This window comes from Streptococcus sp. HMSC062B01, assembly GCF_001811085.1.
Classification (GTDB): Bacteria; Bacillota; Bacilli; order Lactobacillales; family Streptococcaceae; genus Streptococcus; species Streptococcus gordonii.
In genome coordinates this window covers 1-45,644 of the sequence record NZ_KZ672782.1, presented here as the reverse complement: position 1 = coordinate 45,644, position 45,644 = coordinate 1, and the positions used below count along the sequence as shown (strand labels likewise).

At 41.3% G+C, this 45,644-nt stretch carries 43 protein-coding genes and 1 tRNA gene; 39 read left to right on the top strand and 5 right to left on the bottom strand.

The window, feature by feature from the left end; genetic code table 11:
• Window positions 1-167: 167 nt before the first annotated feature.
• The 16 genes from HMPREF2780_RS05495 (at window position 168) to rpmH (ending at window position 13,687) form a co-directional block, all read left to right on the top strand.
• Complete coding sequence (locus HMPREF2780_RS05495) at window positions 168-617, top strand: 8-oxo-dGTP diphosphatase (RefSeq protein ID WP_048777328.1); 450 nt, start codon at window positions 168-170, stop codon at window positions 615-617.
• Between the two features lie 84 nt (window positions 618-701).
• The gene (locus HMPREF2780_RS05485; RefSeq protein ID WP_105026329.1) at window positions 702-1,145 is read left to right on the top strand and encodes a dUTP diphosphatase; all 444 of its coding nucleotides are present in this window, start codon (window positions 702-704) and stop codon (window positions 1,143-1,145) included.
• 9 nt (window positions 1,146-1,154) lie between these two features.
• Window positions 1,155-1,613, top strand: coding sequence for a cysteine hydrolase family protein (locus HMPREF2780_RS05480; RefSeq protein ID WP_105026328.1), 459 nt, complete (start codon window positions 1,155-1,157; stop codon window positions 1,611-1,613).
• 18 nt (window positions 1,614-1,631) lie between these two features.
• Window positions 1,632-2,147: a histidine phosphatase family protein gene (locus HMPREF2780_RS05475; protein ID WP_105026327.1), complete on the top strand. Its 516-nt coding sequence runs from the start codon at window positions 1,632-1,634 to the stop codon at window positions 2,145-2,147.
• Window positions 2,148-2,159: 12 nt separating this feature from the next.
• Entirely contained in the window at window positions 2,160-3,521 is a 1,362-nt protein-coding gene (radA, locus tag HMPREF2780_RS05470) for a DNA repair protein RadA (RefSeq protein WP_105026326.1), read from the top strand.
• Window positions 3,522-3,633: 112 nt separating this feature from the next.
• Window positions 3,634-4,344, top strand: a complete 711-nt coding sequence (locus tag HMPREF2780_RS05465) for a TIGR00266 family protein (RefSeq protein ID WP_008808197.1) — start codon at window positions 3,634-3,636, stop codon at window positions 4,342-4,344.
• Window positions 4,345-4,480: 136 nt separating this feature from the next.
• Window positions 4,481-4,975, top strand: a complete 495-nt coding sequence (locus HMPREF2780_RS05460) for a beta-class carbonic anhydrase (protein WP_008808198.1) — start codon at window positions 4,481-4,483, stop codon at window positions 4,973-4,975.
• Between the two features lie 149 nt (window positions 4,976-5,124).
• Window positions 5,125-6,582 (top strand): glutamate--tRNA ligase, encoded by a 1,458-nt coding sequence (gene gltX / locus HMPREF2780_RS05455; RefSeq protein ID WP_105026325.1) that lies wholly within the window; start codon window positions 5,125-5,127, stop codon window positions 6,580-6,582.
• A gap of 175 nt (window positions 6,583-6,757) precedes the next feature.
• Entirely contained in the window at window positions 6,758-7,957 is a 1,200-nt protein-coding gene (locus HMPREF2780_RS05450; RefSeq protein ID WP_105026324.1) for an argininosuccinate synthase, read from the top strand.
• Between the two features lie 14 nt (window positions 7,958-7,971).
• Entirely contained in the window at window positions 7,972-9,357 is a 1,386-nt protein-coding gene (gene argH / locus HMPREF2780_RS05445) for an argininosuccinate lyase (RefSeq protein WP_105026323.1), read from the top strand.
• A 147-nt stretch (window positions 9,358-9,504) separates the two neighbouring features.
• Window positions 9,505-9,864: a ribonuclease P protein component gene (gene rnpA / locus HMPREF2780_RS05440; protein ID WP_008808202.1), complete on the top strand. Its 360-nt coding sequence runs from the start codon at window positions 9,505-9,507 to the stop codon at window positions 9,862-9,864.
• The gene (locus HMPREF2780_RS05435) at window positions 9,848-10,663 is read left to right on the top strand and encodes a YidC/Oxa1 family membrane protein insertase (RefSeq protein WP_008808203.1); all 816 of its coding nucleotides are present in this window, start codon (window positions 9,848-9,850) and stop codon (window positions 10,661-10,663) included. The genes rnpA and HMPREF2780_RS05435 overlap by 17 nt, the downstream gene beginning before the upstream one ends.
• Before the next feature lie 15 nt (window positions 10,664-10,678).
• Window positions 10,679-11,641 (top strand): RNA-binding cell elongation regulator Jag/EloR, encoded by a 963-nt coding sequence (gene jag / locus HMPREF2780_RS05430; RefSeq protein ID WP_008808204.1) that lies wholly within the window; start codon window positions 10,679-10,681, stop codon window positions 11,639-11,641.
• A gap of 126 nt (window positions 11,642-11,767) precedes the next feature.
• Window positions 11,768-12,766, top strand: coding sequence for a DUF6287 domain-containing protein (locus HMPREF2780_RS05425; protein WP_105026322.1), 999 nt, complete (start codon window positions 11,768-11,770; stop codon window positions 12,764-12,766).
• Between the two features lie 14 nt (window positions 12,767-12,780).
• Window positions 12,781-13,413: a ribonuclease P gene (locus tag HMPREF2780_RS05420; protein WP_105026321.1), complete on the top strand. Its 633-nt coding sequence runs from the start codon at window positions 12,781-12,783 to the stop codon at window positions 13,411-13,413.
• 139 nt (window positions 13,414-13,552) lie between these two features.
• A complete protein-coding gene (gene rpmH, locus HMPREF2780_RS05415) occupies window positions 13,553-13,687 on the top strand; it encodes a 50S ribosomal protein L34 (protein ID WP_000831902.1) in 135 nt (44 codons plus the stop codon).
• Window positions 13,688-13,827: 140 nt separating this feature from the next.
• On the opposite strand, the gene HMPREF2780_RS05410 is transcribed toward rpmH, so the two are convergent.
• Genes HMPREF2780_RS05410 through HMPREF2780_RS05400 form a run of 3 tightly spaced genes read right to left on the bottom strand, consistent with a single transcriptional unit; the run spans window position 13,828 to window position 15,942 of the window.
• Complete coding sequence (locus HMPREF2780_RS05410) at window positions 13,828-15,237, bottom strand: DUF4153 domain-containing protein (RefSeq protein WP_105026320.1); 1,410 nt, start codon at window positions 15,235-15,237, stop codon at window positions 13,828-13,830.
• Window position 15,238: 1 nt separating this feature from the next.
• Window positions 15,239-15,457 (bottom strand): helix-turn-helix domain-containing protein, encoded by a 219-nt coding sequence (locus HMPREF2780_RS05405; protein WP_045634443.1) that lies wholly within the window; start codon window positions 15,455-15,457, stop codon window positions 15,239-15,241.
• Window positions 15,458-15,465: 8 nt separating this feature from the next.
• Window positions 15,466-15,942 (bottom strand): DUF2975 domain-containing protein, encoded by a 477-nt coding sequence (locus HMPREF2780_RS05400; protein ID WP_061583186.1) that lies wholly within the window; start codon window positions 15,940-15,942, stop codon window positions 15,466-15,468.
• 220 nt (window positions 15,943-16,162) lie between these two features.
• Here HMPREF2780_RS05400 and HMPREF2780_RS05395 point away from each other — a divergent pair, with 220 nt between their 5' ends.
• From HMPREF2780_RS05395 to HMPREF2780_RS05350, 9 genes are all read left to right on the top strand, one after another.
• Window positions 16,163-17,245, top strand: coding sequence for an ArsR/SmtB family transcription factor (locus tag HMPREF2780_RS05395; RefSeq protein WP_061601645.1), 1,083 nt, complete (start codon window positions 16,163-16,165; stop codon window positions 17,243-17,245).
• 130 nt (window positions 17,246-17,375) lie between these two features.
• The gene (locus HMPREF2780_RS05390; protein ID WP_061601644.1) at window positions 17,376-18,617 is read left to right on the top strand and encodes an MFS transporter; all 1,242 of its coding nucleotides are present in this window, start codon (window positions 17,376-17,378) and stop codon (window positions 18,615-18,617) included.
• A gap of 95 nt (window positions 18,618-18,712) precedes the next feature.
• A complete protein-coding gene (locus HMPREF2780_RS05380; RefSeq protein ID WP_105026318.1) occupies window positions 18,713-19,483 on the top strand; it encodes a TatD family hydrolase in 771 nt (256 codons plus the stop codon).
• Complete coding sequence (gene rnmV / locus HMPREF2780_RS05375; protein WP_412079883.1) at window positions 19,476-20,045, top strand: ribonuclease M5; 570 nt, start codon at window positions 19,476-19,478, stop codon at window positions 20,043-20,045. The genes HMPREF2780_RS05380 and rnmV overlap by 8 nt, the downstream gene beginning before the upstream one ends.
• An 11-nt stretch (window positions 20,046-20,056) precedes the next feature.
• Window positions 20,057-20,911, top strand: coding sequence for an SDR family NAD(P)-dependent oxidoreductase (locus tag HMPREF2780_RS05370; protein ID WP_048778079.1), 855 nt, complete (start codon window positions 20,057-20,059; stop codon window positions 20,909-20,911).
• Window positions 20,912-20,947: 36 nt separating this feature from the next.
• Window positions 20,948-22,363, top strand: a complete 1,416-nt coding sequence (locus tag HMPREF2780_RS05365) for an SseB family protein (protein ID WP_105026316.1) — start codon at window positions 20,948-20,950, stop codon at window positions 22,361-22,363.
• An 11-nt stretch (window positions 22,364-22,374) separates the two neighbouring features.
• Window positions 22,375-22,710, top strand: a complete 336-nt coding sequence (locus HMPREF2780_RS05360) for a hypothetical protein (protein WP_105026315.1) — start codon at window positions 22,375-22,377, stop codon at window positions 22,708-22,710.
• Window positions 22,707-23,579: a 16S rRNA (adenine(1518)-N(6)/adenine(1519)-N(6))-dimethyltransferase RsmA gene (rsmA, locus tag HMPREF2780_RS05355; protein WP_105026314.1), complete on the top strand. Its 873-nt coding sequence runs from the start codon at window positions 22,707-22,709 to the stop codon at window positions 23,577-23,579. The genes HMPREF2780_RS05360 and rsmA overlap by 4 nt, the downstream gene beginning before the upstream one ends.
• Before the next feature lie 55 nt (window positions 23,580-23,634).
• Entirely contained in the window at window positions 23,635-24,042 is a 408-nt protein-coding gene (locus HMPREF2780_RS05350; RefSeq protein WP_105026313.1) for a hypothetical protein, read from the top strand.
• Window positions 24,043-24,057: 15 nt separating this feature from the next.
• Here HMPREF2780_RS05350 and HMPREF2780_RS05345 read toward each other — a convergent pair.
• Window positions 24,058-24,140, bottom strand: a tRNA-Leu gene (locus tag HMPREF2780_RS05345).
• Window positions 24,141-24,316: 176 nt separating this feature from the next.
• Complete coding sequence (locus HMPREF2780_RS05340) at window positions 24,317-25,234, bottom strand: CPBP family intramembrane glutamic endopeptidase (RefSeq protein ID WP_105026312.1); 918 nt, start codon at window positions 25,232-25,234, stop codon at window positions 24,317-24,319.
• 345 nt (window positions 25,235-25,579) lie between these two features.
• Between HMPREF2780_RS05340 and rsgA the strand changes: the two genes are divergently transcribed.
• The 14 genes from rsgA to HMPREF2780_RS05265 form a co-directional block, all read left to right on the top strand.
• Window positions 25,580-26,458 carry a ribosome small subunit-dependent GTPase A gene (gene rsgA, locus HMPREF2780_RS05335; RefSeq protein WP_061596237.1) on the top strand — a complete coding sequence of 293 codons (879 nt, stop codon included), beginning with the start codon at window positions 25,580-25,582 and terminating at the stop codon, window positions 26,456-26,458.
• A gap of 17 nt (window positions 26,459-26,475) precedes the next feature.
• A complete protein-coding gene (gene rpe / locus HMPREF2780_RS05330) occupies window positions 26,476-27,135 on the top strand; it encodes a ribulose-phosphate 3-epimerase (RefSeq protein ID WP_008808219.1) in 660 nt (219 codons plus the stop codon).
• Window positions 27,128-27,760 (top strand): thiamine diphosphokinase, encoded by a 633-nt coding sequence (locus HMPREF2780_RS05325; protein ID WP_061596235.1) that lies wholly within the window; start codon window positions 27,128-27,130, stop codon window positions 27,758-27,760. The genes rpe and HMPREF2780_RS05325 overlap by 8 nt, the downstream gene beginning before the upstream one ends.
• Before the next feature lies 1 nt (window position 27,761).
• On the top strand, window positions 27,762-29,018 hold the full coding sequence (locus tag HMPREF2780_RS05320; RefSeq protein ID WP_061596233.1) for a DNA recombination protein RmuC: 1,257 nt from the start codon (window positions 27,762-27,764) through the stop codon (window positions 29,016-29,018).
• Complete coding sequence (locus HMPREF2780_RS05315) at window positions 29,008-29,949, top strand: 3'-5' exoribonuclease YhaM family protein (RefSeq protein WP_061596230.1); 942 nt, start codon at window positions 29,008-29,010, stop codon at window positions 29,947-29,949. Before HMPREF2780_RS05320 ends, HMPREF2780_RS05315 begins: the two co-directional genes overlap by 11 nt.
• A 95-nt stretch (window positions 29,950-30,044) precedes the next feature.
• Window positions 30,045-30,860 carry a pur operon repressor gene (gene purR / locus HMPREF2780_RS05310; protein WP_045506017.1) on the top strand — a complete coding sequence of 272 codons (816 nt, stop codon included), beginning with the start codon at window positions 30,045-30,047 and terminating at the stop codon, window positions 30,858-30,860.
• 14 nt (window positions 30,861-30,874) lie between these two features.
• Window positions 30,875-31,417: a hypothetical protein gene (locus tag HMPREF2780_RS05305; protein WP_061596228.1), complete on the top strand. Its 543-nt coding sequence runs from the start codon at window positions 30,875-30,877 to the stop codon at window positions 31,415-31,417.
• A 244-nt stretch (window positions 31,418-31,661) separates the two neighbouring features.
• Window positions 31,662-32,075 carry a 30S ribosomal protein S12 gene (gene rpsL, locus HMPREF2780_RS05295; RefSeq protein ID WP_008808225.1) on the top strand — a complete coding sequence of 138 codons (414 nt, stop codon included), beginning with the start codon at window positions 31,662-31,664 and terminating at the stop codon, window positions 32,073-32,075.
• A gap of 19 nt (window positions 32,076-32,094) precedes the next feature.
• On the top strand, window positions 32,095-32,565 hold the full coding sequence (rpsG, locus tag HMPREF2780_RS05290) for a 30S ribosomal protein S7 (protein ID WP_008808226.1): 471 nt from the start codon (window positions 32,095-32,097) through the stop codon (window positions 32,563-32,565).
• A gap of 417 nt (window positions 32,566-32,982) precedes the next feature.
• Window positions 32,983-35,064 carry an elongation factor G gene (fusA, locus tag HMPREF2780_RS05285; protein WP_061598603.1) on the top strand — a complete coding sequence of 694 codons (2,082 nt, stop codon included), beginning with the start codon at window positions 32,983-32,985 and terminating at the stop codon, window positions 35,062-35,064.
• Between the two features lie 232 nt (window positions 35,065-35,296).
• Entirely contained in the window at window positions 35,297-36,307 is a 1,011-nt protein-coding gene (gap, locus tag HMPREF2780_RS05280; RefSeq protein ID WP_045505322.1) for a type I glyceraldehyde-3-phosphate dehydrogenase, read from the top strand.
• 247 nt (window positions 36,308-36,554) lie between these two features.
• Entirely contained in the window at window positions 36,555-41,303 is a 4,749-nt protein-coding gene (locus HMPREF2780_RS05275; protein WP_105026311.1) for an endo-beta-N-acetylglucosaminidase, read from the top strand.
• Between the two features lie 318 nt (window positions 41,304-41,621).
• On the top strand, window positions 41,622-42,821 hold the full coding sequence (locus tag HMPREF2780_RS05270; protein ID WP_011999746.1) for a phosphoglycerate kinase: 1,200 nt from the start codon (window positions 41,622-41,624) through the stop codon (window positions 42,819-42,821).
• A gap of 182 nt (window positions 42,822-43,003) precedes the next feature.
• Window positions 43,004-45,644: antigen I/II family LPXTG-anchored adhesin (locus tag HMPREF2780_RS05265; RefSeq protein ID WP_158672294.1), on the top strand; the 2,641-nt coding region annotated here is incomplete at its 3' end.

Sequence of the window (45,644 nt, the reverse complement as noted above, 5' to 3'; positions counted from 1 at the left end):
CCTAAAACTTTTCTTTTTCATAATAATCTCCCTATAAGAACCGCCCAATTGGCGGTTTTTTTGCTGGAAAGGCTGAGAAATCTGGATTTTCAGTAATTTAATGTCTTTTATGTTATAATGAGTCACAAGTAGGCCAAGCGAATCGGTCAGTAGATGGAGGAACAGAGATGTCAAGAGCGGAGCGAGTTATTTTAACAAATATGTGTATGGTTTACGATGGAGACCGCATTTTAGTGCAAAATAAAGTAAATGATGATTGGACCGGCCTTTGCTTTCCAGGTGGCCATGTTGAAAATCGTGAATCCTTTGTCAAATCAGTGATACGGGAAATCAAGGAAGAAACGGGTTTGACTATCTATGAGCCTCGCTTGTGTGGTGTCAAGCAGTTTTATACTGAAAAAGATGAGCGCTACATCGTTTTTCTTTACAAGACCAATCGTTTTGAAGGAGAGCTGGTTTCATCCGACGAAGGCGAGGTGTTCTGGATTAACCGTGAAGATTTTGACAGCTATTCGCTGGCTGTGAGCTTTAAGGAAATGTATCAAGTTTTCACATCAGATTTGACGGAGCAGTTTACCTATCTGGATAATGGAGAGATCATCAGAGATCTATACTAAGGAGAACCGCCAATTGGCGGTTTTTTTGCTTGTTTTTACCGAATTTAGTATAATAGAAGCAGAAAAAATAGAAAAGAGAAATGCATGAAAATTCGTGGATTCGAGCTGGTTTCTAGCTTTACAAATGAAGATTTGCTGCCCAAGAGAGAGACGGCTCACGCAGCTGGATATGATTTAAAAGTAGCAGAACGCACCATTATTGCACCAGGGGAGATTAAGCTGGTTCCGACTGGTGTCAAGGCCTATATGCAAGCCGGAGAGGTACTTTATCTTTACGACCGCTCGTCCAATCCTCGCAAAAAAGGCTTGGTCTTGATTAACTCCGTAGGGGTCATTGATGGCGACTACTATGGCAATCCTGGAAACGAAGGTCATATCTTTGCTCAGATGAAAAACATCACAGATCAGGAAGTCGTCCTTGAAGTTGGAGAACGTGTGGTTCAGGCTGTCTTTGTACCCTTTTTAATTGCGGATGGAGATGAAGCAGATGGCGTGCGGACTGGCGGGTTTGGATCGACAGGGAAATAGAGTGAAAAAATGGAAGACTATTTATTAGTTGTAGATATGCAGTCAGATTATGTTGCTGCAGGAAAAGCATATGATAATGAAGCACTGACTGCGGCTGTCAATGACAAAATAGCTAGTTATCCCAGCAATCGGGTTATCTATATTCTCAACCGTTTTTTCTGGGAGAGAAAAGATAGGAAGAAGAAATTTGCGATCGGCTTGAAGGTTATATCTTCTCGCATCTTTGAGAAGCGTCGGGCTTCTTGCTTTACGAATCCAGATTTAAAAGAGTTTTTAGAGGGAACTGGTGCTAAAAGCTTAGAGTTTATAGGGGTAGATGGCAATGGCTGTGTCAAGGCTTCCGTTTTGGCAGCTGTCAAGGAGAATTATCAGGTTTCTGTCGATTTGTCCGCTGTCGGAGTTGCCCACCAGAAGAAATTCTCTAAAACACTGAAGCAATGGCAAGATTGCGGAATCAAGATTAGATAGCTTTATGAGGACATTAATATGAAAATCATTTTTATCCGCCACGGAGAGCCAGATTATTCACTTTTGGAAGAGGCTGGTTACACTGGCTTTGGACTAGATTTGGCTCCCTTGTCGGCTGCTGGTCGTCGGATGGCGACAGAGGCAGCTGCTAATCCTCTGCTGGAACAGGCGGAAATTCTGATTTCATCTTCTGTGACGCGAGCTTTGGAGACGGCTTCCTATTTGATTCGAGACCGCCAACTGCCGCTTTTTGTGGAGCCTTTGCTGCATGAATGGCAGGTATATGAGAGTGGTATAGAAAAGTTTGAGCAGGCTCGGGAGTTGTTTTTTGAAAATAATGGTTGTCTCCTTGCAAGAAGTCCTGTCCAGTATGAAACGGCTGAGCAGATGAAAGCCCGCTTTTTCAGTGCCTTAAGCAAATACAGAGACTACGAGACGGTAGCTCTTGTAGCCCATCGCATGCTCATCCGCCAGTTTGTAGCTAATCAGCAGATTGATTTTTGCCAGTTTGTTGAATGTGAATTAGAAATATAAAGGAGATATCTCATCGCTAAGAAAAAAACAACCTTTGTCTGTCAAAATTGTGAATACCATTCGCCCAAGTATCTAGGTCGCTGTCCTAATTGTGGAGCTTGGTCTTCTTTCGTTGAGGAAGTAGAGGCTGCAGAAGTCAAGCATGCTCGTGTTTCCTTGACGGGTGAAAAGACCCGACCTATGAAGCTGGCTGAGGTCACTTCGATTGATGTCAACCGGACTAAGACGGGAATGGACGAGTTCAACCGTGTGCTGGGTGGTGGAGTCGTGCCTGGCAGTCTGGTTCTGATTGGTGGAGATCCTGGTATCGGGAAGTCCACCCTGCTTTTGCAGGTGTCCACTCAGCTTTCTCATCAGGGCACCGTCCTTTATGTCAGTGGGGAGGAATCAGCAGAGCAGATTAAGCTGCGGGCGGAGCGTCTCGGTGATATTGACAGTGAATTTTATCTCTACGCTGAGACCAATATGCAAAATATCCGCACAGAGATTGAAAAGATTAAGCCAGATTTTCTGATTATTGACTCCATTCAGACAGTTATGTCGCCGGAAATTTCCAGTGTCCAAGGCTCTGTCTCTCAAGTCCGAGAGGTGACAGCCGAGCTCATGCAGCTGGCCAAGACCAATAATATCGCGACCTTTATCGTTGGTCACATGACCAAGGAAGGAACCTTAGCAGGTCCTCGAACTTTGGAGCATATGGTGGATACCGTGCTTTATTTTGAGGGCGAACGTCAGCATACTTTCCGTATCTTGAGAGCAGTCAAGAACCGCTTTGGCTCGACCAATGAGATTGGCATTTTTGAGATGCAATCTGGGGGGCTAGTTGAGGTTGTCAATCCCAGTGAAGTATTTTTAGAAGAGCGCTTGGATGGTGCGACAGGCTCTTCCATCGTTGTGACCATGGAAGGAACGCGGCCGATTTTAGCAGAGGTGCAGGCTTTGGTGACACCGACCATGTTCGGCAATGCCAAGCGAACCACGACTGGACTGGACTTTAATCGAGCCAGCCTCATCATGGCTGTTCTGGAAAAGAGGGCGGGGCTCCTCCTGCAAAATCAAGATGCTTACCTCAAATCTGCTGGCGGCGTCAAGCTAGATGAACCAGCCATTGATTTGGCGGTAGCTGTAGCCATTGCTTCCAGCTACAAGGATCTGCCTACCAACCCCCAAGAGTGCTTTATCGGTGAAATTGGTCTGACTGGTGAAATCCGCCGGGTCAATCGCATCGAGCAGCGTATCAACGAAGCAGCAAAGCTGGGCTTTACCAAAGTCTACGCTCCTAAAAACTCTCTGAGTGGCCTCAAAGTTCCAGATAATATCCAAGTCATTGGTGTGACAACGATTGGGGAAGTCTTAAAGAAAGTATTTTCTTAGAACCTTGCTTTATAGGTAAATAAAACTGTCAATGTTATGGCCTTGATAGATAAATAAAATAGGTGCAAGGATTAGTTCTCTTTGCTCAAAACAAGATAAAAGGAGAAATCTGATGTCAGATAATCGCATGAATTTTACTATTGAAAATAATAGCCAATTTCCTTTTGTAGAAATTGTACTAGATAAAGGAGAAAAAGCTTATATTCAGCGCGGAAGCATGGTTTATCATTCTTCTAGTGTTAAATTAAGAACCAAACTGAATGCAAAAGGATCTGGTCTTGGTAAATTAGTTAAAGCAGTTGGACGTTCGATGGTGTCTGGTGAAAGCACCTTTATTACGGAAGCTTTATCTGATGCAGATGGTGGCCTCTTAGCTCTAGCTCCTAATGTTCCGGGTCAGGTAATGCCCTTGTATTTGGGAGAGCATCAATATCGATTGAACGATGGAGCTTTCCTTGCTTTGGATGGTTCAGCATTTTATACGATGGAACGCCAGTCTATTGGCCGTGCGCTGTTTGGCGGTCAAGGAGGTTTCTTTGTCATGACCACTCAAGGAGAAGGAACACTCTTAGTCAATGCCTTTGGAGCTATCAAGAAAATTGAACTGAAAGACCAAGAAATGACGATTGATAATGCCCATGTTGTTGCCTGGAGCAAAGACTTGCATTATGACATTCACTTGGAAAATGGTTTTTTACAATCTGTCGGTACAGGAGAAGGTGTTGTTAATACTTTCCGAGGTACAGGAGAAATCTATGTTCAAAGTCTAAATGTTGAAACTTTCGCTAAAATTTTGGGTGGATATATTCCTACAAAAGAGTAGGCTTGACTATTCCTGGGCATATAAATTTTTCATGAGTAAGAAGCTTTATCTCTGACAAATCTTAAAAAAGCTGGTAAGATAAGATTAATTTATTTGACAATCAAATAAATTTTCCAGAGATGAAGCAGAGGTGAATATGTCTTACTTTAAAAATTTTATGAAGGCCAACAGAGCGTATGTCGACTTGCATGGAACAGCTCATTTACCAATAAAACCAAAAACAAAGGTTGCTATTGTAACCTGCATGGATTCCCGACTTCATGTGGCTCCGGCCTTAGGTTTGGCCCTTGGAGATGCCCATATTTTGCGGAACGCTGGTGGGCGTGTAACGGAGGATATGATTCGATCCTTAGTGATTTCTCAGCAACAGATGGGGACCAGAGAAGTAGTGGTTTTGCACCATACAGACTGTGGGGCTCAGACCTTTACCAATCCAGAATTCGCCTGTCACCTTGAAAATGTGCTAGGTGTGGATGTTAAGGGGCAAGATTTTCTGCCCTTCACAGATGTGGAAGAAAGTGTACGGGAGGACATGGAATTACTTCGAAAGTCTCCCTTAATCCCTGATGATGTAGAAATTTCTGGTGGCGTCTATGATGTGGATACCGGACGAATCCATGAAGTTCTATAAATAAATGTTCTAGTTTCCAATTAGTTTGGGAATGAAAAAAAGATTGCTTGCGGGTAATCTTTTTTTCTTACTTGTGCTATAATAGAAACGATTGAAAAGAGGCCCTTTGGTCCTCGATGATAAAAAGAATGATATAAAGGAGATCTGCTTTGGCAAAAGCTATTCGGGTGCGTTATGCACCAAGTCCGACTGGACTTTTACACATCGGAAATGCGCGGACTGCGCTATTTAATTACCTCTATGCTCGTCATCATGGCGGGACCTTCATTATCCGTATCGAGGATACTGACCGCAAGCGCCATGTAGAAGATGGGGAACGTTCACAGCTTGAAAATTTGCGTTGGCTAGGCATGGATTGGGATGAAAGTCCAGAAACACATGAAAACTACCGTCAGTCTGAGCGTTTGGAACTCTACCAAAAATACATTGACCAATTGCTAGCTGAAGGAAAAGCCTACAAATCTTATGTCACAGAAGAAGAATTGGCAGCTGAGCGCGAACGCCAGGAAGAAGCAGGAGAAACACCTCGCTACATCAACGAATACCTTGGCATGAGCGAAGAAGAAAAAGCGGCTTATATTGCTGAACGTGAAGCGGCAGGCATTGTACCAACTGTTCGTTTGGCTGTCAATGAGTCAGGTATCTACAAATGGCATGACATAGTCAAAGGTGACATTGAGTTCGAAGGTGGCAATATTGGTGGTGACTGGGTTATCCAAAAGAAAGACGGATATCCAACTTACAACTTTGCTGTCGTCATTGATGACCACGATATGCAAATCTCTCACGTCATTCGTGGGGATGACCATATTGCCAACACTCCAAAACAGCTCATGGTTTATGAAGCACTTGGTTGGGAAGCACCTGAGTTCGGTCATATGACCTTGATTATCAATAGCGAAACGGGTAAAAAGCTATCTAAACGTGATACCAACACTCTTCAATTTATCGAAGATTACCGTAAGAAGGGGTATCTGCCAGAAGCAGTCTTTAACTTTATCGCTCTTCTTGGTTGGAATCCTGGTGGTGAAGATGAGATTTTTTCTCGCGAAGAACTCATTAAACTTTTTGATGAAAATCGCCTCAGCAAGTCTCCAGCAGCCTTCGACCAGAAGAAACTAGACTGGATGAGCAATGAGTACATCAAAAATGCGGATTTCGAAAGAATCTTTGCTCTGGCGAAGCCATACTTGGAAGAAGCAGGACGTTTGACAGATAAAGCTGAAAAATTAGTAGAGCTTTACAAACCACAAATGAAGTCAGTTGATGAAATTGTACCTCTGACAGATCTTTTCTTCTCAGATTTCCCAGAGTTGACAGAGGCTGAGCGCGAAGTTATGGCAGGAGAAACCGTTCCGGTTGTTCTAGAAGCCTTCAAAGCGAAGCTGGAAGCTATGACAGATGAAGAATTTGTGACAGAAAACATCTTCCCTCAAATCAAAGCAGTTCAAAAAGAAACAGGTATCAAGGGTAAAAACCTCTTTATGCCGATTCGAATTGCCGTTTCAGGGGAAATGCATGGACCAGAACTTCCAGATACGATTTACCTATTAGGTCGTGAAAAATCTATCCAGCATATCGAGAACATGCTAAATCAAATTAAATAAGATGAACCAGCTTTCGGGCTGGTTTTTATTTTAATCCAGTATATAATATATTGTATTTGAATAAAAATTGATAAAACGTTTTTATTTTAATAAATATCGACTTTCTCTTGACATTTGCATTTTCATACCGTAGAATGTTTAAAAATACAAAATATAGAAGGGTAGGAGTAATCGCATGGTTAAAGAGAAAGTTATTTTGGCCTATTCAGGAGGCTTGGACACTTCGGTGGCTATTACTTGGTTGAACAAGGATTATGATGTGATCGCAGTCTGCATGGACGTGGGTGAGGGAAATGATTTGGATTTCATTCATGATAAGGCGCTGAAAGTTAGCGCTATTGAATCTCACGTCATTGATGTTAAAGACGAGTTCGCGGAAGACTACGTCCTGGTTGCTCTGCAAGGACACACCTTCTATGAACAAAAATATCCTCTGGTGTCTGCTTTGAGCCGACCTCTGATTTCCAAGAAATTAGTTGAAATTGCCCACAAGACGGGGGCGACGACCATTGCCCATGGCTGTACGGGAAAAGGAAACGATCAGGTCCGTTTTGAAGTAGCTATAGCCTCCTTGGATCCAAAGCTCAAGGTAATTGCTCCGGTTCGTGAGTGGAAATGGTCTCGGGAAGAAGAAATCAATTATGCTAAAGCTAATGGTGTGCCAATTCCTGCAGATTTGGACAGTCCTTACTCAGTCGACCAAAACCTTTGGGGACGGGCCAATGAGTGTGGTGTCTTGGAAAACCCTTGGAATGAAGCCCCAGAAGACGCCTATGATTTGACAGTTGCACCAGAGGTGGCGCCAGATAGCCCAGCCTATGTAAATATTGACTTTGAGGCGGGTGTGCCGGTTGCTTTAGATGGCAAAAAGATGAAGCTGGCGGATTTGATCCTTGAGCTGAATGACTTAGCAGGACAACACGGTGTCGGACGGATTGACCATGTGGAAAATCGTCTGGTGGGGATTAAGTCTCGGGAAATCTATGAATGCCCTGGTGCAGTGACTCTCTTGGCTGCTCACAAGGAAATCGAGGATTTGACTCTAGTTAGAGAACTGGCTCATTTCAAACCGATTATCGAAAATGAGCTGTCCAATCTCATCTACAATGGTCTCTGGTTTAATCCGGCGACAGAAGCTTTGATTGCCTACCTTAAGTCCACTCAGCAAGTGGTCAATGGAACAGCTAAAGTGAAGCTTTATAAGGGATCTGTGACAGTTGTAGCTCGTAAGTCTGACAATTCTCTCTACGACGAAAATCTGGCTACCTATACCAGTGCAGATACCTTTGACCAGGATGCCGCGATTGGCTTTATCAAGCTATGGGGTCTTCCGTCTAAGGTTCACGCAGAGGTTCAGGCTCACAAAGACAAATAGAAAGGGGCTTTCCTATGGCGAATCATAAACTGTGGGGCGGACGTTTTGAAGCCTCACTGGAAGGCTGGGTAGAGGAATTTGGCGCCAGCATTGGATTTGACTATCGTCTGGCTCCTTATGATCTAGAGGGCAGCCTAGCCCATGTCAAAATGCTGGGGCAGACAGCAATCATTGCTCCAGAGGAAGCAGTGGCTATTCAGACAGGCTTGGAAAAGCTGCTGGTACGTTATGAGGCTGGAGAGCTTGAGTTTGATGTGCGTAATGAAGATATTCATATGAATACGGAGGCTCTTCTGACCGAGGAGATTGGGCCAGTAGCTGGCAAGCTTCATACGGCTCGCTCTCGTAATGACCAGGTGGCGACAGATATGCACCTTTATCTCAAGGATCAGCTCGGTCAGATTGCGGATAAACTCTTGAATCTGCGTCAGGTTCTATTGGACTTGACTGAGGAGCATGTAGAGACCATCATGCCAGGCTATACCCATCTGCAGCATGCTCAGCCGATTAGCTTTGCTCATCATCTGCTGGCCTATTATCAGATGTTCAGCCGGGATAGTCAGCGCTTTGCCTTTAATCTGGAGCATACGGATTTGTCTCCTTTAGGAGCAGCGGCTCTGGCGGGGACAACGTTTCCGATTGACCGGGAGTTGACAGCTGATTTGTTGGGCTTCAAGGGCATTTACCACAATTCCTTGGATGCGGTCAGCGATCGAGATTTTATCTTGGAGTTTCTATCTAATAGCAGCATTCTCACCATGCATCTGTCTCGTCTCTGTGAGGAGCTGATTAACTGGTGCAGCTATGAATACGGCTTTGTAAGCCTGTCAGACACCTTTAGTACTGGTTCTTCCATTATGCCGCAAAAGAAAAATCCGGACATGGCGGAGTTGATTCGGGGCAAGAGCGGCCGGGTCTATGGCCATCTCTTCAGTCTTCTGACGGTTATGAAATCTCTGCCCTTGGCCTATAATAAGGACCTACAGGAAGACAAGGAAGGTATGTTCGATACAGTAGATACCATCAAAAAGTCACTAGATATTATGGCGGGTATGCTGTCTAGTATGACGGTCAATAAGGAAAAAATGCTGGTTTCAACCCAGCAGGATTTCTCCAATGCGACAGAGTTGGCTGACTATCTGGCTAAGAAAGGATTGCCTTTCCGGGAAGCCCATGAGATTGTCGGGAGGTTGGTGCTGGAATGTAGCAAGGCAGGCTATTATCTACAGGATATCCCGCTGAGCCGTTATCAAGAAGTATCGTCTCTGATTGAAGAAGATATTTATCAAGTTCTTGAGTCGCAGACGGCTGTGCAAAAGCGTAATTCCCTTGGCGGGACAGGATTTGCACAGATTCGTCAGGAGTTGGAAAGAGCTAAAAAAGATCTGAACAATAAATAATATTTAGAAAACATCGTGAAAAAGAGCGATGTTTTTGCTTTATAAAAAGCTATAAATGAAGGTGGAAATAGCGCTAAAGGTTGCTGGCATTGGCTTTTTGGAAAAATATGGTATAATAGATATAATTTTGGTAGATGGAGTTAAATTTTGAAAAAAAGCTATCGCGTCAAGAGTGAAAAAGATTTCAATGCGATTTTTAATGATAAACAAAGTGTGGCTAATAAACGATTTGTCATCTATAAATTGGATAAAGATCAAAAACACTTTCGAGTGGGGCTTTCTGTCAGTAAAAAACTTGGGAATGCAGTTGTCAGAAATGGGATTAAGAGGAAGATTCGCCATGTCTTGATAGAGCATAGACAAGAGCTGCAACCGGTTGACTTTGTCATCATTGCTCGTAAGGGAGTGGAAGAGTTGAATTACAAAGAAATTGAGCGGAATTTGCTACATGTGCTGAAACTAGCTAAAATCTATCAGGAAGGGATTCTCAGTGAAAAAGAAGAGTAAGTTAGCAGGTCTCCTGCTTTTGTCCTCGCTTGTATTGACCGCTTGCGGAACGAGCGAAGTCACGTCACAATCAACTGATTTATGGGAGAAATTTGTTTTTTTCTTTGCGGAAACGATTCGTTTCTTATCCTTTAATAGTAGTTTGGGAATTGGAATAATCCTGTTTACCATTGTTATTCGAACAGTTCTTTTGCCAGTCTTCCAAATCCAGATGAATTCATCGCGCAAGATGCAGGAAGCTCAGCCACATATCAAAGCCTTGCAGGCAAAATATCCAGGCAAAGATATGGAGAGTAGAAATTTATTGGCAACGGAGACACAGAAACTCTACAAGGAATTAGGTGTTAATCCGCTTGCATCTTTCATACCACTCTTTATTCAAATGCCCGTACTCTTGGCCCTTTTTCAAGCTCTTACCCGAGTTGAATTTATGAAAACAGGTCATTTCCTCTGGCTTAACTTGGCAGAGAAAGATCCTTACTTTATTCTCCCAGTACTTGCTGCTCTCTTTACTTTCTTGAGTAGTTGGCTCAATAACAAGGGCTTGGCAGAGAAAAATGGAGCGATGACAGTTATGACCTATCTCATGCCACTCTTGATTTTCTGGTTTGCCCTGAGTTTTTCCAGTGGGGTAGCCCTCTACTGGACAGTGTCAAATGCCTACCAAGTGGGACAAACTTTAGTTTTGAGCAATCCGTTCAAAATGATCGCAGAGCGCGAAGCTAAGCTTAATGCTGCGCGTGAACAAGAAGAAAAGAAAAAACGTGCCTTCCGAAAAGCACAGAAAAAGAAAAAATAAGGAGGTCTCTTGCAAATGGTTGTATTTACAGGAGCAAGTGTAGAAGAAGCAATTCAAGAAGGATTGCGTGAGTTAGATATTCCTCGTATGAAAGCACATATTACTGTTATTTCACGTGAGAAAAAAGGTTTTCTAGGTTTATTTGGTAAAAAACCTGCCCAAGTTGATGTGGAGCCAATCAGCGAAACAACAATGGTCAAGGCTAATCAAAAAGCTGTAAAAGGTGTTCCAGAGGAAGTTAATGCTAAAAATGAACCGGTCAAAAGTGTTAGTGAAGAAACAGTTGACTTGGGTCGGGTTGTCGCTGCAATCAAGAAGGTTGAAGGCGAAGGTGAGAAAGTTTCAGACGAAGTTAAGGCAGAAATCCTCAAACATGATAAACAAGCCAATACTATTTTAGAGGAAACTGGAACAATTGACCTTATTAAAAACCAAGTAAGACAAGGTGAATCAGAAGAAAAGAGCCAACCAGCTAATCAAGAGTTTTCAGATCTAGGTATCGAAGTTGAAGAAAACTATGACATTGAAGAAGTTGTCTCAGATGTGACAGCCTATGTCCAAGAAATCATCAATGAAATGGACGTTGAAGCAAGTTTATCATCTAGTTACAACCGTCGTACGGTCAATATGCAGATTGACACCAATGAACCTGGCCGTGTGATTGGATACCACGGAAAGGTTCTCAAAGCTCTGCAACTATTGGCTCAGAACTATCTCTATATTCGTTATGAAAAGAGTTTTTATATCTCTATTAATGTCAATGACTATGTGGAACATCGGGCTGAAGTCTTGCAAAGTTACGCTCAAAAATTGGCTAACAAAGCTTTGGAAGAGCGCCGTAGCCAGCCGACAGATCCAATGTCTAACAACGAACGCAAAATTATCCACCGAATCATTTCTAAAATGGATGGCGTTACTAGCTATTCAGAAGGCGACGAGCCAAACCGTTACGTCGTAGTTGATATTGATAGTGAGTAAAAGCTTCAATTATTAACTATGTCAGAATTTTTTATACAACAAAGTGAGACTGAGACGCCATTGTCTCCGTCTCCTTTCTTTTATAGATAATAAGTTTGAATGTAGAAAATCAAAGAGGGAAAGAATATGAAAAAAATACTTGTTTTATTACTTTCAGGCGCAATTTTTTTATGTGCATGTAGTCCGAAGGGAGATCATTCATCTCCTTCAAGTACTCCAAAACCATCAAAGCAATCGCAAGCTTCTTCGGATTCTATTGAGCAAGATGAAAAAGCATATGCAAGTACTTTGGATAGTCTAAAAAATGATACATCAGAGGGGCGAGCAAATTTATACGCATTTTATGATATTGATGGAAACGGCACTAAAGAACTGTTAACTGGGCACTATTTCAAAGATCAATATTATTTGGCTGCAATCTATTATTTAAACCAGGGTGTTTCTACTTATTTAGCGCAATCCAGAGTTGCTTCGGCAGGCGGAAGCAGAGAGGTCACAACTATTTATACTGATGGAACAGTTTTTTATGCTCAATGGCATTCTCTAAGCCCTGATGCTAAGGGTTATCTTTATCAACTGAGATCTGATAATAGTGGTGTAGATGTGCTAAAAGAAGCAGATTTTCAAATAGCAGGTGTGGATCCAAATTCTGAAAGCGGGCAACATACAGTATTTGGGACAGGATCTAAAAAAGAACTTGATCTATCTTCGTTAAAGTGGAAAGACGTAGAAAACTATCAAGCAACGACAAGTGTTGGAAATCAGAAAGAACAAAGTGGTTCGTCTCAATTGGATTTGGAAGCCATCCAAAAAGGAGATTATTCTAGTATTGAAGGCAGATGGAGAAATGGGAAGGGGAGTGAATTAGTATTTGATAAAAATGGCTTGGTTAATAACGACCTAAAATTGGGAAATAATTTTAGAATGATTGATTCTTATTTACAAGGTGGAGTATCCTCTGGAGGTCCAGGTGCAGCCATCTTGTTTATTCCAGCAGGTGTTGATATGTCTGTGACTGCGGGCGATCAAACGATAGCAGATGCTTCTGATAAAAAACAAGATCGAATTCTTATAACACAGAGTGTTGTTGTTAATAACCCTGAGGTTTTCTATTATAGAGAGTAAAGAAAGGAAATGTTATGTCACTTTTCCCAGCTATAAAAGCCTATCTTCCTTATCAAGGTACCAAGTATATTGCTCCAGAAAAAGCAGGAGACCTTCGTGAGGTCATGCTGGATCTGAGAGCTAAGGGCCAAGCGGCTCGTAAAGAGTTCATAGATCTAGTCAAAGATTTTCAGGCTCTTTATCCGAATTTAAGCTTGGAGCGAGCCAGCCAGTGGATGAATCAGGCACAGATACTGCGACCCCATTTTTGGAATTATGTGAGAGGGTATGGGGAGATAACGGAACCCATGTTCGCTCTGCGTTTGTATGGAAGTGCAGATGATTTTGGTGTATCGCTCGAAGTTAGCTTTATGGAGCGTAAGAAAGACGACTATAGTCTCTCTAAGCAAAATCGGATCTTGCAAGTACCTATTGATAGACCAGTTTATTATTTTGCTCAGATAGATGGTGTGAGTCAGCGCTTTGAAGGCACAGAAGATAATCGCAGGTTACTTATGAAACAGGTCCAAGAAGGTCAGGTTCGCAAGGTTTTAGCCAAATACGATGTTAATCTATCTGGGGCTAATTCTAGAGAAGAAGTCTTGTCTAATTTACAAGAAGCAATGACTGCCCTGATTCCATTTTATGAAGCAACAAGGCCTCTATGATTACGTTCTCAAAAGGAAACTTATTTTCTGGAACTATTGACAAAAGGCTTAGAATCATATAGAATAGTAAAGTATGTTTAGTAACTGATCACAACTAGCCGGCTAAACGAATACAAGAATCTAAGAGGAGGTATTCATCGTGAAACGTACTTATCAACCAAGTAAAATCCGTCGCGCGCGTAAACACGGTTTCCGTAATCGTATGTCTACTAAAAACGGTCGTCGCGTACTTGCAGCTCGTCGTCGTAAAGGACGCAAAGTTTTGGCTGCTTAATCAAAACGATTATAACAAGAAAAATCAGTGGAAACTCGAGACCACTGGTTTTTTCTATTATGCTGATAAAGAGATTATAAATAAAATAAGACCAGATCTAAGATGAAATCGTTCTGGTCTTTGATATATAAACTAGCTTATCACTTCAGTAAAAAAGGATATAGATAGCAAAGTATGGTGAAACTAATCATAGCATAAAGGATACCGATGCGAATAGCTTGGATAGGTTTATACAGTCGAATCAAGATGAGCAAGCACCAAACCAATAAGACGAGGACAAACCAGCCGGAAAGCAATCGTAGAGGGGTTGGTCCATAAAGGTAAATATAGACACCAAATAATTTCCATCCTGCAAGTAAGGTCAGCAAGGTGGCAAATATAAAGAGCAGAGTGGTTGCTAACCGTGTACCTATCTGATCCCAGAGCGGTTTTTTAGAGATGAGATAAAAAGCTCCTAAAACAGCAAAATTAAGAAGAGAAACTCTAACTAGTTGCCAGAACCCAGTGACCGCAATGGAAGACGCACTTTGGGGAGAAATGGCTTCTGTAACAGTTCCAGCGCTTAGAAGATTCCCTAGCTCGCTTAGACCGGTTGTGAAAAAAAGGATATAGGTTACAAGTAAGCTTCCAATGACAATATATGCTGCAAAGTTAGGAATAGCCCTTAGTGGTTGAACTTTTTCTTGGAATACTTGGTAGTTAAAAGTAGACGTTCTTTCGCTGAGCAAGCTACCTACAATGAGTCCATATAAGTAGAGACTGACTGGAATAGCAAGGAATAGCTGTGCTAGTATAGTAGCTATATCAATCTTGGAAAAAAGTGAGTCAAAGAAGGTCTGACTAAAATCGGATAATTGTATGAAGAGATTTGCAAAATTACCTGAGACCTGACTTAGCTGAGTCCAAACAAAGTAAACCAGAACTCCTGAAGCCAAAAGACTACCTATTAGAATGACAAAATGTTGGAAGTTCTTTGAATAGCCATCATTTGTCTCTTCAGAGTTTTCCTCCTCGTGAAGAAAGACGATGCAAGAAGCCATGAAATTTTTAAAGGGCAGAGTGTAGAAAGCTTGAACCATATCAAACCAAACCATAATCCCTAAGCGCCCCTGACTTAGCCAACCTGTACGGGACAGGACGTAGAAGGCAAAAGAGAGGTGGATAGCTAAAAATTGGAAAAAATCTAGTTGCTGATGTGCCCCCCAAATACTTAAAGCCATGGCTTGAGCAATGGTTAGAGTGAAAAAAACTCTTGTTTCTAATTTTTTGGCGCCTTCTTTTAATGGGATAGAGGTTGTATGTAATTTTTTGATTAGAAACTCAGTCGAAAGTAAAAGACCGACTGTGACGGGGAGAGAGTAAATTGTTTTAAGCTGCACCAGGATAGCAGTGTAAAAATAAGCTAACAGGTAGAAAACAATAGTCCCAATTTTAAAGATTTTTATTTGGGCGTCATCTAAAGGGCTAAAGATCGTCTGTTCTTCTAGATCATCTAGATCGTCTAGCTGATAGTCTTGCTCTTCTATCTGTTCTTGTAAAATTCTTTCCATTTTATGCCTCCTCTTTTTCATCTGGAATATATTCTAATATATCGCCGGGTTGGCATTCCAATTCTCGGCAAAGTGCATTGAGAGTTGAAAAGCGAACTGCTTTGGCTCGATTATTTTTCAAAATGGATAGATTGGCTGGTGTTAGATCAATCAGCTCAGCCAAGCGACCGGCACTGATACGTTTTTGTGCCATGACAAGGTCTAAATTTATCTGAATCATATGCCCTCCTAAATTGTGTAGTCTACTTGATCTTGCAGTTCAATAGCTTTGCCAAAAGCATTGCGAATGACACGGATAATTAAAGTTAAAATACTGCAAGAAACTGTCACTAAGAGCATAGGTAGATAGACTGTCAGTCCCATGAACAGTGAAATAAGAGCGACAATTCCAACTTCCCAGCCCAAATATCGGAGATATTGAACATTTTGTTGAATAAAAACTTGGTCCTGCCCGATATGATGAAGGAGCCGATAAAGATGGACAATGCAGGTCAAAGCCAGTCCTCCTAAGGCGTAACCTAGCAAGAGCAAAATCCAGAATCGGGCCTCTCCTTGAACGAGAGGGGAAGGAAATACGATAATAAGATTTACAATCCAAGGACCTAGGAAGATTAAGATAGTAGAAGCAATAAATAAAAGGCTAATGCTGATTTTTGTAAGAGTGATGCTCCAATCTTCAGCAGTCTTTTTTGTTTTGGTAGTCATAATATCCTCCGGCAAATATTTTAGTTCTTAGTAACTATAACACAAAAATTATCGATAATCAATAAGATTCTATCGAAAAATAATAAAAAGTTATCGATTAAAGATCATAAACTGCAAGTTTAAAAGTTTTGAAGTCAAATTAGGATAGCTGTTGAATGGCAGTTGTCTTATTTTATCTACTTTGAAGAGACTTCTGATTTTTTAGGTCATTTTTGGTATAATGAAAAACAGGAATTGTACACTCTTTTCGGTCAGAGACGGAGTATATGTAAGGAGGGAAGAATCTGTGGGCGTAAAGCTTGTTCATTATCGTAGTAAGTTATATGAATTTCTCATGGTGCCTGCCATCGTTTCAAGGGATGATAAACATATGTGGAGGGATTTACGGCAGAATCAAAAGGAGCTGCTTCTTGATGTACAGCCGCACTATGATAAGCTCTATCAGGATTTACTTCCTTTGAAAAACGAGCTTGTTGCGGTTAGTTTGTTTGAAGAAGCTACGGTGGGACTGGCTCCGCTCCTCTATCTCTACTTGCTAGAAAAAGGAGAAGATCCGGCCAGTCCGCATGACTTGTTAGAATGTCTGAAAAAACTAGATGCAGAGCAAATCATCTATTGCTTATCACTTAAGCTTTCTAAAGGGGAAGTCATTAAGGGACATCCTGAAGATCTGCTGGCTTTTATAGAGAATAGTGACAAGTCTCCGGAAAATAAATGGTACTGGTACCAAGCTATTCAGCATCCAGAGAAGCTTCGGGACCAATTAGTTTCCTTGTTGGAAAGAGTGTTCGAGCTCTATCAGCCTATTTATGAGCAGTTTGAGCAGGAAGTTCTAGCTTTTGAACAAGAATTTAGCCTATCTGATGTGATGGATGATGAAGAGCAGAATGACAAATTACTCGAAAAAGACACACAAGTCTTTGTTCTGTCACCCATGTTTATTGACTCTTTCCTCGAAAAGGTTCCTGATTTCACTTCCTATTCCTTAGTCCTTTCGACGAGAAGTTCCCAGTTATCACAAGCGGAATCGGAGCTTAACGATGAAACATTGGCTCTGACCTTAAAAACTCTTGGTGATGAAACCCGCTATAAAGTCTTGATTGAATTGATTCAACCGCATGCCAAGAATAAAGATATAGCTAAAAAACTGGGGCTTACAAGAGCCTCTATCTCATTCCATACGCAGAAGCTACTAAATTCTGGCTTGCTGGAGCTTGTGGTGGATGATGATTCTGTTAAATACACGGTCAATAAAGAACTGATTCAAAAAATTATAGAGAAGTTCAAACAAGACCTAACATAGTTTAAGAAGACCTAGATTCATTCTAGGCCTTTATTTTGTAAAATAACAATCTAATAAAAATTTGACAATCAACTAATTTCTTGTTATGATTTGTTAAACAAAAATCTAACAAGAGTAAAGGAGATGTCGTATGATTGTTTTTGTAAAAAACAAAAATTTTCGCCAGTTGCTCATCAATCAATGGATTTCAGGTTTTGGAGACATTGTTTTTTACTTGGCTTTGATGAACTATGTTTCCGCCTATTCCTTTGCTCCACTTGCAGTTTTATTGATTTCCCTTTCTGAAACGCTGCCCCAGTTAATTCAGGTTTTTACTGGAGTTGCGGCGGACTTTCAGCAGAATCGTATCCATAAATGCCTGCTTATACAGTTTAGTAAGGTCGTGCTATATAGCCTGGTAACGTTTTTGCTTCTTGGACAAGATTTCTCTTTCTTAACTCTGCTTGTGATTTGCCTGATTAACTTTCTGTCGGATAGTCTGAGTTATTTTTCAGGTGCCATGCTGACCCCTGTTTATGTAAAGGTAATTGAGCAAGATATGACCTCTGCTATGGGCTTTCGGCAGGCTAGTATGAGTCTGGTTCATATTTTGGGGAATCTAGCTGGCGGTTTTCTCATCGCTTGGATGAGTATTGGAGCTTTGGCAGGACTAAATGCTCTGACATTCTTGCTAGCTTACCTTGGGTTTTGGCATATTAGTCAAAACTTACAGGACTTAGAACCGGAGCTCAGCAGTGCCAAGGAGCTTAATAGAGAAAATTATTGGCAGCATTTATTGGATTCTCTTAAAGTCTTGCTGGGATTGAAAAACGTTGTGAGGTTATTATTGGTTTCAACCTTTGGACAGGTCACTCTGAATATTCTGACGCCAGTAGCGACTCTTTTATTGCTGAAAAGGCCTTTTTGGAATTTGCAGATTGGTCAGTCCATTGCCGTGTTAATTGTTTTAAGTTCCGCTGGTTTGATTTTAGGGAATATTTTGAGTGGCAGTTTGCTGAAAAAACTTTCGACGAAGCTTGCTATGTATAGTAGCCAAGTATGTGAAGCTTTTATTCTTTGCGGTTTTTTCTGGCAAAACTTTTTACTTGTCCTGATAGCGAGCTTTGCTTGCTCAGTTACAGTCGGTCTGCTGAGTCCTAGATTGCAGAAATCTGTATTCAGTATGATTTCAGAAGAGTCCATGGGGGCTATCCAGTCGGCTATTAATCTATTTAGTATGGCTGTTCCGAGTGTTTTATCCATGCTGTTAATAGCGCTTGCCAGCAGCATGGGAATTATTTATATTCTCCTCCCGCTTGTGTTAATGCTGGCACTGTCTTTTTACTTAATTATTCCAATGGAGAACTTGAAGACAGATTCGGATGGCCGTTGAATGGCAGCTATCTTATTTTTCTGCTTTGAAGAGACTTCTGATTTTTTAGGTCATTTTTGGTATAATGAAAAACAGGAAATACAAGGAAGTAAAACATGAAGATTTTTGATACACACACGCATTTAAATGTGGAAGAATTTGCTGGTCGAGAGGCAGAGGAGCTTCAATTAGCCAAAGAAATGAGTGTTGTTGCACACAATATTGTCGGCTTTGACCGACCGACCATTGAGCGCGCCTTGGAGTTGGCGGACAATTATGATCAGCTTTATGCTACGATTGGCTGGCATCCGACTGAGGCGGGGACTTATGATGAGGCGGTAGAAGCCTATCTGCTGGACAAGCTTCGTCACCCCAAGGTGGTGGCTCTGGGCGAGATTGGGCTGGATTATCACTGGATGACAGCGCCAAAGGATGTTCAGGAGCGGGTGTTTCGACGCCAAATCCAACTCTCTAAAGAACTGGACCTACCCTTTGTCGTACACACGCGAGATGCGCTGGAGGATACCTATGAGATTATCAAGAGTGAAGGTGTCGGACCTAGAGGTGGTATCATGCACTCTTATTCGGGTTCTTTGGAAATGGCAGAGCGCTTTATCGAGCTAGGAATGATGATTTCCTTTTCTGGAGTTGTGACCTTTAAGAAAGCGACGGATATTCAGGAGGCTGCGCAGAACCTTCCTTTGGACAAAATTCTCGTTGAGACTGATGCGCCTTACTTGGCGCCTGTTCCCAAGCGTGGTCGAGAAAACAAAACAGCCTATACTCGCTATGTTGTAGAGAAAATTACTGAGCTTCGTGGACTGACTGTTGAAGAAATAGCGCAGGCGACCTATGAAAATGCAAAGAAGGTGTTTGGGCTTGACTGAGAAGATAAAAATCCCTCAGGTGATTGTCGTTGAGGGCAAGGATGACACAGCCAATCTGCAACGGTTTTACCAAGTTGATACTTACGAGACGAGAGGCTCTGCGATCAATGAAGAAGACTTGGAACGGATTGAGAAACTGCACCAGCTACGTGGCGTTATTGTCTTTACCGATCCAGACTACAACGGTGAGCGTATCCGTCGAATAATTATGGAGGCTGTGCCAACTGCTCAACATGCCTTTCTCCGTCGAGATGAGGCAGCTCCAAAGTCTAAGAACAAGGGTAAATCACTTGGCGTAGAACATGCATCATTTGAGGATTTACAGCAGGCTTTGTCTGGTTTGGTCGGATATTTTGATGATGAGGATAATTTTGACATCACCAAAAGTGACCTCGTACGACTAGGGCTGCTTATGGGAAGTGACAGCCGTCAGCGTCGAGAGTATCTGGGTGAGCGACTCCGTATCGGCTACTCCAATGGTAAGCAGCTGCTTAAACGCTTGGAATTGTTTGGGGTGACCTTGGAGGAAGTGGAAGAAGCTATGCGTAAATATTCAGTCTAACGGAGTAAGGAATGACAAAAGTAATTATTACGGGCGGCAATAGTGGTATTGGCTACCAGGCTGCAAAACAGTTAGCTGAGAAGGGTTGGTCAGTGACTCTATTTTGCCGGCGGAAAGCAGCTGCCGAGCAAGCCTGTGAAAAAATCCGTCAACAAACAGGAAATCCACATGTAGATTATATCTTGGCTGATTTATCTGATATGAAAAGTATCAAGAAAGCGGTAGAACAGTATATCCAAAAAGAAGAGACTTTAGATGTTTTAATTAACAATGCGGCTGATTTTGATTTATCAATCAAAAGTCCTGTGGTAACCAAAGACGGATTAGAAAAGCAGTTTGCGACCAATGTGGTTGCTCCCTTTTTGCTTTCTATCTTGTTGAAGGGCTTGTTGGAAAAGTCTGAGAGTGGTCGGATTATTAATATTTCTTCCCAAGGGCTGATGCTTTATCCTTTCATGAAGCTTGATTTTGAAAATTTATCTGGTCAAAAACATTACAGCCCTGCTAAGACTTATTATCAAAATAAACTGGCCTTGTTGATGCTGTCGCTTTATATGCGGAAACATTGGAAAGACATCAAGGTGCAGGCAATCCGTGTGACCAATGTCAAAGTAGATATGAACCGCTATGATCACCTCAGCGCTTTTATGAAAAATCTGTATAAAATTAAGTCAAAATTTTCGATTAGTCCTGAAGAAATGGCGAAAGTCTATACAGCCTTATCTACAGAAGATGGTTATGAGGGCTTTTTGTATGACGAGAAATGCAGAGAAGTAAAGGCTAACGCATTTGCTTACAAGGAAGAAGAGCAGAAAAAACTTTGCACTTTGCTTGAGCAAATGACCTGCGTAAAGGACAATGAATAAAGAGTTAGAAAATAAAGTCCATAAGGAGAAGTAGCATTGGCTTGGTTTAATTTTGGGAAGAAAAAGGAAAAAATAGAATCTGCAACAGAAGTTGTAAAAGAGAAAATCGAGACAAGTGCTTGCTTGGGAGTGTTTGACTTCTTTGCACTTGGGAAGTCCGATCAGTTGTTGATCTTGGGCAGATTGAAAGGAAACTTAAAGTTAGGCGACCGTCTGCAAGTATGCAATCCTGGCGAAAGCTTTGAGTCTTTTGGCGAGCTGACGGTTGAAAAATTAAGCAATGGAAAAGAAGATTCTAACTTCTTGACAGACGATCCTCTTGCCCATATTGTTGTAGCTGCATCTGAGGTCGCAGGTCGACTTAAAAAGGGGAGTGTTCTCTATACGTCCAAGATAGATGAGCGCCAGCTTTTATCTAGTTATACAGATGCCCTTTATACATCTTTTGTGGAAATGCAGAATGGGGATATGAGTAATGAAGACTATCTGCGAGCTAGTTTAGAAGATAGTGTTGAAATTTTGCGTTTGTTCTTATGGGATTGTAGAGAGAATCGACAAAATGGGAGTGAAGAAGAATATCAAAAAAATCTGGCTAAAATTGCCCACCTTGAGGAAGTTGTCAGAGATAAGTTGCTTGAAGCAGATGAGGTCTATGTGATTTATTCGCAATTAACAGGAGAGCCCTATATGTTTTCAAAGACATATGACAGAGGGGATGATGGCTACCTGTGTACAGATCCTTTGATTCACCTCTCAACTTCTCGTTGGTACCATCATTACAAAGAAACATTTGACAGTCAGCCAAATACCCAAGTGAGACGGATTGAAAATACAGAGGACAAGGAAGCTATTAAAAACTTCTTGGGTTCCGCTTTTTACCTTAATGGTGCGCTAGGAATTATCATGAATTCAGATGATGTGTGCATCAAGGCTCAAAACTTGGTAGAAAAACCTGATTTTTCAAATCTACCTGAGATCCAGGTGCCTGTCATGAATCCTGATGTAGTGAGATGGTTACTTTTACTTGGACAGCTAGGCAAGCCTGACACTGAAGACAAACAGCTGGTAGACAGGCTTTATTATGGCTTCCTATCAAAGGCAGTGCCTAAGGCTAAATTCCTCATTCCGGTGCGAAGAGGGGAGAACTTCCCTGAAGCGAGCGATGAAGCCAAGGAAGTAATGTTAGAAAGAGGGGCTAGTCTAGATTTACCAGTTCGAGAAGGAAAAGACGGCCGACAAGCTATCTCTCTCTTTACAGACTGGAAACGTCTGCGGATGGTTTTTGATGAAGAGTGGAACGGTATGATCGAGCCGGCAGGGAATATGATTGCTATGTTTGACTATATTGTCAATGGAACAGAGTATCTAAAAGCGGGATGTTACATAAGCCAAGATTCTTTCAAAGAAATGGAAAAACTAAGTGCCGAGTTAAATGATGCTCCAAAGCAGTAGAAGAGGTAAATATGAAGATTATAGTTGACAGAGTCTCGGTTAGTGCAGGAGATGATACTGTTCCACATAAGACAGAATATGAAGTGTCTGAAGAAATGACGGTAGGAGCTTTCTTTGCTTTTCTTGAAGAAGATAGTTATCTCCCTCTTGTTCAAGGAAATGATGTTGCATGGGAACTTCGCAATATCAATGGGGAACAGGGGGCCTACTTTACAAAAACAAAAGAGATGTTTCAATCAGATGCCTTGTTAAAGACAATAATTGAAGAGGCAAATGGTGATAGCCAATTTGAGTTGATTTACCATTCTACACCTGAAAATTATTTAAAAAGAAAAGAGAATAGATGAGAATTGCAGATTATAGTGTGACCCGTGCCATTCTGGAGCGTCACGGTTTCACCTTTAAAAAATCTTTCGGTCAGAATTTCCTGACTGATACCAACATCCTCCAGAAGATTGTGGATACTGCTGAGATTGACAAAAAGGTCAATGTCATCGAAATTGGTCCTGGTATTGGGGCTTTGACGGAGTTTTTGGCGGAAAATGCTGCGGAAGTCATGGCCTTTGAGATAGATGATCGGTTGGTGCCGATTTTAGCGGATACTTTGCGCGATTTTGACAATGTAACAGTGATCAATCAGGATATTCTCAAGGTTGATTTGGCCCAGTACATAGCAGAGTTTAAAAATCCAGACCTGCCTATCAAGGTAGTGGCAAATCTGCCCTACTATATCACGACGCCGATTCTTATGCACTTGATTGAGAGCGGAATTCCTTTTAGTGAGTTTGTTGTTATGATGCAAAAAGAAGTAGCAGATCGGATTTCGGCTCAGCCGAATACCAAGGCCTATGGTAGTTTGTCAATTGCGGTCCAGTATTACATGACGGCCAAGGTAGCCTTTATCGTACCGAGGACAGTCTTTGTGCCTGCTCCAAATGTGGATTCGGCAATTCTCAAGATGGTGCGCAGGGAGCAGCCGGCAGTTGAGGTTCAGGATGAGAAATTCTTTTTCAAGGTCACCAAGGCTAGCTTTGTCCACCGGAGGAAAACTCTCTGGAATAACCTGACTAGCTATTTCGGTAAATCTGAAGAAGTCAAGACCAAGCTTGAAAGAGCTTTAGAAAAAGCCGATCTTGCGGCCAATGTTCGAGGAGAAGCGCTAGACTTGGCAGCTTTTGCTCGCTTGAGTGACGCATTAAAGTCCGAGGGGTTGTAAAAAAAGAAGATCTGCTCTCTGGTAGCCGATCTTCTTTTTTATTCATGAGGTGCATATGAGAGTGAAATATCTATCTTTGTTTTCTGGACTACTTTGGTTGTCGCAGTCATTACTCCATTTCCTGCTGATGCTAGGTCTGCCTCTGGGACGTTTGGTCTTTGGTGGCGCTTATATAGTATTTCCTTTATGGTTGCGGCCGGTTAACTTCCTGCTGTTCTCATTGTGGGCTTTCTTTAGTTTTAGTTATCTAGCTTTTGGTGGCTGGTTGAAAAGTGGCTTGAGGTCTTCATTTTTTAGGAAAGTCATTTTAGTTGGAACTGTTTTTCTATTTTTGGCTACGGTTTTCAATTTCTTTATCAGTGCGAGTCCATTAGAGAAATATTTAACTGGAGGCCTGACCTTCCTAGCTTTTCTGAGCAGTAGCCTTCTTCTCCATAATAAGAAAAAATCCTATCATGATTGATAGGATTGCTTTTGATGCGGAGGAAGGGATTTGAACCCTCACACCCGTACGGGCACATGCGCCTGAAGCATGCGTGTCTGCCGTTCCACCACCTCCGCTTGTTCTCTATTATAACATATTTTTTAAAAAATCCAAGAAAAAATAGCCAGATTAGACAGTGCCATCCATAGAAGCAAATGAGGCTGGAAATTCTTATTCCAGCCTCTAGTTATGATGAATCGCAAATAAAAGTTGAAGAATCTTTCTCTACCCTCGCTTGCTATTTTTTTATTATTTATTCTACAATTTGCGGATAGAGGGTTTCTTGTTCTTTGGATGTATCTTTCAAGATGAAGATAGCCCATAAGAGAGCTAAAATGAAGACAACCAAGCCAGGAACTCCTCCCTCAGGTCCGAATTGTCCACCTGTGATAAGTGTACGATTGGAAGTTGTAAAGTACATCAAGGAAGACTCGCTGTCAAATCCACTGACATGGAAACCATAAACGTTACCCATGATGAAGTTCCAAGCGAAGTGGAAGCCACAAGGTCCCCAGATATTTCCGCGCTTCAGAGCGTAAACGGCTGTGAAAAGGCCAAAAACGAATAGGTGGACAGTTGAGAGCCAAGAAGCACCATTGTTATCCAAATGGAAATAAGAGAACATGGTAGAAGCAATCAAAATGGCTAAGTAGGTGTTTTTATGATAGGAAATAATGGGAATCAACCATCCGCGAATGTAAATCTCTTCTGCAGCTGTTTGGAATATATAGCCAATGAGAACTAATATCCAAGAAACGAGAAAAGGCAGACTAAATTGGATCCGGTCAAACTTAGCATCTCCTGTAATGAAGAAGACGATTAAGACGGTCGTAATCATGATGGCACCCACCAACACACCTTTAGCGAATTCGGGAAGGCCATTTCCTCTAGAGAATCCCATGGTTCGTATTGGTCGTTTTTCAATGAATTTGACCCAAAGGAAGAAGGCGATAATGGTGTAGAGGAAGGACCAAAGGTCCAAAATATTCCACCAGTCAGGAATCCAATTTTGCTTGTCTAAGAAAAAGTTAGTTGAAGCCCTACTAATCGGAGACATATATTGGGTAATATAATAAAGGATGAAGGGAGCTAAAAACCAAGGAGTCAAAAACTTCCCTTTTTTGACATTGGAAATGAGCGGGTTGCTCTTTGAGAGAAATGAAAGGCTCATAAATAACCTCCTTATAGCTAGCATGAACCATTAAAGAAGTTAGAGACTTGCTTCTTGATGAAGAAGTTTCTGCTTCACTGGAATTCCAGTAGTAACCAGATGGACAAGTGCCTTGTGATTGTCACCTTCCCTTCTAATTGTACTTGTCCCATTCCTCACACGAGGCATATAGATGTTTGTTATTTACCTCTTTATTATAAAACTTTCAGAAAACGTTTACAACATTCTGTCCTTGTTTATCTAGAAAATCTTACAACTAAAGAATTTGTGGCTTTCTTAGTAAACATGTAAGCTAAATCAAACATTTTTTGTTATAATGGGTGTACTAACTTTTAAGGAGTAATCTTGCAAGGTAAAATCATTAAAGCCTTGGCTGGTTTCTATTATGTAGAGTCGGCTGGGCAAATTTATCAAACCAGAGCTAGAGGAAATTTTCGAAAAAAAGGACAGACACCCTACGTTGGCGACGAGGTTGAATTTTCAGCAGAAAAGGACTCAGAAGGTTATATTTTAAAAATAGCAGAGCGCAAAAACAGTCTTGTGCGTCCTCCGATTGTGAATATTGACCAGGCAGTTGTTATCATGAGTGCGAAGGAGCCAGATTTTAATCCAAACCTCCTGGATCGATTCTTGGTTCTCTTGGAACATAAAGGGATTCATCCGATTCTCTATATTAGTAAACTGGATTTGCTGGAACGCGAAAATGAGCTAGATGAGTTCTTACAAGTCTATCGAACAATTGGCTACGATGTGGTCCAAAACGTTGAGGAATTGTTGCCTCTTCTAGCGGATAAAATAACTGTTTTTATGGGACAAACAGGAGTTGGGAAATCAACTCTTCTCAATAAGATTGCCCCAGATCTGCAGCTCGAAACAGGAGAGATTTCTGAAAGTCTAGGCCGAGGCCGTCATACGACACGGGCTGTCAGCTTTTACAATCTAAACGGAGGGAAGATTGCCGATACGCCAGGATTTTCTTCATTGGATTACGAGGTGAGTACGGCTGAAGATCTCAATCAAGCTTTTCCTGAGATTGCTGAGTTTAGCAAATTCTGTAAGTTTCGTACTTGTACCCATACCCATGAACCAAATTGTGCAGTCAAGCCAGCGGTCGAAAGTAGTCGGATAGCAACTTTTCGCTTTGACAACTATCTGCAATTTCTCAGTGAGATTGAAAATCGAAGAGAAACCTATAAAAAAACAGCTAAGAAAATACCTAAATAGGAAACAGGAGAAAAACTATGACACAATTTAAAATTTCACCATCTATCTTGAGTGCTGATTACGCTAATTTTGAAAGTGAATTGAAAAGACTAGAAGCGGCTGGAGCTGACTATGCTCATATTGACGTAATGGACGGCCACTTTGTTCCTAATATCACCTTTGGAGCGGGTGTTGTAGCTAGCATGCGTCCACATAGCAAATTGGTGTTTGACTGTCATCTGATGGTTACAAATCCTGAAAAGCATATCGAGGATTTCGTTCGTGCTGGAGCAGATATTATCACAATCCATGTCGAAGCAACTCCTCATATCCACGGTGCCCTCCAACAAATCCGTGCCGCAGGAGTAAAAGCAGGTGTCGTAATCAATCCAGGTACTCCGGTTCAAGCAATTAAGCACGTCTTAGGCTTGGTAGACCAGGTCTTAGTGATGACTGTGAACCCTGGCTTTGGCGGACAAGCCTTTCTACCTGAGACCTTGGTTAAAGTTAGTGAGTTAGCTAGTCTTCGGGAACAAGAACAACTACAATTTGATATCGAGGTTGATGGTGGCATTGACAATCAGACCATTAAGCTAGCAAAAGAAGCTGGTGCTAATGTCTTTGTAGCAGGTAGCTATGTCTTTAAAGGTGATGTTGACCATCAAGTTCAAACCTTGAAGGAAGCCTTACATGACTAAGGTTGTTCTAGTTGCTGGAGGTCAATTAGAAGAATTACCCTCAGATGCTGACGTATGGGTCGGTGTGGATCGAGGCAGTCTCCACTTGATAGAGCAGGGAATCGTTCCCGATTTGGCTGTAGGTGACTTCGACTCTGTATCCTCGCAGGAATTTGAGCTGGTTCAAAGGAAAGCTAAAGAGGTCCTACGTGCCCAGCCAGAAAAAGATGATACAGATCTTGAGTTGGCTGTCGCAGCTACTTTTGAGCGCTATCCAGACGCAAATGTTACTATTTTTGCTGCTTTTGGAGGCCGTATGGATCATACTCTAGCCAATGTTTTTCTTCCTAGCAATCCAAAGATTGCTCCTTATATGGAGCGACTTGCTTTGCAAGATGAACAAAACCTGCTTACCTATCGACCGGCAGGCAAACATTTAATCGATCTTATAGAAGGAATGACCTATGTTGCCTTTATGCCAACACAGGATATTGCCTTGACCATTGAAGGAGCCAAGTATCCTTTAAATGAAAAAAACTTTTTCTTTAAAAAAGTCTATGCTTCTAACGAATTTATAGGTAAGCCCATTTCCCTGTCTTTTGATTCTGGGTATGTGGTGATTATGTATAGTAAAGATAGGAAATAAGATGGAGATACTTATCATCATTTTGCTGGTAGCCAATCTTCTTTTGACTTTCTTGCTTTGGCAGAGCCAAACACAGCAAAAGAAGGATGTTCAAGAAATCTTGGAAGCGCAGGCTGACCATTTATCAGATCAGCTTGATTATCGTTTGGAGCAAGAAAGACAAAATTCCTTGCTTCAACAAAAAAATCTAGAGATAGGCTTGGGAGATCGTTTTAGTTCTCTACACACAAGTTTGCATCGGGATTTGACAGATTTACGGGCAGAAATCAGTGATAATTTGACAAAGAATCGCGATAAGACAGATGAACGCATGAAACAGATTCAAGAGTCTAATGAATTACGTTTAGAGCAAATGAGGCAGACAGTAGAAGAAAAATTGGAAAAGACTCTTCAGACTCGCCTTCAGACCTCTTTTGAGTCCGTTTCTAAGCAATTGGAATCAGTCAACCGTGGTCTAGGTGAAATGCAGCATATTGCGCGCGATGTTGGAACCCTTAATAAGGTCCTTTCAAATACTAAAACTCGTGGTATTATGGGTGAGTTACAGCTGGGTCAGATTATTGAAGATATCTTGACTCCAAGTCAGTACGAGCGGGAGTTTGCTACTGTTTCAGGCTCTAGTGAAAGAGTTGAGTATGCAGTCAAGTTGCCAGGCCAGACTGATCAAGACTATGTTTATCTGCCAATTGATTCGAAATTTCCCTTGGCTGATTACTATCGCTTGGAAGACGCTTATGAATCTGGTAATAAAGAAGAAATTGAACTCTATCGCAAGGCACTGCTAAATAGTGTTAAACGCTTTGCAAAAGACATTCGCAGCAAGTATTTAGCACCTCCTGCTACAACCAACTTTGGGATTATGTTTTTACCGACAGAGGGTCTCTATTCAGAAGTTGTTCGCAATCCAGAATTTTTTGACAACCTTCGTAGAGAAGAGCAGATTGTAGTTGCTGGACCATCGACTTTATCAGCCCTACTCAACTCACTATCCGTTGGATTCAAAACTCTGAACATTCAAAAGAGTGCGGATGACATCAGCAAGGTTTTGGGAAGCGTCAAACTAGAATTTAATAAATTCGCAGGTATTTTGGTTAAGGCGCAGAAGCATTTGCAGCACGCTTCGGGGAATATTGATGATTTGCTGACACGCAGAACAAATGCCATTGAGAGAACCTTACGCCAGATTGAATTGTCAGATGAGGATTTGCATATAGACCTGCTTGATGTGCCAGAAGAAAGGGAAGATCATGAAAATTAACCAAATGAAAAAAGATGAATTTTTTGAAGGGTTTTACTTGATTAAATCAGCTGAAGTTCGACAGACGAGGGCAGGGAAGGATTATATCGCCTTTACTTTTCAAGATGATAGTGGAGAGATCGAAGGGAAACTCTGGGATGCCCAGCCACATAACGTAGCTGAATATACAGCTGGAAAAGTTGTCCATATGCAAGGTCGCCGAGAGGTCTACAATAATACTCCTCAGGTTAATCAGTTAGTTCTACGTCTTCCTAGAGCAGGTGAGCCTAACGATCCAGCTGACTTTAGAGAAAAACCTCCAGTGGATCCGAAGGATTTACGAGATTATTTGGCCCAGATGATTTTCAAGATTGAAAATCCGGTTTGGCAACGTGTTGTCCGAGCTTTATATAGCAAGTATGACAAGGAATTCTATTCTTATCCTGCGGCCAAGACCAATCATCACGCTTTTGAATCAGGCTTAGCCTTTCACACGGCGACTATGGTTCGCTTGGCTGATGCGATTGGAGATATCTACCCTCAGCTCAACAAGAGTCTGCTCTTTGCTGGAATTATGTTGCACGATTTAGCAAAAGTAATCGAACTAAGTGGTCCTGATGACACCGAGTACACAGTTCGTGGCAACTTAATTGGCCACATTGCTTTAATTGACGAAGAAATTACAAAAGTTCTTCTAGAATTGAAGATTGACGACAGTAAGGAAGATGTGATTGTCTTGCGTCATGTCATATTGAGTCACCATGGCTTGCTTGAATATGGAAGTCCAGTTCGTCCAAGGATTATGGAGGCTGAGATTCTTCATATGATTGATAACTTAGATGCAGAAATGATGATGATGACAGGTGCCTTGGCTAAGGTTGGAGAAGGAGAAATGACCAGTCGTATTTTTGCTATGGACAATCGTTCCTTCTATAAACCCAATTTAGACTAAAGAAAAAACGAAAAATGAGCATTATATTTGAAATAATGTTCGTTTTTTTGATAGAGTATGTTATAATGAAGAAAAATAACAAGAACGGTGAAAATATGAAACTAAGAAGAAGTGACCGGATGGTAGTAATTTCAAACTATCTTTTAAACCACCCTTATGAACTAACTAGTCTGAATACTTTTGCTGAAAAGTATGAATCAGCTAAATCCTCTATTTCAGAAGATATTGTCATCATCAAACGCGCTTTTGAAGAAATCGAGATTGGATCTATTGAAACAATTACTGGTGCGGGAGGAGGAGTCATCTTTACCCCTTCTATTTCTGATAGAGAGTCTAGAGAAATTGTTGAGGGACTACGAGACCAATTGTCAGAAAGTAACCGCATTTTACCAGGTGGCTATATCTACCTATCTGATCTCTTGAGCACTCCATCTATTTTAAATAGTATTGGGCGGATTATCGCTAAAGCTTTTCGCGATCAAAAAATCGATGCTGTCATGACAGTAGCTACTAAAGGAGTTCCACTTGCTAATGCCGTGGCCAATACATTAAATGTTCCTTTTGTGATTGTCCGTCGTGATTTAAAAATTACAGAAGGATCAACCGTCAGCGTTAACTATGTTTCTGGTTCCAGCGATCGGATTGAAAAGATGTTTTTATCAAAGCGTAGCTTGAAAGCAGGTAGCCGAGTTTTGATAGTGGACGACTTCCTTAAGGGAGGCGGTACAATCAATGGGATGATTAGCTTGCTTGCTGAATTCGAATCGGAGTTAGCAGGTGTAGCTGTTTTTGCGGATAACGCCCAGGAAAAGAGAGAACATCTGTCTTATAAATCTTTATTGAAAGTGACCAATATCGATGTAAAAGAAAATAAAATCGATGTTGAAGTCGGAAATATTTTTGATAAATAAGCAGGAAAAGGATTATGAGAAGTATATTTGAGAAATTTGACCGAATTCCAATTTGGGTTCGGATAGGAGTTTTGCTACTATTAATAGCGATTTTAATTACTGGCTTATTCTTTATAAAGCCTAACTACAAAACAAGCCACCAGTCCTCAACAGTTGCCACATACAGCCGTGCGTCCAGTTCCAAAGCTGGTTCGTCTAATGAAAAATCTTCTTCTAATCCAGATAAAGCGAAAACTTTGGATACACAAAGTCTTGCTAATGCAGAAACTCTTGTGAAGGAATTAGAAGCTGAGCAGACCGAAGAAAACGTGTCACTTGCACAGGCGGCAGTTGACAAGGTGAAGGATCTAGATGCTAAGGCTAAGTTGCAGGATAGGATTCAGGCAGTTAAAGATACCATAGCTGCAAACCGATCTGCAAATGCTGCGCAACCACAAATTCAACAGCAACCGGTCTATCAAGCGCCTACAATCCAAACTCCAGCAGCACCTTCAACTGTTGATACTCAAACACAGACTGAAGAAGCCCCTTCTGCTAACAACACAACCACACAATAAGAGAAGCTCCCAAGAGCTTCTCTTTTTTATAAAGGTTCACGATTCACAAAGTAAAAAGGGCAAAAAATGAAGAAACCTATTGACTCGCCAACCGGCCCGTGTTATAATGATAGACGGTACTTTTTACTTTTGGTCTCTCAAAAGTGTACAGAGACGTGCTGACAAATGTTGCAAAAGTACACACAGATGGTAGCTGTCACCAAGTATACCATCACCAAAATTAAAAAAATACAGGAGAATGTAGATGCCTACAATTAACCAATTGGTTCGTAAACCGCGTAAATCAAAAGTAGAAAAATCTAAATCACCAGCATTGAACGTTGGTTACAATAGTTTGAAACGTGTTCCAACTAACGAAAGTGCACCTCAAAAACGTGGTGTAGCGACTCGTGTCGGAACTATGACACCTAAAAAACCTAACTCTGCCCTTCGTAAATTTGCTCGTGTACGTTTGAGTAACTTGATCGAAGTAACTGCTTATATCCCAGGTATCGGACACAACTTGCAAGAGCACAGTGTTGTGCTTCTTCGTGGTGGACGTGTAAAAGACCTTCCAGGGGTACGTTACCATATCGTTCGTGGTGCGCTTGATACAGCAGGTGTTACTGATCGTAAACAAGGCCGTTCTAAATACGGTACTAAAAAACCAAAAGCATAAGGAAAGGGGATAAAGAGAAATGAGTCGTAAAAACCGTGCGCCTAAGCGCGAAGTATTGCCAGATCCGCTTTACAATTCAAAATTAGTTACTCGTCTTATCAACCGCGTTATGCTTGATGGTAAACGTGGTACAGCCGCTTCTATTGTATATGGAGCATTCGAGCAAATCAAAGAAGCTACTGGAACTGATGCACTTGAAGTATTTGAAACAGCGATGGAAAACATCATGCCTGTTCTTGAAGTACGTGCTCGCCGTGTTGGTGGATCTAACTACCAAGTACCGGTTGAAGTTCGTCCAGAACGTCGTACAACATTGGGACTTCGTTGGTTGGTAACAATCGCTCGCCTTCGTGGTGAACACACAATGCAAGACCGTCTTGCAAAAGAAATCATGGATGCTGCTAACAACACTGGTGCAGCTGTTAAGAAACGCGAAGATACTCACCGTATGGCTGAAGCCAACCGTGCCTTCGCACACTTCCGTTGGTAAGATAGGATGCGAAAGCGTTAAGAAAGTCCCAGAGAAAATAGGGAATCGAAGCAGGTTGCGATTGCAACCAATGAGATTCATCTTTTTCTCCAGACTTTTAGCTTGAGCTCAACTAGATCATGATGCTAGGAACGGTAAGGATGCAAAGTTAAAATAGGAAACTGATGCAGTGTTCAGTGAACACAAAGCAGTTTATCTTTTTTGCGCCGGGCCTCGCTCGGGTTCAACTCAGCTAACTTGAGCTTTTAGCCCGAGTTCAATTGAGCTTGGTCAGCTCTTAGCTACAATTCAACTTATCTACAAGTTGAAACCAACAAAATCAGATAAACATTGAGAACGGGTAGGTCCTGCCTATCCGTTTTTGCTAAATAATGTTATAATAAACTGTAAAATAAATTAATAGGAGAAAATAACCTCATGGCACGCGAATTTTCACTTGAAAAAACACGTAATATCGGTATCATGGCTCACGTCGATGCTGGTAAAACAACTACAACTGAGCGTATCCTTTACTACACTGGTAAAATTCACAAAATCGGTGAAACTCACGAAGGTGCGTCACAAATGGACTGGATGGAGCAAGAGCAAGAACGTGGTATCACAATCACATCTGCTGCGACAACAGCTCAATGGAACAACCACCGCGTAAACATCATCGACACACCAGGACACGTGGACTTTACAATCGAAGTACAACGTTCTCTTCGTGTATTGGATGGTGCGGTTACCGTTCTTGACTCACAATCAGGTGTTGAGCCTCAAACAGAAACAGTTTGGCGCCAAGCTACTGAATACGGAGTTCCTCGTATTGTATTTGCTAACAAAATGGACAAAATCGGTGCTGATTTCCTTTACTCAGTAAGCACTCTTCATGACCGTCTTCAAGCAAACGCTCACCCAATTCAATTGCCAATCGGTGCTGAGGATGACTTCCGTGGTATCATTGACTTGATCAAGATGAAAGCTGAAATCTATACTAACGACCTTGGTACAGATATTTTGGAAGAAGATATTCCTGCTGAATACCTTGAACAAGCACAAGAATACCGTGAAAAATTGGTGGAAGCAGTTGCGGAAACTGATGAAGACTTGATGATGAAATACCTCGAAGGTGAAGAAATCACTAACGAAGAATTGAAAGCTGGTATCCGTAAAGCAACTATCAATGTTGAGTTCTTCCCAGTATTGTGTGGTTCAGCCTTCAAGAACAAGGGTGTTCAATTGATGCTTGATGCAGTTATCGATTACTTGCCAAGCCCACTTGATATCCCAGCAATCAAAGGTATCAACCCAGATACAGATGAAGAAGAAACTCGTCCAGCATCTGACGAAGAGCCATTTGCAGCTCTTGCCTTCAAGATCATGACTGACCCATTCGTAGGTCGTTTGACATTCTTCCGTGTGTACTCAGGTGTTCTTCAATCAGGTTCTTACGTATTGAACACTTCTAAAGGTAAACGTGAACGTATCGGACGTATCCTTCAAATGCACGCTAACAGCCGTCAAGAAATTGAAACAGTATATGCTGGTGATATCGCTGCTGCCGTAGGTTTGAAAGATACTACAACTGGTGACTCATTGACAGATGAAAAATCTAAAATCATCCTTGAGTCTATCAACGTTCCAGAACCAGTTATCCAATTGATGGTTGAGCCTAAGTCTAAGGCTGACCAAGACAAGATGGGTATTGCCCTTCAAAAATTGGCTGAAGAAGATCCAACTTTCCGTGTTGAAACAAACGTTGAAACTGGTGAAACAGTTATCTCTGGTATGGGTGAACTTCACTTGGATGTCCTTGTTGACCGTATGCGTCGTGAGTTCAAGGTTGAAGCAAACGTAGGTGCTCCTCAAGTATCTTACCGTGAAACTTTCCGCGCTCCTACTCAAGCTCGTGGATTCTTCAAACGCCAATCTGGTGGTAAAGGTCAATTCGGTGACGTTTGGATCGAATTTACTCCAAATGAAGAAGGTAAAGGATTCGAGTTTGAAAATGCTATCGTCGGTGGTGTGGTTCCACGTGAATTCATTCCAGCGGTAGAAAAAGGTTTGATTGAGTCAATGGCTAATGGTGTCCTTGCTGGTTACCCAATCGTTGACGTGAAAGCTAAACTTTACGATGGTTCATATCACGATGTTGACTCATCTGAAACAGCCTTCAAGGTTGCGGCTTCACTTGCATTGAAAGAAGCGGCTAAGACTGCACAACCAGCTATCCTTGAACCAATGATGTTGGTAACAATCACTGTTCCTGAAGAAAATCTTGGTGACGTTATGGGTCACGTAACAGCTCGTCGTGGACGTGTTGATGGTATGGAAGCACATGGTAACAGCCAAATCGTTCGTGCCTATGTACCACTTGCTGAAATGTTTGGTTATGCAACAGTTCTTCGTTCTGCATCACAAGGACGTGGTACTTTCATGATGGTATTTGACCACTACGAAGATGTACCGAAGTCAGTACAAGAAGAAATTATCAAAAAACATAAAGGTGAAGCGTAATAGCTCTACCTGAGCACCCTCTAAGGGTGCTTTTTTTCTCTCAAAAAAACTATCTGAAAATAATCTTGAAAAAGATTTGAAAGAATGAACAAGTTTCTCTTACAATGATGAAATCAGTTGCATTTTATATCAAATAGGTATATAATAATAATGTTGAAAAGTGATTTGTAGCAACTCAAGTTACTCTTTTCACATAAAATATTTATTGATTTTCATAAGGAGGAAATCACGAATGGTAGTTAAAGTTGGTATTAACGGTTTCGGTCGTATCGGTCGTCTTGCATTCCGTCGTATCCAAAATGTAGAAGGTGTTGAAGTTACTCGCATCAACGACCTTACAGATCCTGTAATGCTTGCACATCTGTTGAAATATGACACAACTCAAGGTCGTTTCGACGGTACTGTTGAAGTAAAAGAAGGTGGATTCGAAGTTAACGGTAAATTCGTTAAAGTTTCTGCTGAACGTGACCCAGAAAACATTGACTGGGCTAACGACGGTGTAGAAATCGTTCTTGAAGCAACTGGTTTCTTTGCTACTAAAGCAGCTGCTGAAAAACACTTGCATGCTGGTGGTGCTAAGAAAGTTGTTATCACTGCTCCTGGTGGATCAGATGTTAAAACAGTCGTATTTAACACTAACCACGATATTCTTGATGGTACTGAAACAGTTATTTCAGGTGCTTCATGTACTACAAACTGCTTGGCTCCAATGGCTAAAGCTCTTCAAGATAACTTCGGTGTTGTTGAAGGATTGATGACTACTATCCACGCTTACACTGGTGACCAAATGATCCTTGACGGTCCACACCGTAAAGGTGACCTTCGTCGTGCACGCGCTGGTGCTGCTAACATCGTTCCTAACTCAACTGGTGCTGCTAAAGCAATCGGTCTTGTAATTCCAGAATTGAACGGTAAACTTGACGGAGCTGCACAACGCGTTCCTACTCCAACTGGATCAGTAACTGAATTGGTAGTTGTTCTTGAAAAGAACGTTACTGTTGATGAAGTAAATGCAGCTATGAAAGCTGTTGCTAACGAATCATACGGTTACACTGAAGATCCAATCGTTTCTTCAGACGTTGTAGGTATGTCTTACGGATCATTGTTTGACGCAACTCAAACTAAAGTTCTTGACGTTGACGGTAAACAATTGGTTAAAGTTGTTTCATGGTATGACAACGAAATGTCTTACACTGCACAACTTGTACGTACTCTTGAATACTTCGCGAAAATCGCTAAATAATTCATAGTATAGAAAAAGAGAGCTTAGCTCTCTTTTTTTGTACTTTTTTTAGAGATTTAAGCCCTATTTATAGGATGAGATAGAAAGGATTGACAATGAAAGTAAGCAAAGGGTAGAATGGTTTTGAGTGAAGTTTTCTTTTTTTAAAGAAAAATGTAAGCGATTACTTTTAAAAAAGGAGTGGTGTTAGTATTTAGAATTGGATAGTCGCAAAACTAAGAAAAGAAGAGAAGGAGTCAAGGGAAACATGGAATTTTATAAAAAGCAAAAATTTAGCATCAGAAAGTTAAGCCTGGGAGTCTGTTCTGTTTTAGTAGGAATAGCTCTTTTTGGAGTGGCAAATGTTTCAGCAGAAGAGAAGCTTACAGACTTGTCCCAAGCTAGTGATGTGGCTTTAGTCAATGCAGATGCCCCTAAGGAAGAGGCGGCAGGGGAAGCACAAGGGAAACCTGCTTCAGAGGAGGCAAGTCAAGCAGCACAGCCAGATACAGAAAATCAAGCAGTTGTTGAAGATAAAAAACCAGTAGTAGAGAGTCAAGATGTAGCAACTGTCGCAGAGAAAGAGGAAAAACCTGCAACTAAGGAAGCAAAAGTCGTAGAGGATCTACCGAGTCAAGAAGAGAAGAAACTAAAGCCAAAAGAAGTTAAGTTTGATACTTGGCAAGATCTGCTAAATTGGAAACCTGGGGATCGAGAAGATGATGATATTAACCGTGCTAGCGTACCTTTGGCTGAACGTTATCAAGGGCATCAAATTAATCAACAAGCAAATCCAGAGGCTAAGGTTCAGGCTTTATCCAATATGAACTCCAAAGCACTTGACCATGCTTCTACTGGAGGTGAGGAATTTAAGGCCTATGCCTTTGATTATTGGCAATACTTACACTCAATGGTTTTCTGGGATGGGCTAGTTCCTACTTCAGATGTCATTGATGCTGCGCATAGAAATGGCGTTCCTATCTATGGTACCCTCTTCTTTAATTGGTCTTCCAGCGCTAAGGATCAGGAACGATTTGCAGAGGCTTTAAAAGAAGATTCTGAAGGTTCAAAGACCTTCCCTATTGCACGTAAATTAGTTGAACTTGCCAAGTATTATGGTTATGATGGCTACTTTATTAACCAAGAAACAACTGGTGGTCAGGTAGAGCCTTTAGGACCTAAAATGCGTGACTTCTTGCTCTATACAAAAGAGTATGCGCGTTCTTTGAATTACCCGATTAAATATTCTTGGTATGATGCCATGACCTACGAATATGGTCGTTATCATGAAAATGCCCTTGGAGAATATAATTATCAGTTTATGCAGCCTAAAGACGGTGAAAATCCAGTAGATACTTTCTTTGCTAACTTTAACTGGGGTAAAGCAGAGACGGATTATTCAATCAGTACTGCAAAATGGATTAAACGCAATCCTTACGATGTTTTGGCTGGGATAGAGTTACAAAAGGGCGGTTCTTACAAGACCAATGTGGACTGGGATGCCATTCTAGATGAAAATGGGAAACTCCGTCTTTCTCTAGGTCTCTATGCACCTGATACTATCACTGGTCTTGGTAAAACAGGTGAGGGCTACCATACTCATGAAAATTATTTCTGGACAGGTTTCCAAGGTGATCCTAGTAAGGGGAAACCAGCTGACCAAACTTGGTATGGTATGTCAAACTTGGTAGTTGATAAAACAGCTATCACTAAACCTGATTTTAATACTTCCTTTAATACTGGTCACGGGAAACGTTGGTTTGTAGATGGAAAAGTTTCTAAAGATGGAGAATGGAACTATCGTTCGGTATCCGGCTTCTTGCCGACTTGGCGTTGGTGGATTCAGCACTCGGAAGGTAGTGCACCTCTGAAGGGGCGTTATGATTTTGATGAAGCCTATAACGGTGGAAATTCACTAGCTTTTGAGGGAAACTTGGATGCAAATAGCAGCCAGAATGTTATGCTTTATTCAACTAAGATTCCAGTTAGTGATAAGACCAAACTTAGCCTAACGCATAAAGGTGGTCAAGGAACGAGTGCTTGGGTTGCTCTTGCGACCAAACCAGATTATTCTGAGTACGAATGGAAAGAACTCAAAACTAGCAAAGATTGGAAGACAGAGACCTTTGACTTATCTTCTCTAGCTGGTAAAACGATTTATGGGGTTAAGATGTTCTTTGACCACGACAGTGATGTCAAAGATTATAAGTTTAATCTAGGTCAATTGTCCATCTATGCCAACCAAGAGAAACCAGCTGCGCCAAAGGATGTCGTTGTAAAAGCTAAACGTCTTCAAAATGCTCAGGAAGCAGAAGCCTTGCTACAGTTTAAGGGAAGTGCAGATGCAGATTATTATGAAATCTATGAAAAAGATGGTGATCAATGGCGTCTAGTAACTGGAACTTCTGGCACATCAGCTTATTTGGCTAAGGTGAGTCGTTCAGCTAGTGCCAAGGGTAGTAAGCAAGAGTTAAAAGTCGTTGCAGTAGGAAAGAATGGTCTTCGTTCGGATGCTGGGACGGTTGACTTTGATTGGGGCATGCAGGTTTCCGATACTTCTTTACCAAAACCTTTAGCGCCGAATGTAGTTTTAGGAGCCAAAGTGATTGCTTCAAGCTTCCCTGATGCAGATGGAAGCGAGGGTATTGAAGGCATGCTGAATGGTACTATTACTAGTCTGTCAGATAAATGGTCTTCTGCCCAACTAAGCGGAACGGTAGACATCCGTTTGACTCAGCCACGTACGGTAACTCGCTGGGTTATGGAGCATGCTGGAGCAGGTGGAGAGTCTGTTGATGATGGTAAGATGAATACGCGAGACTTTGATCTATATTACAAGGATGAAGCCGGCGAATGGAAATTAGCCAAGGCTGTCCGGGGCAATAAGGATCATGTGTCAGATATTGTATTAGATAAGCCGATTCGAGCACAAGACTGGCGCTTAGATGTCATTACAGCTGATAACGGGACTCCATGGCGGGCAATTCGGATTTATAACTGGAAGATGTATGAAAGCTTAGATACTGAGACAGTTAATATTCCGATGAAAAATGCTGCTGCGCGTGTTCTGGGAAATGGACACGTTCAAGTAGGTTTTAAAGATGTTGCAGCTAAAACAACAGTATCACTATATGAAAGTAGCGATGCAAAACAAGCGATTGCAACTATGACAGCCGATAAGGATGGCAATCTTATCTTTAAACCTCTTGCTTTTGCTAAATTGCCTAGCTTACTATATTATCGTTCACAAGTTGCAGGTAAGGATATTAGTAATGTGCTAGCTATTGAAGTGCCTAAAGAAGACAAAGAAATTTCTAAGGTTGAACTTGAAACAGCACCTGAAAAGAAGGTTTATCGTCAAGGAGATGCTCTATCTCTGAAGGACGGTACTATTCGTGTCGGCTTTAAGGGTGGAGAAGCGGATCAGTTGATTCAGCTATCAAATAGCGGGGTTGAAGTAACTGGTTATGATCCTTCTAAATTAGGGGAGCAGCATTTACAAGTATCTTATCTGGGCCAAAAACTGGATCAATCACTGACAGTTTATGTTGTCAGTCATAGCGAAGCAGGAGAGAAGACACCTGTGGGACTTGAATTGATTGAAAAACCTAAAACAGACTACATTGTTGGTGAAAATCTTGAGACACAAGGAGGACGTTTCCGACTAGTTTTTGATGATGAAACAACTGAAGAACATGCTTTAGATGAAGCAGGTGTCCAAGTTACAGGATATGATGCTCACAAAGAAGGACGCCAAACAATTTCGATTGGCTATCGTGGTGTGACGACAACTTATGATGTGTTTGTATCGCCAAAACCAGCTCTAAATGATGAATATTTGAAGCAAAAATTGGCAGAAGCAGCTGCTGTACAAAATAAGGTCGATTTCAGCTTTGCAAGTCAGGAAAATAAAGATGCCTTGCTCAAGGAAATCGCAAGTGCGGAGCAAATCCTGAAAGACCATGATACAAGTACACAAGGACAGGTTGATGAAAGTCTGTCTAAACTGACTCAAGCATTCAAGGCTTTGGATGGCCGAAAGAATTTTGCAGACAAAACTTCTGAATTGGATGCTTTGGCAACAGAAGCCCAAGACTTGCTTGCACAAAAGCCAAATCATCCTTCTGGAGATGCTTTAGTCAATTTATTGAATAAAAATAAAGATTTATTGGCCTCTTCGGAAGTAAGCCCAGAAGCGCTTGAAACGGCCAAAACTTCTCTTCAAGCGTTGATTGCTCTACTTAAAGAAGACAAACCGACTGTCTTTGTAGATTCAGCTACAGGAGTGGAAGTTCAATTTTCAAATAAGGAAATTACTCCAGTTAAAGGTTTGAAAGTCGGAGTGGTTGAGGCTAATGCTGCGGAAAAAGAAGCCTTTGCAGGTAGACTTGGTAAGGTATACGACATAGAGGGAGTAGATAAAGAGGGACGAGATATTGATACCCAGCATGCTTCTCTTGTTAAAATACCAGTAGAAGCTGGCAAGGAAGTTGAACAAGTTCTCTTCTTCCCAGATAATCAACCAGTCCAATCTTTAGCCTTTGAGCAAGTAGGCAATGAAGTTATCTTCACGGCGCCTCACTTTACTCACTATGCTCTTGTCTACAAGACACCAAAAGCAAGTGAGCCTGACCAGCCACTCAAGCCTGATCAACCATCTGAACCTGATAAGCCTACTGTTCCAAGTAATGATAATTCTAAACCGCTTCATTCTCAATTACCAGGTGATGGTCATTTGAGTCCAGTTCAACCGAATGCAAATTCAACTGTTGAGCATCTAAACTATCAGGAAATGGATAGAGGATCTGCAAATTATCAAAGTCAGAACTTAGCAAATTCATCTTCTCAATCAGCCAAGGAAGAAGTTAATTCTCTGGATGTTAAAAAAGAAAATACTGTAACGTCTGCAAGCAACTTACCTAATACAGCTAGCCAAGAAGCATCATTTGTAGCAGAGTCAATCCTTTTGGTGGCTCTCGGTGGCCTTCTCTTAGCAGGTAAGAAAAAAGAAGATTAACAAATCAGCCAAGATAAGTGTCTTTCTAGATATCCCTTTTAGCAATTAGACGTGAAAGGAAAAGGTGCCTACAAGAAGACTGCTAGGCTGACTAAATTATCAAACCTCCCGTAAACTGCATATGGGAGGTTTGATTATTGTAGAAGGGAAGCTTTTGAAGTATAAAAACAACTTGTTATGGTTTATGTGTGAATGAATTGACTATATTGCCGATGAAAGGGATATAATTAAGCAGGGGAAATGATTGGATTTTTCTACCTCTTTTACATCTTTTGTGATATAATTATCATGTATTAAAAATAGAAGGAGTCATATCCAATGGCAAAATTGACTGTAAAAGACGTTGACTTGAAAGGGAAAAAAGTTCTCGTTCGTGTTGACTTTAACGTTCCTGTAAAAGATGGCGTGATCACAAATGACAACCGTATCACTGCAGCTCTTCCAACTATCAAGTACATCCTTGAACAAGGTGGACGTGCAATCCTCTTCTCTCACCTTGGACGTGTAAAAGAAGAAGCGGACAAAGAAGGAAAATCTTTGGCACCTGTAGCTGCTGACTTGGCTGCTAAATTAGGTCAAGACGTTAAGTTTATCCCAGGTGTAACTCGTGGTGCTGAATTAGAAGCAGCAATCAACGCTCTTGAAGATGGACAAGTTCTCTTGGTTGAAAACACTCGTTTCGAAGATGTTGACGGCAAGAAAGAATCTAAAAATGATCCTGAGCTTGGTAAATACTGGGCATCACTTGGAGATGGTATCTTCGTAAACGATGCATTCGGTACAGCTCACCGTGCACACGCATCTAACGTTGGTATCTCAGCAAACGTTGAAAAAGCAGTTGCTGGTTTCCTTCTTGAAAACGAAATTGCCTACATCCAAGAAGCAGTTGAAGCTCCAGAACGTCCATTCGTGGCTATCCTTGGTGGTTCAAAAGTTTCAGACAAGATCGGTGTTATCGAAAACTTGCTTGAAAAAGCTGATAAAGTTCTTATCGGTGGTGGGATGACTTACACATTCTACAAAGCACAAGGTATCGAAATTGGTAACTCACTTGTAGAAGAAGACAAATTGGATGTTGCTAAGGCTCTTCTTGAAAAAGCAAACGGCAAATTGATCTTGCCAGTTGACTCAAAAGAAGCAAATGCATTTGCTGACTACACTGAAGTGAAAGACACTGAAGGTGAAGCAGTAGACCCAGGTTTCCTTGGTTTGGATATCGGTCCTAAATCTATCGCTAAATTCGATGAAGCTTTGACTGGTGCGAAAACTGTTGTCTGGAACGGACCTATGGGTGTATTTGAAAACCCTGACTTCCAAGCTGGTACAATCGGTGTCATGGACGCTATCGTGAAACAACCAGGCGTTAAATCAATCATCGGTGGTGGTGACTCAGCTGCTGCAGCTATCAACCTTGGCCGTGCAGACAAATTCTCTTGGATCTCTACTGGTGGTGGTGCTTCAATGGAACTTCTTGAAGGTAAGGTTCTACCAGGTCTTGCAGCACTTACAGAGAAATAAGATATCAGATTAAGATGGCTTTTAGCCATCTTTTTATCTAATATTCTGACCTGATTTTGTGGATAAAAGGCTTTCATCTATTCTTTAGAAAAAAAGTAGGTAAATTAGTTGCATACAGTCTGTAAAACTGCTATTATTAGACTGATGTATAAAACTAATTATGCTTAAAGGAAAGGTTTGAAATGAACAAAAGAAAAGAAGTTTTTGGTTTTCGTAAAAGTAAAGTCGCTAAGACTTTATGTGGAGCTGTCTTAGGGGCAGCTTTGATTGCTATTGCAGATCAGCAAGTTTTGGCTGATGAAGTTACAGAAACAAATAGTACAGCAAATGTAGCAGTCACTACAACTGGGAATCCAGCTACTAATCTGCCTGAAGCACAGGGAGAAGCAACTGAAGCAGCAAGCCAAAGTCAAGCACAGGCCGGTTCTAAAGATGGTGCTCTGCCAGTAGAAGTATCTGCTGATGATTTAAATAAAGCAGTGACGGATGCCAAAGCAGCAGGTGTCAATGTTGAACAAGATCAAACAAGCGATAAAGGTATAGCCACAACTGCCGCAGAAAATGCACAAAAGCAAGCTGAAATTAAGAGTGACTACGCTAAACAAGCTGAAGAAATAAAGAAAACAACGGAAGCTTATAAAAAAGAAGTAGAGGCTCATCAGGCTGAAACAGATAAAATCAATGCTGAAAACAAAGCTGCTGAAGATAAGTATCAAGAAGATTTGAAAGCTCATCAAGCTGAAGTTGAAAAAATCAACAATGCTAATGCGACAGCAAAGGCAGAATATGAAGCGAAGCTAGCTCAATATCAAAAAGACTTAGCCGCTGTTCAAAAAGCTAATGAAGACAGTCAGCTTGATTATCAAAACAAGCTTTCAGCTTACCAAGCAGAATTGGCTCGTGTTCAAAAAGCGAATGCTGAAGCTAAAGAAGCTTATGAAAAAGCAGTAAAGGAAAATACTGCTAAAAATGCTGCACTCCAAGCTGAAAATGAAGCTATTAAGCAACGCAATGCAACAGCCAAAGCCAACTATGACGCTGCCATGAAGCAGTATGAAGCAGATCTTGCAGCTATTAAAAAAGCTAAGGAAGATAATGATGCTGACTACCAAGCCAAATTAGCAGCTTACCAGGCAGAGTTGGCACGTGTTCAAAAGGCAAATGCTGATGCTAAAGCTGCTTATGAGAAGGCTGTTGAAGAAAACACAGCTAAAAATACAGCCATTCAAGCTGAAAATGAAGCTATTAAGCAACGGAATGCCGCAGCTAAAGCGACTTATGAAGCAGCATTGAAGCAATATGAAGCAGATTTGGTGGCAGTTAAGCAAGCGAATGCTACCAATGAAGCAGACTATCAAGCTAAGCTAGCCGAATACCAGACAGAACTAGCTCGCGTTCAAAAAGCGAATGCCGATGCTAAAGCAGCTTATGAGAAGGCCGTTGAAGACAACAAGGCAAAAAATGCAGCGCTCCAAGCTGAAAACGAAGAAATCAAGCAACGGAATGCCGCAGCTAAAACTGACTATGAAGCAAAATTAGCTAAATATGAAGCAGATCTTGCCAAATATAAGAAAGAGTTGGCTGAGTATCCGGCTAAGTTGAAGGCTTATGAAGATGAGCAGGCCAAAATTAAGGCAGCACTTGTAGAACTTGAAAAGAATAAAGATCAAGATGGTTACTTGTCTAAGCCATCTGCTCAGAGCTTGGTTTATGATTTAGAACCGAATGCTCAACTTGACCTCAAAACAGAAGGAAAACTTCTTACAGCAGCAGCTGTTGATGAAGCCTTTAAGAAAGACACAGACCAGTACGGTAAAAAGAATCTTCAGTTAGACAACCTGAATGTCAAGAATTTGGAAAACGGTGCTACTACTTCTTCAGTAGAATTGTATGGGAACATCAATAACAAATCTGACTGGACCACCAATGTAGGGAATAAAACTGAAGTTAAATGGGGATCTGTTCTTCTAGAACGTGGTCAAAGCGTAACAGCGACTTATACCAACCTTCAAAATTCCTACTACAACGGTAAAAAGATTTCGAAGATTGTTTACAAATATACTGTAGATCCTTCTTCGCAATTTAAAAATCCTAGTGGAAAAGTTTGGTTGGGAATCTTTACCGACCCTACTCTAGGAGTCTTTGCTTCAGCCTATACGGGTCAAGTAGAAAAAGATACTTCGCTTTTCATTAAAAATGAATTCACCTTCTATGATGAAAATGATCAGCCAATTAATTTTGACAACGCCCTTCTTTCTGTAGCCTCACTTAACCGTGAGCATAACTCTATTGAGATGGCCAAGGATTATAGTGGTAAGTTTATCAAAATCTCAGGTTCATCCATTGGTGAAAAGAATGGCATGATTTATGCTACTGAAACCTTGAACTTTAAACAAGGACAGGGTGGGGCACGTTGGACAATGTATCCAAATGGTCAGCCAGGTTCTGGTTGGGATACCTCTGATGCACCAAACTCTTGGTATGGTGCAGGGGCTATTAGCATGTCAGGCCCTAATAATTACGTTACTGTTGGCGCAACGTCTGCTACCAATGTGATGCCTGTAGCGGAAATGCCTCAAGTACCTGGAAGAGACAATACTGAAGGTAAAAAACCAAACATTTGGTACTCACTCAATGGTAAAATTCGTGCGGTCAACGTTCCAAAAATTACTAAGGAAAAACCAACTCCGCCGGTAGCACCAACTGAACCACAAGCTCCTACTTATGAAGTGGAAAAACCATTGGAGCCAGCACCAGTAGTACCAACATATGAAAATGAGCCAACTCCGCCAGTTAAGACTCCAGATCAACCGGAGCCATCAA

What these genes read in the sequence shown, in the direction of transcription:
- purR (WP_045506017.1), top strand. Translation starts at nt 30,045, where the DNA reads ATGAAACTAAGAAGAAGTGACCGGATGGTAGTAATTTCAAACTATCTT.
- HMPREF2780_RS05325 (WP_061596235.1), top strand. Translation starts at nt 27,128, where the DNA reads ATGACTAAGGTTGTTCTAGTTGCTGGAGGTCAATTAGAAGAATTACCC.
- HMPREF2780_RS05475 (WP_105026327.1), top strand. Translation starts at nt 1,632, where the DNA reads ATGAAAATCATTTTTATCCGCCACGGAGAGCCAGATTATTCACTTTTG.
- HMPREF2780_RS05390 (WP_061601644.1), top strand. Translation starts at nt 17,376, where the DNA reads ATGATTGTTTTTGTAAAAAACAAAAATTTTCGCCAGTTGCTCATCAAT.
- HMPREF2780_RS05305 (WP_061596228.1), top strand. Translation starts at nt 30,875, where the DNA reads ATGAGAAGTATATTTGAGAAATTTGACCGAATTCCAATTTGGGTTCGG.
- HMPREF2780_RS05315 (WP_061596230.1), top strand. Translation starts at nt 29,008, where the DNA reads ATGAAAATTAACCAAATGAAAAAAGATGAATTTTTTGAAGGGTTTTAC.
- HMPREF2780_RS05320 (WP_061596233.1), top strand. Translation starts at nt 27,762, where the DNA reads ATGGAGATACTTATCATCATTTTGCTGGTAGCCAATCTTCTTTTGACT.
- HMPREF2780_RS05350 (WP_105026313.1), top strand. Translation starts at nt 23,635, where the DNA reads ATGAGAGTGAAATATCTATCTTTGTTTTCTGGACTACTTTGGTTGTCG.
- HMPREF2780_RS05480 (WP_105026328.1), top strand. Translation starts at nt 1,155, where the DNA reads ATGGAAGACTATTTATTAGTTGTAGATATGCAGTCAGATTATGTTGCT.
- HMPREF2780_RS05340 (WP_105026312.1), bottom strand. Translation starts at nt 25,234, where the DNA reads ATGAGCCTTTCATTTCTCTCAAAGAGCAACCCGCTCATTTCCAATGTC.
- HMPREF2780_RS05485 (WP_105026329.1), top strand. Translation starts at nt 702, where the DNA reads ATGAAAATTCGTGGATTCGAGCTGGTTTCTAGCTTTACAAATGAAGAT.
- rpsL (WP_008808225.1), top strand. Translation starts at nt 31,662, where the DNA reads ATGCCTACAATTAACCAATTGGTTCGTAAACCGCGTAAATCAAAAGTA.
- argH (WP_105026323.1), top strand. Translation starts at nt 7,972, where the DNA reads ATGGCGAATCATAAACTGTGGGGCGGACGTTTTGAAGCCTCACTGGAA.
- HMPREF2780_RS05380 (WP_105026318.1), top strand. Translation starts at nt 18,713, where the DNA reads ATGAAGATTTTTGATACACACACGCATTTAAATGTGGAAGAATTTGCT.
- HMPREF2780_RS05370 (WP_048778079.1), top strand. Translation starts at nt 20,057, where the DNA reads ATGACAAAAGTAATTATTACGGGCGGCAATAGTGGTATTGGCTACCAG.
- HMPREF2780_RS05405 (WP_045634443.1), bottom strand. Translation starts at nt 15,457, where the DNA reads ATGATTCAGATAAATTTAGACCTTGTCATGGCACAAAAACGTATCAGT.
- HMPREF2780_RS05410 (WP_105026320.1), bottom strand. Translation starts at nt 15,237, where the DNA reads ATGGAAAGAATTTTACAAGAACAGATAGAAGAGCAAGACTATCAGCTA.
- HMPREF2780_RS05270 (WP_011999746.1), top strand. Translation starts at nt 41,622, where the DNA reads ATGGCAAAATTGACTGTAAAAGACGTTGACTTGAAAGGGAAAAAAGTT.
- HMPREF2780_RS05495 (WP_048777328.1), top strand. Translation starts at nt 168, where the DNA reads ATGTCAAGAGCGGAGCGAGTTATTTTAACAAATATGTGTATGGTTTAC.
- HMPREF2780_RS05360 (WP_105026315.1), top strand. Translation starts at nt 22,375, where the DNA reads ATGAAGATTATAGTTGACAGAGTCTCGGTTAGTGCAGGAGATGATACT.
- HMPREF2780_RS05400 (WP_061583186.1), bottom strand. Translation starts at nt 15,942, where the DNA reads ATGACTACCAAAACAAAAAAGACTGCTGAAGATTGGAGCATCACTCTT.
- rsmA (WP_105026314.1), top strand. Translation starts at nt 22,707, where the DNA reads ATGAGAATTGCAGATTATAGTGTGACCCGTGCCATTCTGGAGCGTCAC.
- jag (WP_008808204.1), top strand. Translation starts at nt 10,679, where the DNA reads ATGGTTGTATTTACAGGAGCAAGTGTAGAAGAAGCAATTCAAGAAGGA.
- rpe (WP_008808219.1), top strand. Translation starts at nt 26,476, where the DNA reads ATGACACAATTTAAAATTTCACCATCTATCTTGAGTGCTGATTACGCT.
- HMPREF2780_RS05465 (WP_008808197.1), top strand. Translation starts at nt 3,634, where the DNA reads ATGTCAGATAATCGCATGAATTTTACTATTGAAAATAATAGCCAATTT.
- HMPREF2780_RS05450 (WP_105026324.1), top strand. Translation starts at nt 6,758, where the DNA reads ATGGTTAAAGAGAAAGTTATTTTGGCCTATTCAGGAGGCTTGGACACT.
- fusA (WP_061598603.1), top strand. Translation starts at nt 32,983, where the DNA reads ATGGCACGCGAATTTTCACTTGAAAAAACACGTAATATCGGTATCATG.
- rpsG (WP_008808226.1), top strand. Translation starts at nt 32,095, where the DNA reads ATGAGTCGTAAAAACCGTGCGCCTAAGCGCGAAGTATTGCCAGATCCG.
- gap (WP_045505322.1), top strand. Translation starts at nt 35,297, where the DNA reads ATGGTAGTTAAAGTTGGTATTAACGGTTTCGGTCGTATCGGTCGTCTT.
- HMPREF2780_RS05425 (WP_105026322.1), top strand. Translation starts at nt 11,768, where the DNA reads ATGAAAAAAATACTTGTTTTATTACTTTCAGGCGCAATTTTTTTATGT.
- HMPREF2780_RS05460 (WP_008808198.1), top strand. Translation starts at nt 4,481, where the DNA reads ATGTCTTACTTTAAAAATTTTATGAAGGCCAACAGAGCGTATGTCGAC.
- HMPREF2780_RS05275 (WP_105026311.1), top strand. Translation starts at nt 36,555, where the DNA reads ATGGAATTTTATAAAAAGCAAAAATTTAGCATCAGAAAGTTAAGCCTG.
- HMPREF2780_RS05420 (WP_105026321.1), top strand. Translation starts at nt 12,781, where the DNA reads ATGTCACTTTTCCCAGCTATAAAAGCCTATCTTCCTTATCAAGGTACC.
- HMPREF2780_RS05395 (WP_061601645.1), top strand. Translation starts at nt 16,163, where the DNA reads ATGAAAAACAGGAATTGTACACTCTTTTCGGTCAGAGACGGAGTATAT.